The 54178-nt window shown below is 62.3% G+C and carries 43 protein-coding genes and 2 pseudogenes; 28 read left to right on the top strand and 17 right to left on the bottom strand.

Going from position 1 to position 54178, the window contains the following annotated elements; all coding sequences use genetic code 11:
• Positions 1-181 precede the first annotated feature (181 nt).
• From HU806_RS24250 to rph, 3 genes are all read right to left on the bottom strand, one after another.
• Positions 182-778: a GlcG/HbpS family heme-binding protein gene (locus HU806_RS24250; protein WP_202884439.1), complete on the bottom strand. Its 597-nt coding sequence runs from the start codon at positions 776-778 to the stop codon at positions 182-184.
• A 228-nt stretch (positions 779-1006) separates the two neighbouring features.
• On the bottom strand, positions 1007-1375 hold the full coding sequence (locus HU806_RS24245; RefSeq protein WP_186615200.1) for a DUF4870 domain-containing protein: 369 nt from the start codon (positions 1373-1375) through the stop codon (positions 1007-1009).
• 30 nt (positions 1376-1405) lie between these two features.
• Positions 1406-2128, bottom strand: a complete 723-nt coding sequence (rph, locus tag HU806_RS24240; RefSeq protein ID WP_186615199.1) for a ribonuclease PH — start codon at positions 2126-2128, stop codon at positions 1406-1408.
• 269 nt (positions 2129-2397) lie between these two features.
• On the opposite strand from rph, the gene HU806_RS24235 reads away from it, so the two are divergent.
• The 6 genes from HU806_RS24235 (at position 2398) to HU806_RS24210 (ending at position 7703) form a co-directional block, all read left to right on the top strand.
• On the top strand, positions 2398-3261 hold the full coding sequence (locus HU806_RS24235) for a YicC/YloC family endoribonuclease (RefSeq protein ID WP_186615197.1): 864 nt from the start codon (positions 2398-2400) through the stop codon (positions 3259-3261).
• Positions 3262-3273: 12 nt separating this feature from the next.
• Positions 3274-3894 (top strand): guanylate kinase, encoded by a 621-nt coding sequence (gene gmk / locus HU806_RS24230; protein ID WP_047735756.1) that lies wholly within the window; start codon positions 3274-3276, stop codon positions 3892-3894.
• A 166-nt stretch (positions 3895-4060) separates the two neighbouring features.
• Positions 4061-4324: a DNA-directed RNA polymerase subunit omega gene (gene rpoZ, locus HU806_RS24225; RefSeq protein ID WP_003177259.1), complete on the top strand. Its 264-nt coding sequence runs from the start codon at positions 4061-4063 to the stop codon at positions 4322-4324.
• A 60-nt stretch (positions 4325-4384) separates the two neighbouring features.
• Positions 4385-6490 carry a bifunctional GTP diphosphokinase/guanosine-3',5'-bis pyrophosphate 3'-pyrophosphohydrolase gene (gene spoT / locus HU806_RS24220; protein WP_186615195.1) on the top strand — a complete coding sequence of 702 codons (2106 nt, stop codon included), beginning with the start codon at positions 4385-4387 and terminating at the stop codon, positions 6488-6490.
• Between the two features lie 36 nt (positions 6491-6526).
• Positions 6527-6907 carry a deaminase RidA gene (gene ridA, locus HU806_RS24215; RefSeq protein ID WP_085685905.1) on the top strand — a complete coding sequence of 127 codons (381 nt, stop codon included), beginning with the start codon at positions 6527-6529 and terminating at the stop codon, positions 6905-6907.
• A 55-nt stretch (positions 6908-6962) separates the two neighbouring features.
• Entirely contained in the window at positions 6963-7703 is a 741-nt protein-coding gene (locus HU806_RS24210; RefSeq protein ID WP_186615193.1) for a hypothetical protein, read from the top strand.
• 69 nt (positions 7704-7772) lie between these two features.
• Here HU806_RS24210 and HU806_RS24205 read toward each other — a convergent pair whose 3' ends face one another.
• On the bottom strand, positions 7773-8630 hold the full coding sequence (locus HU806_RS24205; protein ID WP_186615191.1) for an NAD-dependent epimerase/dehydratase family protein: 858 nt from the start codon (positions 8628-8630) through the stop codon (positions 7773-7775).
• A gap of 188 nt (positions 8631-8818) precedes the next feature.
• On the opposite strand from HU806_RS24205, the gene exbB reads away from it, so the two are divergent.
• The 6 genes from exbB to HU806_RS24175 all read left to right on the top strand — a co-directional run bounded on the left by exbB (position 8819) and on the right by HU806_RS24175 (position 15638).
• Complete coding sequence (exbB, locus tag HU806_RS24200; protein WP_186615189.1) at positions 8819-9796, top strand: tonB-system energizer ExbB; 978 nt, start codon at positions 8819-8821, stop codon at positions 9794-9796.
• Positions 9797-9802: 6 nt separating this feature from the next.
• Positions 9803-10231: a TonB system transport protein ExbD gene (exbD, locus tag HU806_RS24195; RefSeq protein ID WP_186615187.1), complete on the top strand. Its 429-nt coding sequence runs from the start codon at positions 9803-9805 to the stop codon at positions 10229-10231.
• Positions 10228-10983, top strand: a complete 756-nt coding sequence (locus HU806_RS24190; protein ID WP_186615185.1) for an energy transducer TonB family protein — start codon at positions 10228-10230, stop codon at positions 10981-10983. The genes exbD and HU806_RS24190 overlap by 4 nt, the downstream gene beginning before the upstream one ends.
• A gap of 172 nt (positions 10984-11155) precedes the next feature.
• A complete protein-coding gene (locus tag HU806_RS24185) occupies positions 11156-12076 on the top strand; it encodes a hydrogen peroxide-inducible genes activator (RefSeq protein ID WP_186615182.1) in 921 nt (306 codons plus the stop codon).
• 9 nt (positions 12077-12085) lie between these two features.
• Positions 12086-14161 carry an ATP-dependent DNA helicase RecG gene (gene recG, locus HU806_RS24180; RefSeq protein ID WP_186615180.1) on the top strand — a complete coding sequence of 692 codons (2076 nt, stop codon included), beginning with the start codon at positions 12086-12088 and terminating at the stop codon, positions 14159-14161.
• Between the two features lie 79 nt (positions 14162-14240).
• On the top strand, positions 14241-15638 hold the full coding sequence (locus HU806_RS24175) for an aminoacyl-tRNA deacylase and HDOD domain-containing protein (protein ID WP_186615178.1): 1398 nt from the start codon (positions 14241-14243) through the stop codon (positions 15636-15638).
• Positions 15639-15842: 204 nt separating this feature from the next.
• Here HU806_RS24175 and HU806_RS24170 read toward each other — a convergent pair whose 3' ends face one another.
• Positions 15843-16220: a helicase gene (locus HU806_RS24170; protein WP_186615176.1), complete on the bottom strand. Its 378-nt coding sequence runs from the start codon at positions 16218-16220 to the stop codon at positions 15843-15845.
• Between the two features lie 288 nt (positions 16221-16508).
• Between HU806_RS24170 and HU806_RS26930 the strand changes: the two are divergent.
• Positions 16509-16646: pseudogene (locus HU806_RS26930) on the top strand (DUF6124 family protein); the annotation flags it as partial.
• 361 nt (positions 16647-17007) lie between these two features.
• Here the strand turns inward: HU806_RS26930 and tagQ are convergent.
• The 12 genes from tagQ to tagH form a co-directional block, all read right to left on the bottom strand.
• On the bottom strand, positions 17008-17952 hold the full coding sequence (gene tagQ, locus HU806_RS24165) for a type VI secretion system-associated lipoprotein TagQ (protein WP_186615174.1): 945 nt from the start codon (positions 17950-17952) through the stop codon (positions 17008-17010).
• A gap of 85 nt (positions 17953-18037) precedes the next feature.
• Complete coding sequence (locus HU806_RS24160; RefSeq protein WP_527251169.1) at positions 18038-19765, bottom strand: formylglycine-generating enzyme family protein; 1728 nt, start codon at positions 19763-19765, stop codon at positions 18038-18040.
• Entirely contained in the window at positions 19758-20954 is a 1197-nt protein-coding gene (locus HU806_RS24155) for an ABC transporter permease (RefSeq protein ID WP_186615172.1), read from the bottom strand. The genes HU806_RS24160 and HU806_RS24155 overlap by 8 nt, the downstream gene beginning before the upstream one ends.
• On the bottom strand, positions 20954-21670 hold the full coding sequence (locus tag HU806_RS24150; RefSeq protein ID WP_186615170.1) for an ABC transporter ATP-binding protein: 717 nt from the start codon (positions 21668-21670) through the stop codon (positions 20954-20956). Before HU806_RS24150 ends, HU806_RS24155 begins: the two co-directional genes overlap by 1 nt.
• Positions 21670-24753, bottom strand: a complete 3084-nt coding sequence (locus tag HU806_RS24145; protein ID WP_186615168.1) for a serine/threonine-protein kinase — start codon at positions 24751-24753, stop codon at positions 21670-21672. Before HU806_RS24145 ends, HU806_RS24150 begins: the two co-directional genes overlap by 1 nt.
• On the bottom strand, positions 24750-25481 hold the full coding sequence (locus HU806_RS24140) for a PP2C family protein-serine/threonine phosphatase (protein ID WP_186615166.1): 732 nt from the start codon (positions 25479-25481) through the stop codon (positions 24750-24752). Before HU806_RS24140 ends, HU806_RS24145 begins: the two co-directional genes overlap by 4 nt.
• On the bottom strand, positions 25482-26135 hold the full coding sequence (gene tagF, locus HU806_RS24135) for a type VI secretion system-associated protein TagF (protein WP_186615164.1): 654 nt from the start codon (positions 26133-26135) through the stop codon (positions 25482-25484).
• Positions 26132-29632 carry a type VI secretion system membrane subunit TssM gene (gene tssM, locus HU806_RS24130; RefSeq protein WP_186615162.1) on the bottom strand — a complete coding sequence of 1167 codons (3501 nt, stop codon included), beginning with the start codon at positions 29630-29632 and terminating at the stop codon, positions 26132-26134. Before tssM ends, tagF begins: the two co-directional genes overlap by 4 nt.
• A complete protein-coding gene (locus HU806_RS24125) occupies positions 29629-30939 on the bottom strand; it encodes a DotU family type VI secretion system protein (protein WP_186615160.1) in 1311 nt (436 codons plus the stop codon). Before HU806_RS24125 ends, tssM begins: the two co-directional genes overlap by 4 nt.
• A gap of 6 nt (positions 30940-30945) precedes the next feature.
• The gene (gene tssK, locus HU806_RS24120; RefSeq protein WP_186615158.1) at positions 30946-32280 is read right to left on the bottom strand and encodes a type VI secretion system baseplate subunit TssK; all 1335 of its coding nucleotides are present in this window, start codon (positions 32278-32280) and stop codon (positions 30946-30948) included.
• A 15-nt stretch (positions 32281-32295) separates the two neighbouring features.
• A complete protein-coding gene (gene tssJ, locus HU806_RS24115) occupies positions 32296-32802 on the bottom strand; it encodes a type VI secretion system lipoprotein TssJ (RefSeq protein WP_186615156.1) in 507 nt (168 codons plus the stop codon).
• A gap of 69 nt (positions 32803-32871) precedes the next feature.
• On the bottom strand, positions 32872-34332 hold the full coding sequence (gene tagH, locus HU806_RS24110) for a type VI secretion system-associated FHA domain protein TagH (protein ID WP_186615154.1): 1461 nt from the start codon (positions 34330-34332) through the stop codon (positions 32872-32874).
• A gap of 402 nt (positions 34333-34734) precedes the next feature.
• On the opposite strand from tagH, the gene tssA reads away from it, so the two are divergent.
• The 15 genes and pseudogenes from tssA to HU806_RS26925 form a co-directional block, all read left to right on the top strand.
• Positions 34735-35760, top strand: a complete 1026-nt coding sequence (gene tssA, locus HU806_RS24105; protein WP_186615152.1) for a type VI secretion system protein TssA — start codon at positions 34735-34737, stop codon at positions 35758-35760.
• 81 nt (positions 35761-35841) lie between these two features.
• Complete coding sequence (gene tssB / locus HU806_RS24100; RefSeq protein ID WP_186615150.1) at positions 35842-36357, top strand: type VI secretion system contractile sheath small subunit; 516 nt, start codon at positions 35842-35844, stop codon at positions 36355-36357.
• Positions 36358-36369: 12 nt separating this feature from the next.
• Complete coding sequence (gene tssC / locus HU806_RS24095; protein WP_186615148.1) at positions 36370-37866, top strand: type VI secretion system contractile sheath large subunit; 1497 nt, start codon at positions 36370-36372, stop codon at positions 37864-37866.
• Positions 37867-38025: 159 nt separating this feature from the next.
• Positions 38026-38514 carry an Hcp family type VI secretion system effector gene (tssD, locus tag HU806_RS24090; protein ID WP_186615146.1) on the top strand — a complete coding sequence of 163 codons (489 nt, stop codon included), beginning with the start codon at positions 38026-38028 and terminating at the stop codon, positions 38512-38514.
• 81 nt (positions 38515-38595) lie between these two features.
• Positions 38596-39051: a type VI secretion system amidase effector protein Tae4 gene (locus HU806_RS24085; RefSeq protein ID WP_186615144.1), complete on the top strand. Its 456-nt coding sequence runs from the start codon at positions 38596-38598 to the stop codon at positions 39049-39051.
• Positions 39048-39497, top strand: a complete 450-nt coding sequence (locus HU806_RS24080; protein WP_186615142.1) for a hypothetical protein — start codon at positions 39048-39050, stop codon at positions 39495-39497. Before HU806_RS24085 ends, HU806_RS24080 begins: the two co-directional genes overlap by 4 nt.
• The gene (tssE, locus tag HU806_RS24075) at positions 39491-40003 is read left to right on the top strand and encodes a type VI secretion system baseplate subunit TssE (protein WP_186615140.1); all 513 of its coding nucleotides are present in this window, start codon (positions 39491-39493) and stop codon (positions 40001-40003) included. Before HU806_RS24080 ends, tssE begins: the two co-directional genes overlap by 7 nt.
• Positions 40000-41859, top strand: a complete 1860-nt coding sequence (tssF, locus tag HU806_RS24070; protein WP_186615138.1) for a type VI secretion system baseplate subunit TssF — start codon at positions 40000-40002, stop codon at positions 41857-41859. Before tssE ends, tssF begins: the two co-directional genes overlap by 4 nt.
• Positions 41823-42875 carry a type VI secretion system baseplate subunit TssG gene (tssG, locus tag HU806_RS24065; RefSeq protein WP_186615136.1) on the top strand — a complete coding sequence of 351 codons (1053 nt, stop codon included), beginning with the start codon at positions 41823-41825 and terminating at the stop codon, positions 42873-42875. Before tssF ends, tssG begins: the two co-directional genes overlap by 37 nt.
• The gene (gene tssH, locus HU806_RS24060) at positions 42868-45558 is read left to right on the top strand and encodes a type VI secretion system ATPase TssH (protein WP_186615134.1); all 2691 of its coding nucleotides are present in this window, start codon (positions 42868-42870) and stop codon (positions 45556-45558) included. The genes tssG and tssH overlap by 8 nt, the downstream gene beginning before the upstream one ends.
• An 88-nt stretch (positions 45559-45646) precedes the next feature.
• On the top strand, positions 45647-47584 hold the full coding sequence (locus HU806_RS24055; RefSeq protein WP_186615132.1) for a type VI secretion system Vgr family protein: 1938 nt from the start codon (positions 45647-45649) through the stop codon (positions 47582-47584).
• A gap of 18 nt (positions 47585-47602) precedes the next feature.
• Positions 47603-48040 (top strand): DcrB-related protein, encoded by a 438-nt coding sequence (locus HU806_RS24050; RefSeq protein WP_186615130.1) that lies wholly within the window; start codon positions 47603-47605, stop codon positions 48038-48040.
• A 9-nt stretch (positions 48041-48049) separates the two neighbouring features.
• Complete coding sequence (locus tag HU806_RS24045) at positions 48050-52381, top strand: RHS repeat-associated core domain-containing protein (protein WP_186615128.1); 4332 nt, start codon at positions 48050-48052, stop codon at positions 52379-52381.
• Positions 52378-53043: a hypothetical protein gene (locus tag HU806_RS24040; protein WP_186615126.1), complete on the top strand. Its 666-nt coding sequence runs from the start codon at positions 52378-52380 to the stop codon at positions 53041-53043. Before HU806_RS24045 ends, HU806_RS24040 begins: the two co-directional genes overlap by 4 nt.
• Before the next feature lie 865 nt (positions 53044-53908).
• Positions 53909-53983, top strand: a pseudogene (locus HU806_RS26925) (DUF6124 family protein); the annotation flags it as partial.
• Positions 53984-54178: the final 195 nt, after the last annotated feature.

The raw sequence follows: 54178 nt of genomic DNA, 5'->3' as shown, positions 1-54178 counted from the left end.
CCTTTATTTTTTACATTCCAGAAAAGCAAATGCCCCGACAAGTCGGGGCATTTGCTTTACGCCGCCGCAAACTGCGTTTTCACACAGTCTGATTCAATGTCGGCTTTTTTGTATGCAATGACCAGTAATGCAAGGATCACGTGACGACCCGTTACACAACGCGGCCTTCGCTACAGCGCAATCAAGACGCTGGAAACACCTGCGAAACCTCATCGCTTGCCAAGCCACTTGGCGATTCCAGGCCTGCATCCCTGATCAGCGCCAGTCGGTATTTATCAATTGCATAATTAGCACATTGGGCATCGATCCTTCCGTCTGGGGCTCCGCCCACGCCAATAGCACCGATCACCTCACCGCCAACCCTGATTGGCACACCACCGGTCAAGGCCAGGGTGCCGGGGAGATTGGCGAGCTGGGGAGCCTGAACGGTACGCGCCATGACATTGCTTGTTTCAGTCTTGAAGGATAGCGCCGTGTACGCCTTGCGCTCACTGCCAGCAAGCGCGATAGGCCCGGTATTGTCAGACCTCAGCATCGCCAGCACCGTGCCTGACCGATCCACCACCGTGGCAGCGACCGACTGGTTGTTGGCGGCACAAACGGCTACCGCCACATTGGCCAGTCGCATGGCATGAACATAGGACAAGTTCTTTTGCGCAACAACCGATTGGACGGCTGCAGCCTGGGACGGCAACTCCACCAAAGGCGCCAGTTGCGCATGAGCGGATGCGGCAACAACAGCAAAAGCAACCGTGGAAATAATTTTCATAATCGTCATATCTAAATCCTTTTAATGGGGATGAAACCTTTTTCCATCCAATGGAAAACTCATCATGGATTCAAGACCACCGTTTGGCACCAAACGTTATAAAACAAGATGTTAAGACCCCATCCCCCAGAAAGCTCAGTCGTTATCGCTTTTGGCCTGGCTCAGTGATGCAACTGCGGTATGCCTAAACGAAAATGCCCCGAAACCGGGGCATTTTTTGTAGCGCAGCGCGGATTGTTATTTAACCAAGCGCCAGGTAAACGGATACCGATACGGCTGCCCTTCATTGGCCTTCACGCCACCAATGATGGTCAGCACCAACGCACCAATCGCCACCAGCCCAAACAGGAAGAAGCCGATCACCACGATCATCAGCAGCAGGCTGATCGCCGCGGCGATCGCCACGGTGATCTGGAAGTTAAGCGCTTCCTTGCCCTGGGCATCGATGAACGGGTCGGATTCACGCTTGAGCTGCCAGATGACCAGCGGCCCGATCAGCGAACCGAACGGAATGAAAATCCCCAATAGTGCGGACAGGTGACAGAACATTGCCCATTGACGCGCCTCTTTGCTCGGCTGGGGCAGCAGGACTTGCTCATCACTCATGACGTTCTCCTTGTCTGAAGCGCAAAACGATCAGTCGGCCAACGCGGCCTTTTGCAGTTCGAAAATTTCGTTCATGCCTTTCTTCGCCAGCTCCAGCATAGCGTTCAACTCTTGCGGCTGGAACGGAGCGCCTTCAGCGGTGCCCTGGACTTCGATGAAGCCGCCAGCGCTGGTCATGACCACGTTCAGGTCAGTCTCGGCGGCGGAGTCTTCCAGGTAGTCCAGGTCCAGCACCGGCTCGCCTTGGTACATGCCGACGGAAACCGCGGCGATCATCTGCTTGAGCGGGTCGCCGCCCTTGAGGCCGCCACGCTTCTTGATCACTTTCAAGGCATCCACCAGCGCGACCATGGCGCCGGTAATGGACGCGGTGCGGGTGCCACCGTCAGCTTGGATCACGTCGCAATCGACGTAGAGCGTCACGTCGCCCAGCTTCGACATGTCCAGCGCGGCACGCAGCGAGCGGCCGATCAAACGTTGGATTTCCAGGGTACGGCCACCCTGCTTGCCACGACTGGCCTCGCGCTGGTTCCGTTCGCCGGTGGCGCGCGGCAGCATGCCGTATTCGGCGGTCAACCAACCCTGGCCTTGGCCCTTGAGGAACCGTGGCACGCCGTTTTCGACGCTGACGGTGCAGATGACCTTGGTATCACCGAATTCGACCAGTACAGATCCCTCGGCGTGTTTGGTGTAGTTGCGGGTAATGCGGATCGAGCGAAGCTGATCGGCAGCGCGACCACTTGGACGTTTCATAGGGAACACCTGTACTGAGGACGGAAAACTGCCGGATATTATAGAGCCGCGGGCCGCCAGAGGGCAGTTTAAAAAAGCCGGCGCGACAGGTGAGCGTGCCCAAAGCCCCGGCCGACGGGCTGCAGCGCTTTGTTACCGGAGCTGTTTGGGCGCTTGCGTCGCACTGCGCTACAATCCTGCGCCTTTGCTGTCCTTCAGCATTTACCCACAGATCCCAGGCCTCACGACCACCGACCGGTCGTGACCGGCCTGCATTGCGAGGAACCCCCATGGTGCACAGCATGACCGCCTTCGCCCGCGTCGAAAAAGCCGGGGCCCAAGGCACGCTGGGCTGGGAACTGCGCTCGGTCAACAGCCGTTACCTGGAGCCGCACCTGCGCCTGCCCGAATCCTTCCGCGATCTGGAAGGCGCCGTGCGCGAAGCGCTGCGCCAGGGCCTGTCCCGGGGCAAGCTGGAGTGCACCCTGCGTTTCACCGAAGAAACCACCGGCAAAGCCCTGCAAGTAGACCGTGAGCGCGCCGCGCAATTGGTCGCCGCCGCCGAAACCGTCGCCAGCCTGATCAACAATCCCGCCGCCCTGAATCCGCTGGAAGTCCTGGCCTGGCCCGGCGTGCTGGTGGGCGACGCGAGCGACCCGCAAGCACTCAATGCCGAAGCATTGGCGCTGTTCAATCAAGGCTTGAAAGAACTCAAGGCCGGTCGCGAGCGTGAAGGCGCGGAGCTGGCCCGGCTGATCAATGAACGCCTGACCTCCATCGAGGAAGATGTCGTCACCCTGCGCGAACTGGTCCCGCAGATGCTCGCCACCCAGCGCCAGAAAGTCCTCGACCGCTTCGCCGACATGAAGGCCGAACTGGACCCGCAGCGCCTGGAACAGGAAATGGTCATGCTCGCGCAAAAGAGCGACGTGGCCGAAGAACTGGATCGCCTGAGCACCCACATCATCGAAGTCCGCCGGGTGCTCAAGTCCGGCGGCGCGGCCGGTCGCCGCCTCGACTTCCTGATGCAAGAGCTCAACCGCGAAGCCAACACACTGGGCTCCAAAGCCTTCGACCCGCGCAGCACCCAGGCAGCGGTCAACCTCAAGGTGTTGATCGAGCAAATGCGCGAACAAGTGCAGAACATTGAGTAAGGCTAACCCGACATGACCCACAGCACCGGCACCCTCTACATCATTTCCGCGCCCTCGGGCGCTGGCAAGACCAGCCTGGTCAAGGCATTGATCGATGCCGAACCGCAGATCCGCGTCTCGGTCTCCCACACCACTCGCGCCATGCGCCCGGGCGAAGTGAACGGCGTGAACTATCACTTCGTCGACCGTGAAGAGTTCGTGAGAATGGCCGAGCACGGCGACTTCCTGGAGCGCGCCGAAGTTTTCGGCAATCTCTACGGCACGTCGCAAAGCTATCTGCAGCAGACGCTCGACGAAGGCCACGACCTGATCCTCGAAATCGACTGGCAAGGCGCCGAGCAGGTGCGCAAGCTGATGCCCCAGGCCCGTTCGATCTTCATCCTCCCGCCGAGCCAGCAGGCCTTGCGCCAGCGCCTGACCAACCGCGGCCAGGACAGCGACGAGATCATCGAAGGCCGGATGCGCGAAGCGGTCAGCGAAATGAGCCACTACGTCGATTACGATTACCTGATCATCAACGACGATTTCGCCCACGCACTGGACGACCTCAAGGCCATTTTCCGCGCCAGCCAGCTCCAGCAGAAACGCCAGCAGCAACGTTTCGGTAAATTATTGGCCGAACTGCTGGGCTGAACCGCCCTTCCCAAAACCGCTGCGAGGGCTTTACATTGGTACTCGCAGCGCGCCGAGGGGTTGGTCAAAAAATCAGCGCTTCCCTAAACGCTGGTGTTTTTTTAAACTGTCGAGTCCGCTCGCCCAACCGGGCAGCGCGCATATTGCATTCGCTCCGAGGAATACCATGGCCCGCGTAACCGTTGAAGACTGCCTAGAACACGTGGAAAACCGCTTTGAGCTGGTCATGCTCTCTACCAAGCGTGCCCGTCAACTGGCCACCGGTGGCAAAGAGCCGTTGGTCCAGTGGGAAAACGACAAGCCTACCGTGGTAGCGCTGCGTGAAATCGCCGAAGGCCTGATGAGCTACGAGTTCATCGCCAACGCTGAAATCGTTGAAGACGAACCGCTGTTCGCAGCGTTCGAGGACGAGTCCAACGAGGCGGTCTAAGCCTATGCCTGGTCGACGTAGCACGGCGCGGGGTCACAGCAGACGGCAGGAGTCATCATCATGCCGAGCATAGACGCCCTCGCCGATCGCTTATCGGCCTACCTCGGCACGGACCAGGTCAATCTGGTCCGCCGAGCCTATTTCTACGCCGAACAAGCCCACGACGGCCAGCGCCGCCGCAGCGGCGAAGCGTACGTCACGCACCCGCTTGCAGTGGCGAATATCCTCGCCGACATGCACATGGACCATCAAAGCCTGATGGCCGCCATGCTGCACGACGTGATCGAAGACACCGGCATCGCCAAGGAAGCGCTTCAAGCGCAGTTCGGCGAAACCGTGGCCGAACTGGTCGATGGGGTCAGCAAACTGACCCAGATGAACTTCGAGACCAAGGCCGAGGCCCAGGCTGAAAACTTCCAGAAAATGGCCATGGCCATGGCGCGCGATATCCGCGTGATCCTGGTCAAGCTCGCCGACCGCCTGCACAACATGCGCACCCTGGAAGTGCTGTCCGGCGAAAAGCGCCGGCGCATCGCCAAGGAAACCCTTGAGATCTACGCGCCCATCGCCAACCGCCTGGGCATGCACGCGATCCGCATCGAGTTCGAAGACCTCGGCTTCAAGGCCATGCACCCGATGCGTTCGGCGCGGATCAACCAGGCCGTCAAGCGCGCCCGGGGCAACCGCAAGGAAATCGTCAACAAGATCGAAGAGTCCCTGAGCCATTGCCTCGCGATCGACGGCATCGAAGGCGAGGTCAGCGGGCGCCAGAAACACCTCTACGGCATCTACAAGAAAATGCGCGGCAAGCGTCGGGCCTTTAACGAGATCATGGACGTCTACGCGTTCCGGATCATCGTCGACAAGGTCGACACCTGCTACCGCGTGCTGGGCGCTGTACATAATTTGTACAAACCGTTGCCGGGGCGCTTCAAGGACTACATTGCGATCCCCAAGGCCAACGGCTACCAATCGCTGCATACCACGTTGTTCGGCATGCACGGCGTACCGATCGAAATCCAGATCCGTACCCGCGAAATGGAAGAGATGGCCAACAATGGCATCGCTGCCCACTGGTTGTACAAATCCAGCGGCGACGAACAACCCAAAAGCACTCACGCCCGCGCCCGGCAATGGGTCAAGGGCGTACTGGAAATGCAGCAGCGGGCCGGCAACTCCTTGGAATTCATCGAGAGCGTGAAGATCGACCTGTTCCCGGACGAGGTCTACGTCTTCACGCCCAAGGGCCGGATCATGGAGCTGCCCAAAGGCTCCACCGCGGTGGATTTTGCCTACGCCGTGCACACCGACGTCGGCAACAGTTGCATCGCCTGTCGCATCAATCGACGCCTGGCCCCGCTGTCCGAACCGCTGCAAAGCGGTTCCACGGTGGAGATTGTCAGCGCCCCCGGCGCGCGGCCCAACCCGGCGTGGCTCAACTTCGTCGTCACTGGCAAGGCCCGCACGCACATCCGCCACGCGCTGAAACTGCAACGTCGCTCCGAATCCATCAGCCTCGGCGAACGCCTGCTGAACAAAGTGCTGAACGGGTTCGACAGCTCACTGGACAAGATCCCGGCCGAGCGCGTGCAGATCATGCTCAACGAATACCGCCTCGAGCTGATCGAAGACCTGCTCGAAGACATCGGCCTGGGCAATCGCATGGCCTACGTTGTCGCCCGCCGCCTGCTTGGCGAAGGCGAACAGTTGCCGAGCCCGGAAGGCCCGCTGGCGATTCGCGGCACCGAGGGCCTGGTGCTCAGCTATGCCAAGTGCTGCACGCCGATCCCGGGCGACCCGATTGTCGGTCACCTGTCCGCCGGCAAAGGGATGGTGGTGCACCTGGACAACTGCCGCAACATCAGCGAAATCCGCCACAACCCGGAAAAGTGCATCCAGCTTTCGTGGGCCAAGGATGTCACCGGCGAATTCAATGTCGAACTGCGCGTCGAGCTGGAGCATCAGCGCGGCCTGATCGCCCTGCTGGCGAGCAGCGTCAACGCCGCCGACGGCAATATCGAGAAAATCAGCATGGACGAACGCGATGGCCGCATCAGCGTCGTCCAACTGGTGGTCAGCGTGCACGACCGCGTGCACCTGGCCCGCGTGATCAAGAAACTGCGCGCCTTGACCGGCGTCATCCGCATCACCCGAATGCGCGCATAGAGCCTCAACAGCCGCCCTCATTACAAGGAGTCATCAATGACCAAGACCGTTATTTCCAGCGACAAGGCCCCGGCCGCCATCGGCACTTATTCCCAGGCGATCAAGGCCGGCAACACGGTCTACATGTCGGGCCAGATCCCACTGGACCCGAAAACCATGGAGCTGGTCGAGGGCTTCGAAGCCCAGACCGTGCAGGTGTTCGAAAACCTGAAGGCCGTGGCCGAGGCTGCCGGCGGTTCGTTCAAGGACATCGTCAAGCTCAACATCTTCCTCACCGACCTGAGCCACTTCGCCAAGGTCAACGAGATCATGGGCAAATATTTCGACCAGCCTTACCCTGCCCGCGCCGCCATTGGCGTGGCCGCCCTGCCAAAGGGCTCGCAGGTCGAGATGGATGCCATCCTGGTCATCGAGTAATACAGGTCGGCGCAGCGTCCCCCGCTGCGCCGTTTTCGTTCGAAAGGAATCCACCATGCGCAAAGCGCTTGCTCTCTCGCTGCTCGTCCTGCTTCTCGGCGGCTGCGCCAGCGACCCTGCCGACCGTGACATCAGCGGCACCTGGATCAACCAGGCGGCCATCGACGCTGCCGCCAAGGGCGGCCCGCTTCGCGAAGCGCTGCAGGGCTACGGCCCGAACCTGGAGTGGGACGTCAACACTCGGGCCGGCCAGGCGCGCTACACCAACGGCTTCGAAAACGTCGAAGGGAAGTTGCTCGGCGAACAGGACGGCGCCTGGAAAGTCGACTTCTACGGCAGTTCGGCCAGCGAACTCAAGCGCGACGGCAACCAGTTGAGCCAGGCGGCCACCGAGAACGAACCGCAGCAGGTGTTCGACCGAGCGCAAGTCCAAGTACCGGAGGGCGCACCGATCGGCGCCAGCTTCGAGCGCGCGTTATATGCCGCCTACCTGGGTGGCACTTGGAACATCAGCGAAGGTCCCGGCCAAGGCGCCACGGTGCAATTTCAACCCGACGGCCAGGTCAGCGGCCTGCCCGGCGCTGATCGCTACGCATTGTGCCTGGCCGGCGATTGCGCCTCCATGAGCGGCGGCAACGACAACATCTGGCTACAACAGAACGGCCAGGGCAACACCTGGATCTTTGCCCGTGACGGCAAGAAACTGGAAATCTTCCAGACCGTGAATGCGGCACTGGCCGATGAGATGCCGTCGTTCACGCCGGGTGATCGCAAGTGGGTGCTTGAAAAGCAGTAGCCCTGCCTCAAGGAGCCCATGTGGGAGCGAGCAGGCTCGCTCCACAGCCTGTTTCTTGGCGACTGGAAATCAGCAACGCCCTTCGAGAATCGCCGCATACCCCTCGCGAAAGCTCGGATAACGCGGCGTCCAGCCCAAGGCCTTGGCCCTGGCGTTGCTGCAACGCTTGCTGCCGGCACGACGCACGCTGGCGTCTTCAGCCCACTCGGTCACGCCCATATATTCCCGCAACCAACCCACCACCTCCGCCAACGGCGCGGGCGCATCGTCGACGCCGATGTAACAGTCCTCCAGCGCCTTGCCCTGGCGATCGGCTTCCAGCAGGAACGCCAGCAGGCCGGCGGCATCGTCGGCGTGGATGCGATTGGCATACAACGGCGGATCGGTCACTATGCGATAACCCTGGCGCACCTGGCTCAGTAGCCACTCACGGCCCGGACCATAGATGCCGGTCAAGCGCAGACGACTCGCCGGGATACCACTGCCCAAAGCCAGCTGTTCGGCTTCGATCATCAGCCGACCGGAATAACCGCCGGCTACGGTAGGCGAGGTTTCATCCACCCATTCGCCCTGCTGCTGCCCATAAACGCTGCTGCTGGACACAAAAAGCAGGCGCTTGGGCTGTTGGCCATGCTGCTTCAACCAGCTCAACACATGCTGCAGTCCTTCGACGTAAGCCTTGCGATAGCCCGCTTCGTCATGGTCGGTGGCGGCGGCGCTGTACACCAGATAATCCAACGGATCCGTGGGCCAATCGGCGGGGCATTGCTCGCTGAACAAATTCCCCGCGACCCCAATGACCCCGGCTGGGAGGTTCGAAACCGTCCGCCGCAAGCCATGGACCCGCCAATGCCCAGCCACTAATTGGCTGGCCAGGCGGCCGCCGATATCACCGCAGCCGGCGATCAAAACAGAAGGCGCGGACATCATGAACTCCTCTGGCAAAGCCGCAGACTAGCCTCCGTGGGGGACGAGCGGCTAGCCATGCGACAAAAAAAGTAACTGTATTACTTTTGTTAACAAGAATTACTTGCAATAATGCGTGCCACTTTTGTTCTCGGCCTCACGAGGCCTGGAAGAACATCAACCTTCTTTTTTTCTCAGGTCCGGCCAGCATGACACGCTCACTCTTCTCCGCTTCGCCAACCAACCGCCCTCGCGCCTGGAGCGCCACGGCGGCCTTGCTGCTTAGCCTGCTGTTGGCGCCCGGTGCCTTTGCCGATGCGCAAACGCCGGCCACCGCTCCCGCCACGGGGCCAGCCGCTACCCAGGCGCCGACCGACGCTGCCGCTCCCGTAGCGACGCCAGCAGCCACCGACCCGACCCAGGCAGTGGAAGCCAGCGCCGCAGACGCCCCTCAAGTGCTCGAAGCCGACAACACCTTGGGCATGGCCCACGATCTGTCGCCTTGGGGCATGTACAAGAATGCCGACATCATCGTCAAAGCCGTAATGATCGGCCTCGCCATCGCCTCGATCATCACCTGGACCATCTGGATTGCCAAAGGCTTCGAGCTGCTGGGCGCCAAGCGTCGCCTGCGGGGCGAAATCGCGGCGCTGAAAAAAGCCACCACCCTCAAGGAAGCCAGCGCCACCGCTGCGAAGGAAGGCACCCTCGCCAACCTGCTGGTGCACGACGCGCTCGAAGAGATGCGCCTGTCGGCCAACAGCCGCGAGAAAGAAGGCATCAAGGAACGCGTGAGCTTCCGCCTCGAGCGCCTGGTCGCCGCCTGCGGTCGCAACATGAGCAGCGGCACCGGCGTGCTCGCCACCATCGGCTCCACCGCACCGTTTGTCGGCCTGTTCGGCACCGTCTGGGGGATCATGAACAGCTTCATCGGCATCGCCAAGACCCAGACCACCAACCTCGCCGTCGTAGCCCCCGGCATCGCCGAAGCCCTGCTGGCAACGGCACTGGGCTTGGTCGCGGCAATCCCGGCCGTGGTCATCTACAACGTTTTCGCCCGTTCCATCGCTGGCTACAAGGCGCAGGTGTCCGATGCTTCGGCCGAAGTCCTGCTGCTGGTCAGCCGCGATCTGGATCACCTGCCGCCCGAGCGTGGCGCGCAACCGCACATGGTGAAAGTGGGGTAATCGGCCATGGGCCTGCATTTGAAAGAAGGCGCAGACGACGATCTGGCCGAGAACCACGAAATCAACGTCACGCCGTTCATCGACGTGATGCTGGTGCTGTTGATCATCTTCATGGTGGCCGCCCCACTCGCCACCGTGGACATCAAGGTTGATCTCCCCGCGTCGACGGCCAAGCCGTCGCCACGCCCTGAGAAACCGGTGTTCTTGAGCGTCAAGGCCGACCAGCGCCTGTTCCTGGGTGAAGACGAAATCAAGGTCGAAAGCCTCGGCGCGACCTTGGATGCCAAGACCCAGGGCAAAAAGGACACGACGATCTTCTTCCAGGCCGACAAAGGCGTCGATTACGGCGACCTGATGAGCGTGATGGATGCCCTGCGCGGTGCCGGCTACTTGAAAGTCGGCCTGGTCGGACTCGAGACGGCGCCGAAGAAATGATCACGACGCGCCAAAAGCTGACGCGTTACAGCGGTAGCCTGGCCGTGGTGCTAGGCGTGCATGCGCTTGCCATCGCGCTGGCGCTGAACTGGACGACACGTGCGCCCATCGAATTGCCTCCCCAGGCAATGATGGTCGAACTGGCGCCGGTTCCTGCGCCACCACCGCCTGCGCCACCGAAAGTCGTCACACCGCCGCAACCTCCCGAGCCGGTCGAAGAATTGCCGCTGCCTAAACTGGCCGAAGCACCAAAGGCGGAAATCGCCGTGCCCAAGCCGGTAAAACCCAAGCCCAAGCCACAACCGCCCAAGCCCAAGCCTGTGGAGAAAAAGCCGGAGCCGCCCAAGGAACCGCCGTCGGAGCAGAAACCCAGCGACACTCAGCCAACCCAGGCCCCGACCGAAAAATCCGCGCAACCTGCTCCTGGTCCGTCGCCTGCACAGATGGCGGCCAAGGCCAGCTGGCAAGGCACGCTGCTGGCGCATCTGGGCAAATACAAGAAATACCCGGCCAGCGCCCAGGCACGCGGCAAAGAAGGCATGAACCGCCTGCGGTTCGTGGTGGATGCCGAAGGCAACGTCGTGTCTTTCGAACTGGTGGGCAAGTCAGGCAACGCCGATCTGGACCGAGCCACCCTGGAAATGATCCGTCGCGCCCAGCCGCTGCCCAAGCCACCGGCCGATCTGTTGAACAACGGCACGGTGGAACTGACGGCACCGTTCCTGTACTCCATCGACAAGCGCCGGCGCTGATTTCCAGACGCGCCCCGCCACATGAAAACAAAGGCACCGAAAGGTGCCTTTTTCATATTCGGCAACGACCCAACTCACATTCGCCGGTGTCACACCGCGCCTGCAGTCTGATAACGTGCGTCTATCGATTGCAGCCGGTATGCTTGGCTCGCAACTTCACGGACGTTTCGCCATGACCCTCACAGAATTACGCTACATCGTGACCCTCGCCCAGGAGCAGCACTTTGGCCATGCGGCCGAGCGTTGCCACGTCAGCCAGCCGACGCTCTCTGTGGGTGTGAAAAAGCTTGAAGACGAACTCGGTGTGCTGATTTTCGAGCGCAGCAAAAGCGCGGTGCGCCTCACGCCGGTTGGCGAAGGCATCGTCGCTCAAGCGCAGAAAGTGCTGGAGCAGGCCCAGGGCATTCGCGAATTAGCCCAGGCCGGCAAGAACCAGCTCACCGCTCCGTTGAAGGTGGGCGCGATCTACACCGTCGGTCCCTACCTGTTCCCGCACCTGATCCCGCAACTGCACCGGGTCGCCCCGCAGATGCCGTTGTACATCGAAGAAAACTTCACCCACGTGCTGCGCGACAAGCTGCGCAACGGCGAACTGGACGCGATCATCATCGCCCTGCCGTTCAACGAAGCCGATGTCCTGACCCTGCCGCTCTACGACGAACCGTTCTACGTCCTGATGCCGGCCCAGCACCCCTGGACCCAGAAAAAAACCATCGACGCCGCCCTGCTCAACGACAAGAGCCTGTTGCTGCTAGGCGAAGGCCACTGTTTCCGCGACCAAGTGCTCGAAGCCTGCCCGACCCTGACCAAGGGCAGCGAAGGCGCCAAGCACACCACGGTGGAATCCAGCTCCCTGGAAACCATTCGCCACATGGTCGCTTCGGGCCTGGGCATTTCGATCCTGCCGTTGTCGGCGGTGGACAGCCATCACTATGCGCCGGGCGTGATCGAAGTCCGTCCGCTGACGGCACCCGTGCCGTTCCGCACCGTTGCCATCGCCTGGCGCGCCAGCTTCCCGCGACCCAAGGCCATCGAGATCCTCGCCGATTCGATCCGCCTGTGCTCCGTGGCCAAGCCGCCTGCCGCCAAGTAAGCCGTTGCCATGACTGAGCTGTCGAAAGTGCCGGTGACGACACTCAAGGGTGTCGGTGAAGCCATGGCCGAGAAATTGGCCAAGGTCGGCCTGGAGAACCTCCAGGACGTGCTGTTTCATCTGCCGCTGCGTTATCAGGATCGCACCCGAGTCGTACCCATTGGTCATCTGCGGCCAGGGCAGGATGCGGTGGTGGAAGGCACCGTCAGCGGCGCCGACGTGGTCATGGGCCGGCGGCGCAGCCTGGTGGTGCGCCTGCAGGACGGCACCGGCGGGCTCAGCCTGCGCTTCTATCATTTCAGCAACGCGCAAAAGGAAGGTCTCAAGCGCGGCACCCGCGTGCGCTGCTACGGTGAAGCGCGGCCCGGTGCCTCCGGGCTGGAGATCTATCACCCGGAATACCGCGCCATCACCGGTGACGAACCGCCGCCTGTGGCTGAAACCCTGACGCCGGTCTACCCGCTCACCGAAGGCCTGACCCAACAACGCCTGCGCCAGCTCTGCCAACAGACCCTGACCCTGCTCGGCCCTACCAGCCTGCCCGACTGGCTGCCCAAGGAACTGGCGCGCGATTACCATTTGGCGCCGCTGGCCGACGCGATTCGCTATCTGCATCACCCGCCCGCCGACGCGGATGTGGAAGAGCTCGCCCTCGGACACCACTGGGCCCAGCATCGCCTTGCCTTCGAAGAGCTGCTGACCCATCAGCTGTCCCAACAACGCCTGCGCGAAAGCCTGCGTTCGCTGCGCGCCCCGGCCATGCCCAAGGCGACGAAGTTGCCGGCTCGCTACCTGGCCAATCTCGGTTTCACCCCAACCGGCGCGCAGCAGCGGGTCGGCAACGAAATCGCCTACGACCTGAGCCAGCCCGAGCCAATGCTGCGGCTGATCCAGGGCGACGTTGGCGCCGGCAAGACCGTGGTCGCCGCCCTCGCCGCGCTGCAAGCACTGGAGGCGGGTTATCAAGTAGCGCTGATGGCGCCCACCGAGATCCTCGCCGAACAACACTTCATCACCTTCCAGCGCTGGCTCGAACCGCTGGGCATCGAAGTCGCCTGGCTGGCCGGCAAGCTCAAGGGCAAGAACCGCGTCGCCGCCCTCACCCAGATCGCCGAGGGCGCGCCGATGGTGGTTGGCACCCACGCCTTGTTCCAGGACGAAGTGCGGTTCAAGAACCTGGCCCTGGTGATAATCGACGAACAGCACCGCTTCGGCGTGCAACAGCGCCTGGCCTTGCGCCAGAAAGGTGTGGGCGGGCGGATGTGCCCCCATCAACTGATCATGACCGCCACGCCGATCCCGCGGACCCTGGCGATGAGCGCCTACGCCGACCTCGACACCTCGATCCTCGACGAACTGCCCCCCGGTCGAACGCCGGTCAACACCGTGTTGGTCACCGATACCCGACGAGTGGAAGTAATCGAGCGCGTGCGTAGCGCCTGCGCCGAAGGGCGGCAAGCCTATTGGGTCTGCACGTTGATCGAAGAGTCGGAAGAACTGACCTGCCAGGCCGCCGAAACTACCTATGAAGACCTAACCGCCGCCCTCGGCGAACTGAAGGTCGGGCTGATTCACGGTCGCATGAAGCCCGCCGAAAAAGCCGCGGTCATGGCCGAATTCAAGGCCGGAGCCCTGCAATTGCTGGTCGCCACTACGGTGATCGAGGTGGGCGTCGATGTGCCCAATGCCAGCCTGATGATCATCGAGAACCCCGAGCGCCTGGGCCTGGCGCAGCTGCATCAGCTGCGTGGACGGGTTGGCCGGGGCAGCGCCGCCAGCCATTGCGTCTTGTTGTACCACCCGCCGCTGTCGCAGATCGGTCGCCAGCGCCTGGGGATCATGCGAGAAACCAACGACGGGTTCGTCATCGCCGAAAAAGACCTTGAATTGCGCGGTCCCGGCGAAATGCTCGGCACGCGCCAGACAGGTCTGCTTCAATTCAAGGTGGCCGACCTGATGCGCGACGCCGACTTGCTGCCGGCGGTACGCGACGCCGCCCAGGCGTTGCTGGAGCGCTGGCCCGACCATGTCAGCCCGCTGCTGGACCGCTGGCTGCGTCACGGGCAGCAATACGGCCAAGTGTGAGCACGCGCTCAGTTTTCTGGACGCGCCCGCGGGACAAGCTGGTTATACTGGCCCACTTGTAGGAAAACGGATACAGACCATGACTGAAGCTGCCCTCGTCCCCGAAACTCCGCACGCTCCGTCTGTTATTCGGCAATTGCTCGAGAAATTGGGCATCGCCTTTGACGAAGTCATCGAGCGACCGGGCCTCAACCCCGCTCGCAAAGTGCAGGCCGTGCTGTTGCACGATGCCGTGGGCGCGCTCATGGTCCTGTTTCCGCAAAACCAGCTGCTGGACCTCAACCGGCTGGCCGAGCTGACCGGTCGTAAACTCACGGCGGTGCCGACCGAACGCCTGGAACGGATGCTCGGCAAACACAGCCTGAGCCTGCTGCCCGGCCTGCCCGCGCTGACCAGTTCGCCCTGCCTGTACGAAGAAGGCCTGCTGCGCGAGCCCAAGCTGCTGATCAACTCGGGCGAGCCGGGGCTGCTGCTGGAAGTCACCAGCGAAGCCTTCAAGACCATGCTCACCAAGGCCAGCGCCGCGACGTTCGGCGAGCCTTTGAGCAACATCACTCCGAACCTGGACCGCCCGCACGACGACCGCCAGGAAATCACCCTGGCCGTGCAGGCGTTCACCGCGCGGCGCATCCAGCAACGGCTGGAAGAGACTATCGAGATCCCGCCGCTGGCTGAAACCGCGCAAAAAATCATCAAACTGCGGGTCGACCCCGACGCCACCATCGACGATATCACCGGCGTGGTGGAAACCGACCCTGCGCTGGCCGCGCAAGTGGTGAGCTGGGCCGCGTCGCCGTACTACGCCTCGCCCGGCAAGATTCGCTCGGTAGAAGACGCCATCGTCCGGGTGCTGGGCTTCGACCTGGTGATCAACCTGGCGCTGGGCCTGGCCCTGGGCAAGACCCTGAGCCTGCCCAAGGATCACCCGCAACACACCACGCCGTACTGGCAGCAATCGATCTATACCGCCGCCGTCATCGAAGGCCTGACCCGCGCCATGCCCCGCGCCCAGCGCCCCGAAGGCGGCCTGACCTACCTGTCGGGCCTGCTGCACAACTTCGGCTACCTACTGCTGGCCCACGTGTTCCCGCCGCACTTCTCGCTGATCTGCCGACACCTGGAGGTCAACCCGCACCTGTGCCACAGCTACGTGGAACAGCATCTGCTGGGGATCAGCCGCGAACAGATCGGCGCCTGGCTGATGCGCTACTGGGACATGCCCGACGAACTGGCCACCGCCCTGCGTTTCCAGCACGACCCGCACTACGACGGCGAATACGCCGCCTACCCGAACCTCGTCTGCCTGGCCGTGCGCCTGCTGCGCTCACGCAGCATCGGCTCTGGCCCGGACGAAGACATCCCGGACGCGCTGCTCGATCGCGTTGGGCTGACTAGGGAAAAGGCCAATGACGTGGTGAGCAAGGTGCTTGAAGCCGAAGTGCTGCTGCGGGAATTGGCTTCGCAGTTCAGCCATTGATTGCCGGCTGAATGAGCTCATCAATTACAGCTGTCCGATGAGCTTTTCGTGGCGAGGGAGCTTGCTCCCGCTCGGCTGCGCAGCAGACGCAAAACCTGCCGACGCGGTCCGCCTGGAGCACCGCGTCAATCCCATTTGGGGCCGCTGCGCCCGAAGCGTCGGACCGTTCCAGCGGGAGCAAGCTCCCTCGCCACAAGGGCTCCACTAGGCTTTAGGCTTCCTCGGCTTCAAATATTTCATCAAGCCCTGAAACCAGATCACCAGCGCCGGGTTGCCCTTGATCTGGATCGACTTGTCCTGAATCCCCGTCATGAATGCCAGTTGCTTGTTCTTCGCCTGCATCGTGGCAAAACCATAGGCCGCATCCTTGAAAGCGATAGCGAAGGCCGGCGTCGGGTAAACACCGGACCGGCTGGTGATGCGCTGGTTCTTCACGGTGAAATGCCGGGCGACCTTGCCATCCAGGGTTTGCAGTTGAAAAACCAATTCCTTGTCGCCCAATTGCTGCTGGAACGCCGGATTGGTCCGGCTGGCCTTGCCCATCAACCACCCGAGCATCCACAACAAGAAACGAAATTTCATCGGCACAGCCTCGTGAGAAAAATGAACGGCTGGCGCAGTTTAGCGATTCTCCAGCGGAACGCCATCATCGAATCAGTTTAGCGGGAGATAGGCCTTATTTTACGCATGATGACCGCCAAGTCACGTTTAGAAGTGGCGTTCGCTGGCCTTCAACTTCTTCGGACATTTCCTTCAAGACGCCGGGCTGTCGCGTCCGTTATGGCAATTGTGCGTGGGAGACCTTCGGGTCTGCCGGCGGTACCGGACCGGTCTTGCACACCTACGTACAGTTGGCACCTCTTCGAATGCGTGGCCGAGGACATCGACGAATCACGCCGCTGCGTCGCCCTGGCAATCAGCCGCATGGCCGATGGAGTTCAGTTGTTGGTTGAGCGAGCGCTGGATCATTTGGAAACAAAGGGGATGGCGACTGACGCCAAGGGATAGCGCTTGTATTGATGCTAAGCCGACGCCTTCGCGAGCAAACGCGGCCCCACAAAACCAGGTCGGCTATAAGGCCGCCTCGCTTTTGCTTTTGATCTGCGGGCCCCGTTAACCACGCTGGCCGAACGCAGGTATTGCGCAGTGGGCATCCCGGCATGGATGCCGGGATAGCCGCGCTGGGTCATGGATGACCCTTCGCGGCGGCCCACGGAGCAATACCTGCGTTCGGGCACACCGAGCCTAGGCGAGGTGCCGAGTGGTGGGGCAAGACCTTTTGGTTACTTTTGGCGCGTCTGCCAAAAGTGACACGCCGTAAGGGCGTAACCGCCAGCCGCCATCACCGCAGCAATGGATATGCTCTCAATCAAACATTCGGGCAAGGAACCGGTGCCCAATCACCCAGGTCCGGGTTCTTGCACATGCTGTTGACCTGAGTGGTACCAGCGCTGGCAACCTGCTTGCTTTCATCCTGCTTGGCCTTGGCGGTCTGCAAGGTCTTCTCGGTGGCGACCGCTTCTTTCGGCACGGTTGGCAGCACCGGTGGCTTTTTCGCCGGCGTCACTTTCTTCTTGGTCTTGGTGCTGGTCTGCGCCGCCACAACCTGCGTGGTATCAGCAGTGGCCACGGTCACCACGTCAGTACGCTGCACACCCACTTGCTGCAGATCTTTCTCATAAGCCTGGGTGTAGTTGTTCAGGTCTTCGGACGCCTTGCCGTTCACCGCGACGATCAGGTCATTCGACTCTTTCAGGCCAGCAACGATTTCTGCCAGGCGCTTGCGGCCCTCAGTGTCATTGACGGTCTTGGCCTTGCGGTCGGCAACCAATTTGCTGAACGCGTTCTGGTAGCACTGCTGCGAGGTCCTGGCGTAGGCGGTGCTGCGGTCAATGTCCGAAGCGCTTTTGCTGACGTCGGCAGCGTAAGAGGCGATGCGCATGTTGTCATCGGCGATCTGCTTCTGGCGCTCGGTGTAGTAACCGGCTGCACCACCGGCCAATGCGCCGCCAGCAGCACCGATGGCGGCGTTGCGACCACGGTCTTCCTTGTCAGCGGTCAGCGCGCCCAACAGTGCACCGCCAACAGCGCCAACGGCTGCGCCGGTGACGACCGACTTGGTCATGCTGCCTTCGGTGGAACGCAAGTGCTGCACCGGCTCGTAGCAGTTCGGGTAGTACTCGACCTTGGTGCTCGAGGCGACCTTGGAAGTCGGCGACGTGGCGCAACCGGTCAGTACGGTGCTGAAGCCAACAGCGACCATCAGCAAGTGACGCTTGGAAACCGAAGCAAAAGGTTTACGGGAGAAAAGCATAGTTGTGTTCTCGTTTAAGTTTTGACCAGCTCAGCACAGCCCCATCGCCGCCTGAGTCCCTTCCAAGCTCGCTGACAACGAACACTCAAGACCGCTGAGCACTCGATGCGAGCAATTCCTTCAATATCGCCGCCGGGTCGGCTCGTTTTTGCTGACGATAATCCCCGACATGACGAACGAATAACGTTGCACGCGCTACCAGGCTCTTGCCCAGTACCGGCTTGCGCTCCAGCTCTTGCTTGATGCGCTGGAACTGCGCCTGGATCACGGCATCGGTGTAGCGCGTGCCGGTTGCCAGGTTGTCGATGTAGATCGCCACTGCGCCGTCCAGCGCACTGCGGCCGTTGTCGATGGCCGTGGCGAACAGTTGGGCGCTGGCCTCATCCTTGGCGTCCAAGGCCATCTGCCGACTGTTCTGCAAATTGGTCAGGCGGATGTTGTAGTTGTTAATGGTCTCGGCCACCAGCGCCGAAGACTGGATCAGGTTGCCCGCCGCTTCCTCGCGCTGTTGGGCGATGAGCGAGACGTTGCGCTTGAGTTCTTCGTTGACCAGGCCCAACTCGGCTTGCAGGCGCGGATCGGCGCTAGCGGCGATGATGCTGTCCAGGCGCTTGGTCGGGTCGTCGGCGTCATCGATGGCATCGGTCAGGGACGCGAGTCGGCCCTCTTTCTGCCACTGGGCGAACAATTCCTTGTAGCGCGAGCGCGGCGCTGACAACGCCCCGACGGCCACGCGAAAGCCCGTGGTTTCGTTGCTTTGCTCAGTGCCATCGGCGGCGAACAGCGGGTACTCGCGGCGCATGCCGGTGAACAGCGTGCCCTCGCCTTCCAGGTAATTGCCGCCCTTGACCACGAAGCCACCATAGGCGCCCTGGCGGCGACCGGCGTGCACCAATTGGAAAGATTCCTGGACCATCTCGGCAGCGTTGCCCACCACGTCGAACAAACCGATGGGGTTCGGCAACTTGGTGCCGACGGGCATCAGTCGCGCTGCCTGGCCGGTGCCACCGGCGACTTGGTTGAACACCGCCCAATCGGCCAGCGGCCCGTCGCTTTCGCTGCCTTCCAGGCGCCGCGGAAACAGGCGCCCTTCCAGGTCCTGACGGCTGACGGCGTGGCCGCCACGGGCGGCGAATTCCCATTCCACTTCAGTGGGCAGGCGCACGAAACCCAGCCCGCCATCTTCGGCGGAGCTGCCGCGACCGCTCACTGGCAGCAAGTCCTTGTGGTATTTCATCAGCCAGGCGCTGTACACCGCCGAGAAGCGCTCGGCCTCGAACTTCGACAGTTTCACCTTGGGCAAACGCCCGGCCATGCCTTGGGGCAACTCGGCCAGCAGCGCCTCGCAGGCCGGCGCCGGTTCGCCGCTGGCCAGGGATTGCGCCTGGGCCATGACCTGGGCGTACTGGCGGGCGGTGACTTCGTACTTGCCGATGAAGTACAACATCGGCTTGAGCGGCGTCTTGGCGTCGGTCTTGGGCATCAACGGCGTGATGGTCGTGTTCCAGTCCTTTGGCAAGTCCTTGAGGGTGAACTGGCCGTTGATGAAATCGCGCCGGTAGCCGGAAATGAACGACTGCTGATAACCCGCCTCGCCTTCGCTGAACGGGTAGCCGAGGCTGATCTCGCGGTCGTCCAAAGTGCCTTGGGCAAGAATGTAGACGTAGCGAAACACCATCTGCCCCTCGCACGGCAACGGCAGGCTGACGTCGTCGGGCAACGGCTTGGGGTTGTCCAGCTTGTCCGTGGCTTCATCAGCCCATGTCAGGCTGGCCAGGCTCAGCGCCACGGCAGCGCCCAATAACTTATACATCGCGAATTCCTTCAGACGCCTGGATGCGCGCCACCCGCCAGCCACCGCAAGCCGCCGCGACGGCGCTGATGCCGAGCACGGCCACCAGGGCCAAAGTGTAGTGACGCGCCAGCAGATGGCTGGCGTACTCGCCCGGCATCTGCGCAAATAAATAATTCAGGCCCGACTGCGCCAGGCCATACAGGCCAGCACTCAGCAGGGCGGCAAACGTGGCGCTGTAGAGTGCCTGCAACACCACGAACAACAACAGCGCCGCCGTGGACACACCCAACAGGCGCAACACCGACAGCTCCCGACGCTTGCGCTCGACCGCCGCCAGGGCTCCGGCAAAAATCGCCGCGAAGGCGCCAGCCAAGGCCAACCCGGCGATGATCCAGAATACGATCGACAGGTTGCGGCTCAACGATTGCACTTGTGCGATGGTCTGGGCCTGGGTCGATACCAACAGATTCTGCCCGGCGAAGAACTGGCGCAGCGGTTCGACATCGCCGAGGCTGCGAGCATACAAACGAAACGCCGGATACACCCGTTGCCCCGCCTCCCCAACCGCGTCGCCCGGCCAGCCGAACGCGGGCACGGCGCGCCCGTCACGGTAATCCTCGGCAGCCTCCAGCAATGCCAGCGGCGCGAACAAACCGTCGCGAGCGAAGGCTTCCAACGGCAGCACATGCAGCACCTGCACGCGGGTGCGCTGGGCCTCGCTGCGACCGGCCACCTGCCGGCCGAAGCTGGCCTGCAACCAATCGCCGGTCTTGGCGCCGAGCTTTTCAGCGGCAGTCTGGCTGAGCACCACTTGATCCAGGCCTTGCGGCACCGGAAAGTGATCGAACAACGGATCGTTGGCCGCGGTGGGAATCATCTCGACCGTGACGACCGCAGCCTCGCCGCTCAAATCCGCCGTCGCGGCGATTTGCCGGGTGCGTGGCAAGGCAAAGGCCACATCACCGCGCAGGCTCAATTGATCGATGAATTCGGCACTGAAGCGACCGCCGCCCAAGGGGATGATTTCCCGGGTGGCCGGGTCGTTCTGCAAGCGTTCGGTCAGGCTGCTGACCAGGCCGAACTTGAGGCCGAACAACACCAGCAACGGCGCCACCACGGCCACCAACGCCAGCACCGAACAGGCCGACAGCCAGGCGTCGTTGCGGTAATCCTGCCAGGCCAGGGAAGCCACCAGCGCGCCGCGCATCAGCAAGCCTCCCCGAGTGTGGCGGTGACACCGCCGTCCGTGTCGCGACGGCAACTGATACGCCGCACCTGCAAACCGCTGGCGCGGGCCAGCGCCTCGTCATGAGTGGCGACCACGCAGGCCACGCCGTGTTCGCGGGCCTGGGTCACCAGCAGTTGCATGACACGCTCGGCATTCAGCGGATCCAGTGCGGCGGTCGGCTCATCCGCCAGCAGCAGGCGCGGTCCGTGGGCCAAGGCGCGGGCGCAACTGACCCGCTGGCGCTGGCCGACGGAAAGGTCCGCCGGTTTCTTGTCCAGTTGATCGGCAATGTCCAATTGTCCGGCCAGGCGCTTCACGCTGCCGTCATCCTTCAAACCCAGCAGTTTGCGCGACAACTCGATGTTCCCGCGTACGTCCAGGAAGCCCAACAGGCCACCGGTTTGCAGAACATAGCCCAGGTGACGACTGCGCAGCTCGGCCAAGGTGCCTTGTTGCGACGCACGCCACAATCTGGCGATGTCCAGCGGCGCACTGGCGGGGGTGAAATCGAACTGAGCGGCCTGATCCGGCGCCAGCACCAACGCCAGCAAATCCAGCAACGTGCTCTTGCCGCACCCGCTGGGGCCGACCACCGCCAGTTGTTCACCGCCGCGCAGTTGCAGCCGTGGAATCACCAGGCTGTAGCGCTGGCTGCCGGCGCCCCGGCTTTTGTGCACGGCGTTCAGGTTCAGCATCACGGCAGCGTCGACAACGGAACGCGGTACAAGGCATCGCCCGGCTCGGCATCGCCGAAGCGCACCCAGTTGGCGAGGTCGTTGTGGAAGGTTTCGTAGAGGCGGATTTTCGATTCCAGCTCGTCGATGAAATCTTCCTGCTCGGCCACGCTCAAGGACAACCACAGATCCTGGGTCATGTTCAGCGATTTGCTGCGGTATGGCAGCCCTTCCAGATACTCGCCGAGGATCCCGCCGGTGGCGAGGTTGCCGCCCTTGCGCAGGGCTGACGGGTCGCGACTCATGTAGGCACTGGCGCTGGCGATTTCCTGGAAGAAGTCCTTGGGCGAACTCTGGGTCTTGCGAGCCGCGTCGACGATCAGCTTCAGCGATTGTTGCAGGTCGTTGAGTTGCAGCTTGGTCAGCATCACGCAGACCTGGAACGCTGGCAGCGCCGGGTTGGTCAGGTCGCGGTCGGCAGTCCAGGCGCTGACCAGTTGCGGCGCCTGGCTGGCGGATTTGCGCCCGAGGAAATCCATGTGCATGGCGTAGCCGACCGCTGCCGATTTGTCGGCCAGGCTCGGCGCGGCGCTGAGCAACGGCACGCTCTGCGGCTTGTTGCTGCGCACTTGATGGACGAGGTCGGCGAACACCGAGCCGATCTCGTCGACCCGCTCGCCGAACTTGCGCACGTCGGCGCCCGGCACCGGAATGTATAGGTCACCGATTTGCGGGTTGGCGTCGGCGGTCAGTGTGCGGTATTGGGTCTGGGCGCCGGCGTGGGTTTTCTTGCCGGCATCGCTGAGCAGGTGCAACGCATAGATCTTGATCTGCTTGCCCAAGGCTGCCTGGCGCACTTCGGCTTCGTTCATTTGCGTGGCGGCAAACGGGTCGTTCTTGCGCAGCGCACCGGCGTCGGTGACCAGCAGGATCAAACGCCCGCCGTAATCGGACCAGTCCATGCCCTCCACCGCTTCCATGACGCCGGCAAACGCATCTTCGTTGAACGAATGACTCGACACGGTGGACGCCTTGACCTGCCGCGCCATTTCCAGGAAGCGTTGTGGGTCGCGGCCCTGTTCCAGGGTGATCAGGGTCTTGGCGGTGTACTCCAAGCCAGGGGTTTTCTTGGTGCTGCTGCGAAAACCGACCATGCCGAAGCTGACGCTATCTAGCTCGCCACGTCCGCCGATGCGGGTTTGCAGTTGATGCACCACGTCGCGAACCTGATCGATGTAGGGCTGCATCGACACGGTGGTGTCCACCACCAACACCACGGCGGTGCGGAACGCATCGGCATTGGCGGCGGTGATCGGTGTGTTGGTCGCGGCCTTCTGCGCAGTGCCGGGGTCGATGGAGGCTACGTTTAGCAACTGCACCGGCTGGCCGTTATCGTCGAAGCTTTCGCGGGAATCGAAAATCGGCAGCAGGTAGAACTGGTTCTGCGGCACGGCGCTGGCGGCCGGCTCCAGGGCCAGCACTTGCTGATTGTCCTGGGGATTGTGCTGGGCCTTGAGCAGTGCATTCTTGGCGGCTGACGGGTTAGCCAGCAGCTTCTCCACTTCGCCGGGCTGACGCAGGAACATCACCGGCGCACGGCCGGAGCGTTCGGTGAACTTGAGCACCAGGCTCTGCTTCCAGTCGCTGACCTGGGCGGCGGGCAACCAGCCGTCGCTGCGCCCGTCCGTGGCCGCGCCGACGCGCACCCACGCGCTGCCGTCGAGGTCCTTGCGCTGGTAGACGTACAGCACCGAAAACGCCGGCAATGCCTTGCCCGGCGCCGCCCCTGGTTCGGCGGCCAGCTTGGCCCCCGGTTTGCTGAGCACGCGCTGGAACAAGGTTTTCTTGCCGGCCATCAACAGCGGGCGCTGGCCGCCATCGGCCTCGGTCGGCACGGGCGGCGTCACCGGTGGCGCCACGGGGGGTTTGGCCGGCGGCGCTTCAGGTGTTTTTTCGGCTGTCTTGTTGACGGGAGGCGTTGATACCACGGGCGGCTTTGTCGCTTTTGCGTCATCACCCGACAACCACCAATAACCCGCGCCACCCAACGCCAGGGCTACCGCCACCGCAACGGCAGCGAGGGCGAACACCGGGCCTTTGCGTTGCTCCGAGACCGAGGATTGAACCGTCGGCTTTACCGGCGGTGGAACGGGCTTGGACTTCGGTTGTGGCTGTGACACAGCCGGGCCATTGGGAATATCGATGGACATCGGCGTCAAGCCCGCCAAGTCATCCACCGCAGGCGGCGTGGCCGGCAGTTCAAACGACAACGGCCGGATCAGCGTCGCTTCCGCCGATGCCTCAGGCAGGTTGTCCAACGCCCGCAGCAACGCCGCCGCATCCGGGAAACGTTCCGCCGGATCCTTCGCCAGCAACTTGCGCAACACGTCCTGATAGCGACCGTGGTGCACCGGCAACTCCGGCAGCGGTTCGGTCAGGTGGGCCAGGGCCGTGGACAGTGCGTCGTTGCCGGTGTACGGCAGCTTGCCGACAAGGATTTCGTAGAGCACCACGCCCAGGGCATACAGGTCGGCGCGGCCGTCAATGTCCTGGCCACGGGCCTGTTCCGGGCTCATGTAGCTGGGCGTGCCGACGGCAAAGCCGGCCTGGGTGAACTGGGTGCGGTCGTCCAGGGACTTGGCGATGCCGAAGTCCGAGAGCACCGCCGTGCCATCGGCGCGGAACAGGATATTGGCCGGTTTGACGTCCCGGTGCACCAGCCCCAAACCGTGGGCATAGCCCAGGGCCGAGGCGATCTGGCGAATGTAGGTCAGTCCCTGCTCCGGCGTCAGGCCCGCGGCGATGCGTTCCTTGAGCGTGCCGTTGGGCAGGTATTCCATCGCCATGTAATACAGCTCACCGACATTGCCAATGTCATGGATGGTGACGGTGTGCGGGTGCGACAAGCGCGCCAGGGTCTTGCCCTCGCGCAGGAACCGCTCGCAGAAGGTCGGGTCGGCGGCCAGGGCAGCGGCCATGACCTTCAGCGCGACCTTGCGCTCAAGGGAACGCTGGGTCGCCAGGTACACGCTGGCCATCGCGCCTTCGCCGATCGGCCCTTCGATGTCGTAGCCGGGGATGACAATGTTCAGGGTCAAGCTCATGACGGCACCTTCACAACGACCACGGTGATGTTGTCCGGCGCACCGCGCATCAAGCCCAGGGACACCAGGCTGCTGGCAATTTCGCCGGGCTCGTCGTGGCTCAGCACTTCGCGGATTTCTTCGTCTTCGACGGTCTTGGTCAAGCCGTCGCTGCACAACAGGTAGCTGTCGCCGGGCACTAGCAGCAACTCGGTCATCGCCAGGTTCAGTTGCCCCTCGACGCCAATGGCGCGGGTGACGATGTTAGCCCGTGGATGCACGCGCGCCTCGGCTTCGCTGAGCAGGCCGCTGTCCTGCAAATCCTGGACGTAGCTGTGGTCCCGGGAAATGCCTTCGAGCATGCCGTCGCGCAGGCGATACAAGCGGCTGTCGCCGGCCCACAGGCACATGCCGCGCAAGTCGCGGGTGGCCAGCACCACCACGGTGCTGCCCATCATGGTCACACCACGGTTGGCGGTTTCTTCACGCACGGCGGCGTTGACCCGCAGCAGATCGCTTTGCAGCGCCGCGACATATTCCTCCAGCGAACGACCCACGGCAATGTTGCGCAGGCTGTCGACGATCAGGCTGCTGACGTAGTCGCCCGCCGCGTGCCCACCCATGCCGTCGGCGACAACCCACAGGCCGTTTTCGGGCAGGTCCAGGCAGGCGTCTTCGTTGACCTGGCGGACCATGCCGACATGGCTCTTGCTTGCAGACTTGAAGGCTTTTCCAGCACTTGGACGCATCTACACAACACCTTCTTGGCCGAGCAAAAATTGCGCAAAATCGGCGGCGGCCGGCAATCCCTGGCAGCGCATCAAACCGGGCGCGATGCGCTCCGAACCCTGGCCCCACCACAGGCTCGCACCTTCACAGGCCGACTCGGCCAGGGCGCTCATCCGTCGTTGCGGGTCAGTGGCATCGAAACGATGCAGGCTGGCGAAGCGGCTGCTTGGCGTGCGCGGCAGGCATATCGGGCTGCCGAGGGTTTCCAGCTGTTCGTTGAACGCCTCGAAACTGGCCTCCACGCTCAACGTGCTCAGTAGCAGGTTCTCGACCCGCTCGAACCAATCGTCAGCACCACCGACCACCGAGGCCGGGTCCGCCTCCGGATCCAGCAATAGCGCGACGGTCAGCGGAAAATAGCGCCCGACCCGGTCGATGCTCGGCATCACCACACCCACGGCGGCGTCCGGTCCGCACACGCCGGGCGCAACCATGAAGCGCCACAGCGGGCTGACCAGATAGGCGTCCAGCCAGCGCTCGCCGAGGCTGCTCTGGCTGGCGAGCAAACCCGCCGCCAGCCACGAATCCCACGGACCGATAAAACTCTGGGGCAAGCCACGGCTGACGAAATCCCCGCGGCTGGCCAGCTTTCCATAGAAGCCCGCTGTACTCATAGACGCTCCGGCAGGCTGAAGCCACTGAGCACCCGGCTCTTGAACGGGTTGAAGGCGCTGTTGGCCCGCAACTCATAAGAGGCGCTGGCGCCATCGACCCGCAGCCGCAAGTTGAAGCGATCCGGCGAGTTGCCGGCGGTCAGGTCCGATTGCTCCAGCAGGCGGAACCAGGCCCACGGCCCGTCCAGCGTGATACCGGAACGGCCGCTGGACGACGGCGGCATGATCGAGATCCGCACCACGCCGATGCTGCCGGGGTTCGGCCACTGCATGGCGGTCGGCCGGCTCGGGCCGTGGTCGTAGCTCAACTGCTGGCCGTCAAGGTCGAGCAGGAACTGGGTGATGGTCGAGTCCATCGCCACCGGCTTGAGTTCGAAGCGCACCATCGGCTGAGTGCCGCCGGAACGGAAGAACGCATCGCGGATAGTCGCTGCACGCTGGAAGGTCTGCAGCACGCCGGGGGCGATGCCGAGCTTCTGCGCCGCGCCCGGCTGCCAGCGCCAGGTCTGGGTCGAGGTGTCGACGTAGGGTTGCAGGTATTTGCGGAAGTAGTTGTCCATCACCCCGCCAACGCCGAAGAACTGGCCGAAGTCATCCAGGGTCGCGTCCCGCGCGCTGCCTGGCGACATCGGATAGCGTCCGGCCAGGGACTGGCGATAGATGTTCACCACTTCGCTGGTCCACGCCGCATTCAGTTGATTGCGCACCCCACCCATCATGGTGTTGGTGGTGGAGTTGACCACCGACTTGACCAGGCCCTGCACCAGCGGCGGCTGGCGTTCGGCGTTGAGGCTGACGCGGGTGGCGGCGGCGCTTGCCTGGTTCTTGGCTTCGCCGAGCAAGGCATCGCCGCTGGCGCCGACCATGGCACTGACCTGCACGTACAGGGCGTTCATGTCGGACAGTAGGCCGTCGATGGCCGCCGGTTCGCCTTCGTTCTTGTTGACGATGCTGTTGAGCTCGGCGAAGTGTGCGGTGATCGGGTCATCGCCGGTCGCCGGTGCGTTTTGTGTCGCCTGCTCCTGGCCGAGCAAGCTGCCCAGGCGCTCCTTGAGCTTGTCCACGCCGTCTCCCGCCGGCACGCCTTGAGCGGCCAACAGTCGTTCGTCCTGTTGCAGGTCGGTTTCCTTTGCCACCGCCACCAACAGTTTTTTCAACGGCGAGGTCGGGCCGGAAATCACCCGCAGCACATCGGCGGCCTGGGCCACGCTGGTGATCGGCACGAAGTCGATGTCAGCCAGCAAGGCGTCCCATTGGCGCATGTAATCCTGAAAGTACAGGCGACGCACATCGGCGGCCAGGCTGGCGACGTTTTGCTGATCAGCCTCTTCATGACCCAGCACCCATTGCTCTTCGGCGAGGGTGCCGGTCTGGCTCAGGCTGCTGAGCAAGAAGCCCTGGCGGTAGCCCTTGACGGTGAAAAACCCGCTCAACGGCTCGCCCAGCGGCTTGCCGCTCTTGCGGCTGAACACCAGCGCCGCATCGCGCCCGGCGGCTTCGTTGATGCGGAAGTCCGGAATGCCTTCAGGCAGTTTCTGGCGCTTGATGCGGTCGTAGACGCGCTGGGCCACCGGCAGTTGTTGCAACTGGCGGCGCAGGTCTTCGATCAGGCGAGGGTCCAGGCGCGCGGTCGGCGGACGCCGTTCGAACAGCGCCTGCAAATGCCCGCTCAGGGCCTGGCGCTGCTCGGCGGGCAAATCCCGCGGCAGGCTGCGATCCCAATCCAGGGCGATCCAGGCCTTGATGAAGTCGGCGTCGTAATGCTCGTTGTCGGCAAGCATCAGGTAGGCCTTCAGCCCTTCGTAGAGGAAGTCCGAATTGCCGCCGCTGTGCAGCTGCTCTTCGATGCGCGTCAACAGGCGCGGCGCGAACACCGCGATCAGCAGCTTGCGATAGACGCTGCCGGACTCGGCTTCAAGCATGTCGCCCTGATACAAACCCAGGCCTTCGGCCCAGTCCGGAGCGTCGTCGGCCAGGTGCTTCACGGCGTTGAGCAACGGCAACACCGCAAGCACATCGCGCTGTGCCGGGCTGAGGTTCTGCACGGTCTGGCCCAGTGGCGCGACCTTCTGATCGACCTGGGCGATGTAGGCCTGGTTGGCGCGATAGCTGACCCACCACAACGTGCTGACCACCAACACCAGCACGACGGTGGAGGCCAACACGCCTCGGGCGATCCATTTGCGCCGACGCTCAACCTTCGGGTCGACGCCCACCAGCCCGCGCTCGGCGAAGGCCACGGCGGTGAAGAGTTTTTCGATGAAGTAGCTGCGCCCGGTGCCGGTCTGGCGCGCCAAATGCTGGCGGTCCAGGTTCATGCTCTGGGCCATGGACCCGATCAGGCGGTCGATCGGGCTGCCTTCCTGGGTGCCGCTGGTGAAATACACACCGCGCAGCAACACGCGCTCTTCAAAGGCGTTGGGTTTGAACACGCCGTCGAGGAAGTTTTGCAGGCAATCCTTAAGCGCGCCGAACTGCTGCGGGAAACCGTAGATCAAGTCGCGCCGAGCCGGGTCGCGCTCTTGTTGCAGGCGTTCGACCAAGCGGTCGTTGAGGCGCTGCTCCAGCAGGGCGAATTCACTTTGCAGATGCGCCAATGGGCTGTCGTTGCTCTTGCCGTCATCCAGGGCGAAGGTCATGCCCCAGACCTGGGCGCGCTCTTCCTTGCTCAGGTTGTCGAAGTACTCCATGAAGCCGGGCACCAGGTCGAGCTTGGTGAGCATCAGGTACACCGGGAAACGCACGCCCAATTGGCTGTACAGCTCCTGGATGCGCAGGCGGATCGCCGCGGCGTGGGCGGCGCGCTCGGCGTCGCTGCCCAGTAGCAGGTCCGACAGGCTGATGGCAATGAACGCGCCATCGATGGGGCGTCGGGCCCGTTGTTTTTTCAGCAGGCCGAGGAAGCCCAGCCACGCGGCTTTATCGACCGTCGCGTCGCTGTCCTGGGTGGTGTAGCGGCCGGCGGTGTCGAGCAGCACCGCCTGGTCGGTGAACCACCAATCGCAATTGCGCGTGCCGCCCACGCCACGCACCGAACCGGCACCCAGTTGCGCGGCCAGCGGGAAATGCAGCCCGGAATTGACCAGCGCGGTGGTCTTGCCCGAACCCGGCGGACCGATGATCACGTACCACGGCAACTCATAAAGGTTGCGACGCTCGTCGCCGCCCAGCTTGGCTTTCTTGAGCAAGGCCAAGGCTTCGTCCATGCGCTGGCGCAGGGTTTCGAGTTCTTCGGCGGTGGCGACGCTGGTCGGGTCCGGAGGGGTTTGCTCGGCCAGGCTGCGCATGACTTCGGCGGCCTGCCGACGGGCCTGGATGATGCGGAACACGCGGTAGGCAATCCATACCGCGAACACCAGGATGATCAGCGCCCAGCGGCGGCCTTCGGGCACCAGCCAATCGAGCAGCGGGCCGACAAACCAGATGATCAGGCTCAGGGCGATCAGGCCCAGCAATGGAATGACCCAACGGGTCATGAAACTGAAAAACGCCTTCACTCGACCCCCTCCGCCAATACTGTGATTTCAACCCGACGATTACGCGCACGCCCTTCGGTCGTGGCATTGGAAGCCAACGGCTCGGTGTCGCTGCGACCCTCGGCGCTGAAGCGCTCGGGTTGGCCGGTCTTGGCCGAAAGAATGTCCAGCACCGACCTGGCCCGCGCTTCGGACAACGCCCAGTTGGATGGGAACCGGAGCGTGGCGATCGGACGATTGTCGCTGTGGCCGGTGACCAGGACCTGGCCCTTGACCTTGCGCACCGCGTCGGCGATTCGCAGCATCAATGGCTGGAAATCATCCTTGATGCTGGCGCTGCCCGAGGCGAACAGTTCATCGCCACGGATCGTCACCACGGAACGGTCCACCGCGTCTTCCACGGCAATCCGCCCGGCCCTGATTTCATCGGCGAGGAAACCGGCCAGGCGTGGACGCTCGATCACCTTCGGTTGCACCACGGGACGGTCGATGGTCTGCACCGGGATCTCACCGAGGAAATGAATGTTCTTGAACACCGGCTCGGCGTCGGAGGCCAGTTTCATGCGCAGGCCAAACAGCAGCGCCAGCAGCAGGGCCACGCCGATGGCCACGGCGATCCATGGCGGCATGAACTGCGCCAGGCGATCACGAGCCACGGTGACGCCACGCCAATGCGGCGACAGCTCGCGCTCGTGGTCGCCACGCGCGCTGCGAATAACGCCAGCGGTGCGCTCACGCAATGCTTCGAGTTGACTGCGGCCGTCGTTCATCACCCGATAGCGGCCTTCGAATCCAAGGCACATGCACAGGTACAGAAGCTCCAGCAGGTACAGGCGCTCGCGAGGGCTTTGCAGGCAATGCTCCAGCAGTTGGAAGACTTTTTCGCCGCCCCAGGCTTCGTTGTGCACGGTGATCAACAAGCTCTGCTTGCCCCAGTCGCTGGCACCGCCCCACGGCGTGCTCAGCACGGCTTCGTCCAGTGCGGTGCACAAGGCGTAGCGGGCCAGCAAGACTTCGTTGCGCACCACGCCGGCGGCCTCGGCGCGCTCTTCGAACTGGCGAAGGTAGGCGAGCAGCTGCGCACGCAAACTGGCCGGTGCCGGGTGGGCGATGGTGTTGCGCAGGCGCGTCAACAGTGCCAGCAGCGGGCCGGCGGCGCTTTCCAGCGGGTTGAGGCCCTGGGCCTTGCCGGTCAGCACGGGCGCGGCCGGCATCGACAGCGGCGCCGAAGCAGGTGCCGGTTGCGGGCGCCCCGGGTCCGGGCGGAAAGGGTCGGCGCCACGGCCACCGGGCGTCGGCATGAACTGGGTACGATCGTCGTTGCTCATCGCGGTTTATCCTCGGATCGCCCAGAAAGCCAGGTTCAGCCCTGGGAACTGGCCGGCGATGTGGAACGCAAAGCCGCCGGAGTTGCTCAACTGCTGCCAGTGATCGCTGCCCCGGTCGAGTTCGTAGTAGGTGGAACCGGCGTGGTACGGAAGCTGACGCGGCGCCACCGGCAGCGGCAGGAGGCCAATGCCCGGCAGTTGCAGGTTGACCAGGTCGCGGATGTGTTCCACCGAACCCACCTTGCTCTGCTGGCCGAAGCGGCCGCGCAGGGTTTCGGCCGGCACATCGGCGCGCACCACCAGGATGAAGCTGGCGCTATCGAGCAGGGTCTTGTCGGCCAGCATCGCCACGTGGATGCCGTAGGCTTTCTCGACAATCGGGATCGGCGTGGCCCGGCTGTCGATCAGCATCGACAGGGCCTCGCGCAGGGCCTGCATCACCGGCGCGTAGCTCAGTGCCAAGTCGTCGTGCTGGTATTGCGGGTATTGCTGCGGTCGTCGCCCGGACGCGGTAAAGGTCGAGAATTCCCCGGCCAGGCTCACCAGTTCACTGTAGAAACGCTCAGGGTGCAGCGGCGTCACTTGGCTCAGGTGTTGAATCAACGGCTGGGCACGGTTGACCAGCTGCAACAGCATGAAATCGGCGATCTCCGAGGCACCGCCGGCGCCGGAAGCCACCACGCGCCCGGCCAGGGCTTCACCGCGCTGATGCAGCAGGCCCAGCAGTTCACTGCGAAACGCCGTCAGCGGCTTGGAGGCCGCCACATCGAGCAGCGGTGGGATGTAAGTGTCATCAAGCACCAAAGCGCGATCGGCGCGTTTTTCCTTGATGCGCACCACGCCAATCGCGGCGTAATCGCCGAGGCCATCCTGGGCCGTCAACAAGCGCAGCGCCCGTGACCCCACGGCCACCGGCGCACGATTTTCGAACGGTGCGTTGTCGTCGCGCACTTCGCAGACCTGGCTCACGTAGCGCGCGGCGCCGAGGGCTTCACCTTCATCGACGGTGTCGCGGGCACCGGCACGCTTGAGCGGCAGGGCCAGGTACACCACGCCGTCGCGCAGGCTATCGTCGACATTCAGCGGCGTCGGCGCAAGGTCATCCTGAGGAATGTTGAACGGGGTGCCATCCGGTAACAGGCCGCGTGCCGAAATGATCGCCAGCTTGCCCTGGGCCAACAGGCCCTGGTCGATCAGCAATTCGGAAAAACCCCAGGCGCCGGCCGACAACGGGCGGCTGCGGGCATCGATGAGGTTTTCCAGGTAACGGTCATGCTGCTGGAAGTGCTGCGTTCCAATGAACATGCCTTCCGACCAGACCACGCGATTGTTCCAGGACATGGGGGCTCCGATTGCTTATTGGGCAGGGCTGGATGGGGGGACGACAACGGCGCTGCGTACGGCGCGCACGTCGAGGCTGATCTGGTATTCGGTGTATTGGCGCGCCGGGACATTCATCACCGTGCGCCACAGCGACTGGTCCAGCTCGCGATAGCCCACCAGTATTCCGATGTGACGGGTGGCCGGGTCGAGGTCACGTTGCAGGCTCAATTGTTGGTTGGGCTGGATCAGTACTTCGTCCTGGTCGATCAAGTCGGTGCCCAGCGTTGCCTGGGCCCGTTCGGCCAAGGCGAAATAATCGGCACGGCCAAAGGTCGCGGCATTCTTGAGCTCGAAGATACGCACCCGGACCGGTGCCGGCTGGCCAGTAGCGCCGGGGTTGAGACCGGAAATGGCGTGAAAGTGCAGCTCGACCGCCGCGGTATCGGCCTGGGCCTCTTCGGGCTCGGGTGCGGCCGCATCCTTGGCGCACGCCGTCAGCAGCAGCGCTGTGGCGACGGCGAGTAAAAACCTGGGAATCATCCTGCGTCCTCAATGACGTTTGAGCTATCCGTTGTGTGCGTTATGAAAAGTGTGTTGGCCCGGCGACGCTCAAGGGCGTCGCTGTCGTGTGCTGTGTTCCTCGTAGGCACGGCTGAATTCACGACCGAACAGGTCCTGGAAATCTTCCTGGGCCTCGCGGGAGATGTTGCTGTAGAGCTCAGTGAATTGCTGCCAGTACTGGGCCTGTCGTGAGCCGCTGAAAATGCCCGACAGCCCGCCGGGCTTGCCCATGCGCTCTTCCAACTGCGCCGGTTCGAAACGCGCCAGCAGGTGTTTGATCGCTGCTTCCACGCCGGCCATCACCGCCAGTTGGTGGGCACGCAAATCATCAAAACTGTCGCGTACCGCCACGTCCGGGGCCATGAACGCCTGGTTGCCGTGGCGCAACAGCAACAGCAGCGCCTCGTCGACATTGGGGGCGAATTTGAGCGGGTTGTTTTCCACCGGCTGGATCATCGTCTGCTGGATGCGGAACTCGCCTTTGAGGCTGCTACGGGCGCGCAGCACATCGATCAGGCCCTCGACCATCAGCCGATAACTACGCCCGATGCTCTCCATCTGCGCTTCGGCCTGGGCCTTGTCCAATCGCAACTGATCCAGTCCGGCGCCACGCAGGAAGGCTTGCAGTAGGTCAGGGCCAGCGTTGTCGGCGGAGGGGGTCGCAGGTTCGACGCGGCTGACCGGCGCTTCACGCTGTGGCGTCGGTTCAACCGGTGCAACGACTTCAGCCAGTGGCGTCGGCGGCACGGGAAGGGGCTCAAGCACAGGCAGTGGCGGCACCATGACTGGCTCAGGCAGCGGCGCGACGGGCATCGATGCCACGGGCGCGGGCTTATCGCTGAACAGATCCCAGTCTTCCGGGATGACCGGCGCAGGCGCCACGACCACCGGTTCGATCACCGGTTCTACCATCGGCGGCGGGCTCGGGCGAGGGATCGGCGTAGGCGGACGGAAATCATGCTGCTCGGCCGGCACATGGTCAGGCTGAGGGGCTGGGGGGACGCTGGTCGGGGTGAGGAAATCGAACAGGTCCGGTAGCGTGTCCATGGCCGACACGCCTTGGAATTGCGCAGGCACGGACACGGGCAGCGGCGACGGCGAGTTCACCGGAGCATTCTGGCGTCCCATCAAGGCTTCGAAACTACTGGGCGCTTCGGCAAACGGATTGCTGTCGGTCACCGGCAGGTTGAAGTCCACCCGCGCCTGGATTTCATAGTCACCGATGCGGATCACTTCGCCATCTTGCAACGGCTCGCTGTTTCCTTTGCGCAGGCGAATACCCGCCTTGACCAATTCCACACCATTAGTGCTGTTATCGGTCAAGTAATAGCGCCCATCCTTGTATTGGATAACGCAATGTTTACCCGAGACCAGACGCTCCGGATCCGGCAATACCCAGTCATTATCGGAACTACGGCCAATTGCCATCATTCCCTGGTCCAGCGTCTTTTCAGAACACTGGCCGGGGGTAATCTTGTGATAACTAGTGATAGTCAAACACAGCGGCATTTCGCCTCCTTGCTGAATACTTCTTGTCGGCGGCGATACATCGGGCCTAAGCCACGACCGCGCCAACAAACCTTGCCAACCACCGCGAAACGGCTTTTTGCCAGCATGATTGCTGATCTTAACCGGCTTGCGTGACAAAAAACCTGCATCAGTACCTACTCAGACCTGCGAGTCGCGCGGGTTGTTAAGCACCTCACAACTGTCACATCGGCGAAATAGCTTACCTTGACAACGGATAAGTACTACACCAAAAATGCACAACTTCTTGAATATACATGATGGCACTATAAGATCATTGCGCATTTATAGCGCCATTACCGTCAAGGAACATGTGAAGTTTCATCCGAAACTTTCGTGTGCACTGCCCGACTTCTTCAGCGGGTGATAGGGAGATCGATCCAAGTGGATGTGCCTTTGTTGCTCGCCGCCGTTTCCGCGAATTCGCCTTGCGGCGAAGACTTGGAATATGACGCGGATTTCTTGCGCCTGGAGCGTGATTCCCGAGGCCAGCCCGAGCGCAGCATGGGCGACTCGATTTTGCCCGCCGAGCCCCCTGAATGGCGCAGCATCCAACAGCAAAGCCTGGACCTGCTTGCGCGCAGCAAAGACCTGCGCATCACCCATTTCCTGTTGCAAAGCTCCCTGGCCCTCGAAGGCATTCCTGGCCTTGCCCGCGTATTGACCTTGATCAGCGAATTGCTCAAGCAATACTGGCCTGATCTGCATCCGCGCCTGGATGCCGATGACGACAACGATCCTACCGTGCGCATCAATGCCCTCGCCGGGCTGACGTCGGATGTCACTATCCGCCTGCTGCGCGAAAGCATCCTGGCCCGCTCCCGGACCTTTGGTGCCGTCAGCCTGCGCGCCGCCGCCAATGCCAGCGGCCTGCAAAGTTTTGCCGATGAAAGCCTGGGTGCCGAGCAACTCGCCGGCGCCCTGCTCGACAGCGATCCCGAGCAGTTGGAAATCATCCGCGCCGCCCTGCTGCAAGCCCGCAGCGCCGCCGAAGCCATCGAACAGCAAGTCAGCGATCAGGTCGGTTCCGCCCAAGGCGTGGACCTCGGCCCGTTGAAACAGCCGCTGAAAATGGCCTTGCAGATTCTCGGTCAGTTCGCCCCGCAGAGCGGCGACGGCGCATTGGCTGACCCTGTCGAATCAGACAGCGCCGCGCCGGTTGAATACGCCAGCGCCCCCAGCGCACCGCGCAGTACCGTCCCGGGAGAAATCAACAACCGCGACGACGTCTTGCGCAGCCTCGATCGGATCCTCGCGTACTACACCCGTCATGAGCCCTCCAGCCCGCTGCCGGTGCTGTTGAATCGGGCGAAGAACCTGGTGCACGCCGATTTCGCGGCCATTGTGCGCAACCTGATTCCCGACGGCATGAGTCAATTTGAAAACCTGCGCGGCCCGGAAAGCGAATAAAAAGCGAGCGGATCACGCAGTCACGTCATCGGTATCCCCGATGACGCCAACACCGTCGCTCAAGCGACCAGGAGCAGCAACGTGGCGAAGCAAAGTTCTCAGAAATTCATCGCGCGCAACCGCGCGCCTCGAGTGCAGATCGAGTACGACGTCGAGCTCTACGGCGCCGAGAAGAAGGTCCAGTTGCCCTTCGTCATGGGGGTGATGGCCGACCTCGCCGGCAAGCCTGCCGAGCCTCTGGCACCCGTGGCCGACCGCAAGTTCCTCGAGATCGACGTCGACAATTTCGACTCGCGCCTCAAGGCCATGCAACCTCGCGTGGCGTTCCATGTGCCGAACGAACTGACTGGCGAAGGCAACCTGAGCCTGGACCTGACCTTCGAAAGCATGGACGACTTCAGCCCCGCGGCAGTGGCTAGCAAGATCGATTCGCTGAACAAGCTGCTCGAAGCGCGCACCCAACTGGCCAACCTGCTGACCTACATGGACGGCAAGACCGGCGCCGAGGAAATCATCATGAAGGCGATCAAGGACCCAGCGCTGTTGCAAGCCCTGGCGAGCGCGCCGAAGCCCGCCGACGCTGAGCCCAAGGCTTAAGGACTAACGATCATGAACGATTTGGTACGCGACAATCAGCCCCAGAACCTGGGCGCCACCGAAGAAACCAGCGAGTTCGCCTCGCTGTTGATGCAAGAATTCAAACCCAAGACCGAGCGCGCCCGCGAAGCGGTCGAGACCGCCGTGCGGACCTTGGCCGAACAGGCCCTGGCACAGACCGACCTGGTGTCCAACGACGCCATCAAGTCGATCGAGTCGATCATCGCCGCTATCGACGCCAAGCTCACCGCCCAGGTCAACCAGGTCATCCACCACCCCGACTTCCAGCAACTGGAAAGCGCCTGGCGTGGCCTGCACTACCTGGTCAACAACACCGAGACCGATGAGCAGCTCAAGATTCGCGTGCTCAACGTCTCCAAGACCGACCTGCACAAGACCCTGAAGAAATTCAAGGGCACCGCGTGGGACCAGAGCCCGATCTTCAAGAAGATGTACGAAGAAGAATACGGCCAGTTCGGCGGCGAGCCTTACGGCTGCCTGGTCGGCGACTACTACTTCGACCAGTCCCCGCCGGACGTGGAACTGCTGGGCGAGCTGTCGAAAGTCTGCGCCGCCATGCACGCGCCGTTCATCGCCGCCGCCTCGCCGACCGTAATGGGCATGGGTTCGTGGCAGGAACTGTCGAACCCGCGCGACCTGACCAAGATCTTCACCACCCCGGAATACGCCGGCTGGCGTTCGCTGCGCGAATCGGAAGACTCGCGCTACATCGGCCTGACCATGCCACGTTTCCTGGCGCGCCTGCCGTACGGCGCCAAGACCGACCCGGTGGAAGCCTTCGCTTTCGAAGAAAGCACCGACGGCGCCGACAGCTCCAAGTACACCTGGGCCAACGCCGCCTATGCGATGGCAGTGAACATCAACCGTTCGTTCAAACACTTCGGCTGGTGCTCGCGCATCCGTGGCGTGGAGTCGGGCGGTGAAGTAGAAAACCTGCCGGCCCACACCTTCCCTACCGATGACGGCGGCGTGGACATGAAGTGCCCGACCGAGATCGCCATTTCGGACCGCCGTGAAGCGGAACTGGCGAAGAACGGTTTCATGCCGCTGCTGCACAAGAAAAACACCGACTTCGCCGCGTTCATCGGCGCCCAGTCGTTGCAGAAACCGGCCGAATACGACGACCCGGACGCCACCGCGAACGCCAATCTGGCCGCGCGCCTGCCGTACCTGTTCGCCACCTGCCGCTTCGCCCATTACCTGAAGTGCATCGTGCGCGACAAGATCGGTTCCTTCAAAGAGAAGGACGAGATGCAGCGCTGGTTGCAGGACTGGATCCTCAACTACGTCGACGGCGACCCGGCGCACTCCACCGAGACTACCAAGGCCCAGCATCCATTGGCTGCCGCTGAAGTGATCGTCGAAGAAGTCGAAGGCAACCCGGGGTACTACAACTCCAAGTTCTACCTGCGCCCGCACTACCAGCTCGAAGGGCTGACCGTGTCGTTGCGCCTGGTATCGAAACTGCCGTCGGCCAAGGGCGCATAAAAACCAGTTGGAATGGGCTTTCCTGTGGAGGCCCTTTGTGGCGAGGGAGCAAGCTCCCTCGCCACAGGGTGGTCCACAGGAGATCTTCATTGAGTTCACAGATTTCGCAAGGTCGGCGTCAATCAAACAACGTGGTTAGAAACCACACAGGGAGAAAACATGGCTGTTGATATTTTCATCAAGATCGGCGACATCAAGGGCGAGTCCATGGACAAGGTCCACAAGGACGAGATCGACGTCCTGAACTGGAGCTGGGGCATGTCCCAGACCGGCAACATGCATGTGGGCAGTGGCGGTGGCGCGGGCAAGGTGAGCATCCAGGACCTGTCGCTGACCAAGTACGTCGACAAGGCTTCGCCGAACCTGATGATGCACTGCGCCAGCGGCAAGCACGTCGACAAGGTCAAGCTGACCGTGCGCAAGGCCGGCGGCGAAAGCCAGGTCGAGTACATGATCATCAACCTGGAAGAAGTGCTGATCACGTCCCTGAGCACTGGCGGTTCGGGCGGCGATGATCGCCTGACCGAAAACGTCACCCTGAACTTCGCCAAGGTGCTGGTGGATTACCAGCCGCAGAAAGCCGACGGCACCAAGGAAGGCGGTCCGGTCAAGTTCGGCTGGAACATCCGCCAGAACGTCAAGGTGTAATCGAACACGCCCCCGGTGTCATGCGCCGGGGGTGTTTGGTGCTTGCTCGCAACCAATCCCTTCCCTTCCGGTGTCTGAGTCATGGCCAAGCCTGCGTTTATCAATTTGTGGAAAGCCTATTCCGATTTGCTGGCCACCCATCCCGACGCGAAACCTTGCGACGGCCCTTGGGCGAACCAGTGCGCGATTCGCATGAGCATCACGCTCAATACCGAACTGACCATCAAGGTCAACAAGTCCACCTACACCGAACCCAAATGTGCCCATGGGCATGCGCGTGGGGCCGAGTCATTGGCAAATTGGCTGTGGAAACATCATCTGGGCCGCCCGTTGATCCTTGGCGGAACGGCCGCGGACCGGCGCAAGCTGCAAGACAAGACTGGCCTGATTTTCTTCAAGGACTGTTTCCAGCAAGTGGGAGAAGCCTCGGAAGGTCGCACTGGCGATCATATCGACCTCTGGAACCGTGGCCTGACCCTCGGCTATGACGATCCGGCCTATCGATCCCGAGCGATCTGGTTCTGGGAGCTCGTATGATCAAGGCCCATTGCGCGATATGGGTCGGCTGCCTGTTGACCAGCCTGACCGCCTGTGCCCAGCAGCAATCGCCATCGGCAACTTCCTCCGTCCCGGTGGAGCATGTCGTCTCGATGGGCGGGCAAACGCTGACACTGGAGAACGACCAGGCGCGCTGCGCGCTGCGCAAACCCGACCAGACCCTGATGCCACTCGACTTGGCCTGGCCCTGCCAGTTCAGGGTCGATCGACAAGGCAAACCCCACGTCGAGACCTTCGGCAAGGTGCCTATTGTCATCGTTGTCCATGTATCTGCTGGCCCCCATAACAATCAGGAGTGTCGCTCCGAGTATCGCGCCATACGCCAGATCAATGGACAACTCGAACCCTCGATAATCGCTCGTACTGCCAGCTGCATGACTGGCACAGGCGACCAGAAGAATTACACGGCCCTTTTCACGTGGTAACCGAAATCGCCACCCGCGATCGCCTGCAACCGTCCCTGCTGGACCGGCTGACCGACGACGATCCGAGCAACCCCAAGGAAAGCGCCGACAAGCGTGTGCTTTCCCTGACCCAGCTGAAAGCCTCGGTGCTGCGTGACCTGGCGTGGCTGCTCAACACCACCTCTTTGCTTGACGCCGACGCCACGCTGCATACTCCGGCGGGCACCTCGGTGGTGAATTTCGGGCTGCCGGCACTGGCGGGCAACAGCGCTTCGAACATCGATGTTCCCGCGCTGGAAAGCCTGATTCACCAGGCCATCGCCACGTTCGAGCCGCGCATCCTGCGCCACACCCTGCGCGTGCGCGCCCGGGCAACGGCCGAGATGAACCATAACGCCTTGAGTTTCGAGATCGAAGGCGACCTCTGGGCCCAGCCGGTGCCGCTGCGCCTGATGCTGCAAACTGACCTGGACCTGGAAACCGGTCATGTGCGAGTGGTCAATGCCGACCAGCGGAGACGGCCATGAACCCGCGCCTGCTCGAGCTTTACAACCAGGAACTGCACCACGTGCGCGAAAGCGCGGCGGAGTTCGCCAAGGAATACCCGAAGATCGCCAGTCGGCTGACCCTGGCCGGCATGGACTGCGCCGACCCCTACGTCGAGCGTCTGCTGGAAGGCTTTGCCTATTTGACGGCGCGGGTGCAGCTCAAGCTCGACGCCGAATACCCGACCTTCACCCACAATTTGTTGGAAATCGCCTACCCGCACTACCTGGCGCCGACGCCGTCGATGACCGTGGTGCAGATGCAGGCCGATCCGGACGAAGGCTCGCTGAGCAGTGGCTTCCCGCTGCCCCGCGATACCATCCTGCGCGCCGCCCTGGGTCGTGAATCCCAGACCTGCTGCGAGTACCGCACCGCTCACGCGGTGACGTTGTGGCCGTTGCAAGTCAGCCAGGCCGAGTATTTCGGCAACCCGTCCGCCGTGCTCGGGCGCCTGGCCGCCAGCGAACCGAAAGCCAAGGCCGGCCTACGCCTGACCTTGCGCACCGGTGCCGAGCTGCCGTTCAACAGCCTGGCCCTGGACAACCTGCCGCTGTACTTGAGCGGCGCTGACGAACAACCGTTTCGCCTTTACGAACAACTGCTGAGTAACGCCTGCGCGGTGTTCGCTCGCCAGCCGGGCGGCGATTGGGTCGAACGGCTGCCGCAGGATGCGTTGCGCTCCCAGGGCTTCGATGACGCCGAGGCCGCGCTGCCAGTGGTGCCGCGGGCGTTCCAAGGCTATCGCCTGCTGCAGGAATATTTCGCCCTGCCGCACCGCTTCCTGTTTGTCGATTTCACCCAGCTCGGCCGTGCGGTCAAGCGCTGCGATGGCCAGGAGCTGGAATTGATCGTGCTGTTCGACCGCCACGATCCGAGCCTGGAAGGCAGCGTCGGCGCCTCGCAATTCCTGCCGTTCTGCACGCCGGCGATCAATCTGTTTCCCAAGCGCCTGGACCGCATTCACTTGTCGGACCGAGTCAACGAACACCACGTGATCGCCGACCGCACCCGGCCGATGGATTTCGAAGTGCATTCGCTGACCGGCCTGACCGGTCATGGCACCGGGCCGGAGCAGCCGTTCCTGCCGTTCTATGCGGTGCGCGACCCGTCCCGCTATGGCCGCGACCAGGCTTACTACACCGTACGGCGCGAACCGCGCGTGCTGTCCAGCGATCAGCGGCGCAATGGTCCGCGCTCGACTTACGTCGGCAGCGAGACCTTCGTCAGCCTGGTGGACAGTCAGCAGGCGCCGTATCGCAACGACTTGCGCCAACTGGGCGTCACCGCTTTGTGCACCAACCGCGACCTGCCGCTGTTCATGAGCGTGGGCAACGGCAAGACCGACTTCACCCTCGCCGACAGCGCGCCGGTCGGCGCTGTGCGCTGCGTGGCAGGTCCCAGTCGGCCACGGGCCAGCCATGCCCACGACACCAAGGCCTGGCGGCTGATCAGCCAGTTGTCGCTGAACTACTTGTCGTTGAGCGAACAAGGCCAAGGCGCCGCCGCCCTGCGTGAACTGCTGCGCCTGTACGGCGACAGCAACGACGCGGCGCTGCAACTGCAGATCGAAGGCCTGCGCGAAGTCAGCAGCAAGGCCTGCACCCGGCGCTTGCCGATGCCTGGGCCGATCGTGTTCGGTCGTGGCCTGGAGATCACTCTGGAATTCGATGAAAACGCGTTTCGCGGCACCGGGGTGTTCCTGCTCGGCGCCGTGTTCGAGCGCTTCCTGGCACGCTACGTGTCGATCAACAGTTTTACCGAGACGGTGATCCGTACCACCGAACGCGGCGAGATCATGCGATGGAAAGCCAAGCCCGGACGTCGTCCGACCCTGTGAGTACCCTGGAGGCGATGCACCAGGAACCCTGGGAATACGACTTCTTCCAGGCGTTGCGGCGCATCGAGTGCGAATCCCCCGAACTGCCGCGCCTGGGCCATTCCCTGCGCCTGGCCGATGACCCGTTGCGTCTCGGACAACAGGCCGAATGCACCTTCGCCCCGGCGACTTTGGCCTCGGTACAACCGGGCGTTGACGGCACGCCGGCGCGCCTGGAGCAATTCTTCTTCGGCCTCGGCGGCCCCAACGGCCCGATGCCGCTGCACATCACCGAATACGTGCGCGAACGCCAGCGCAACAATGGCGACAGCACCAGCAAACGCTTTCTCGATGTGTTCCATCACCGCCTGCTCAGCCTGTTCTACCGGGCCTGGGCCGAAGCACGGCCGACCGTCAGCCACGACCGTCCGGACGACGATTATTGGTCAGCACGCCTGGCGGCACTCAGCGGCCGGGGCATGCCGAGCCTGCTCGATCAGGGGCTGATCCCCGACACGGCGAAGCTGCATTACAGCGGCCACCTGTCGGCGCAAACCCGCTACCCGGACGGCTTGAAGGCGATTCTCGGCGAGTACTTCGGCCTGCCGGTGGAGATCGAAGAATACGTCGGCCAATGGCTGGAACTGCCGGAGCGCAGCCGCGTCGGCATCAGCGCCCATCAACTGGGCGTGGATTTCTGCCTGGGCCGTTTCGTCTGGGATCGCCAGCACAAATTCCGCATCCGCCTGGGCCCGCTCAAGCTCGTCGACTACATGGGCATGCTCCCTGGCAGCCAACCGTTCAACGAACTGGTGGCCTGGGTCGCCGAATACCTGGGCCATGAACTGGACTGGGATCTGAATCTGGTCCTCGAGCAGCCCGAAGTCCCGGCGCTACAACTCAATGGGCGCTTCCGCCTGGGTTTCAACACCTGGCTGGGACGCCCCGAAACAGATGCCAACGATCTAATACTGGCCCGGCATTACGCCGATCAGGCCAACACCTCACAGACCTCAAGGAGCCATGAGCATGGGTGAAATCAGTCGCGCCGCGTTGTTCGGCAAACTCAACAGCGTGGCCTACAAAGCCATCGAAGCCGCCACTGTGTTCTGCAAGTTGCGCGGTAACCCTTATGTGGAACTGGCCCACTGGTTTCATCAGTTGCTGCAATTGCAGGACTCGGACCTGCATCGCATCATCCGCCAGTTCAACATCGAGCCGGCGCGCCTGGCCCGTGACCTGACCGAAGCACTGGACCGTCTGCCACGGGGTTCGACGTCGATCACCGATCTGTCCTCCCATGTAGAAGAAGCGGTGGAACGCGGCTGGGTCTACGGCAGCCTGATGTTCGGCGAGAGCCAGGTGCGCACCGGTTACCTGGTGCTGGGCATCCTCAAGACCCCAAGCCTGCGCCACGCGCTGCTGGGCCTGTCGTCGGAGTTCGACAAGGTCAAGGTCGAAGCCCTGAGCGAGCGCTTTGACGAATACGTCGGCGACTCACCGGAAAACGCCCTGACCGCCAGCGACGGTTTCAACGCCGGCGCCGTGCCGGGCGAAGCCAGCGGCGCCATGGCCCCGGCCGCCATGGGCAAGCAGGAAGCCCTCAAACGTTTTACCGTCGACCTCACCGAGCAGGCCCGCAGCGGCAAGCTCGACCCGATCGTCGGCCGTGACGAAGAGATCCGCCAACTGGTGGACATCCTCATGCGCCGCCGGCAGAACAACCCGATCCTCACCGGTGAAGCTGGCGTGGGCAAGACCGCCGTGGTCGAAGGCTTTGCCCTGCGCATCGTCGCTGGCGACGTACCGCCGGCCCTCAAGGACGTTGAACTGCGCAGCCTCGACGTTGGCCTATTGCAGGCCGGCGCGAGCATGAAAGGCGAATTCGAGCAGCGCCTGCGCCAGGTCATCGAAGACGTCCAGGCCTCGCCCAAGCCGATCATCCTGTTCATCGACGAAGCCCACACCCTGGTGGGTGCCGGTGGTGCCGCCGGCACGGGCGATGCGGCCAACCTGCTCAAGCCGGCACTGGCTCGCGGCACCTTGCGCACCGTCGCCGCCACCACCTGGGCCGAGTACAAGAAGCACATCGAGAAGGACCCGGCCCTGACCCGCCGTTTCCAAGTGGTGCAGGTGGCGGAGCCGTCGGAAGACAAGGCCCTGCTGATGATGCGCGGCGTGGCCTCGACCATGGAAAAACACCACCAGGTGCAGATCCTCGACGAAGCCTTGGAAGCCTCGGTCAAGCTGTCCCACCGCTATATTCCCGCGCGTCAGCTGCCGGACAAATCCGTGAGCCTGCTGGACACCGCTTGCGCCCGCGTCGCCATCAGCCTGCACGCCGTGCCGGCCGAAGTGGACGATAGCCGTCGGCGCATCGAGGCGCTGGAAACCGAGTTGCAAATCATCGCCCGTGAACACGCGATTGGCATTGCCATCGGCACCCGCCAAACCCAGAGCGAAAGCCTGCTGGCCGCTGAGCGCGAGCGCTTGGCCGAGCTGGAAAGCCGTTGGGCCGAAGAGAAAACCCTGGTGGACGAACTGCTCGCCACCCGCGCCACCCTGCGCGAGCGCGTCGGCGTGGTGGACAGCGAGGACAACAGCGAAGCTTCTGACAACGAAAGTCACCAACTGCGCGAGAAACTGGTGGACCTGCAACAGCGCCTGACCGCCCTGCAAGGCGAAACCCCGTTGATCCTGCCGACCGTGGATTACCAGGCCGTGGCCTCGGTGGTCGCCGACTGGACCGGTATTCCGGTGGGCCGCATGGCCCGCAACGAACTGGAAACCGTGCTCAACCTCGACCAACACCTGAAGAAACGCATCATCGGCCAGGACCACGCCTTGCAGATGATCGCCAAGCGCATCCAGACCTCCCGCGCCGGCCTCGACAACCCGAGCAAGCCGATTGGCGTGTTCATGCTCGCCGGCACCTCCGGCGTGGGCAAGACCGAAACCGCCCTGGCCCTGGCCGAAGCCATGTACGGCGGCGAGCAGAACGTCATCACCATCAACATGAGCGAGTTCCAGGAAGCCCACACCGTGTCCACCCTCAAGGGCGCGCCACCGGGCTACATCGGCTATGGCGAAGGCGGCGTGCTGACCGAAGCCGTGCGGCGCAAACCGTACAGCGTGGTGCTGCTGGACGAGGTGGAAAAAGCCCACCCGGACGTGCATGAGATCTTCTTCCAGGTGTTCGACAAAGGTGTGATGGAGGACGGCGAAGGCCGGGTGATCGACTTCAAGAACACCTTGATCCTGCTGACCACCAACGCCGGCACGGAGCTGATCGCCCAGGTCTGCAAGGACCCACGGAACGTGCCCGAGCCGGAAGAAATCGCCAAGGCCCTGCGCCAACCGCTGCTGGAGATTTTCCCGCCGGCATTGCTCGGACGCCTGGTGACGATTCCGTACTACCCGCTCAGCGACGAGATGCTCAAGGCCATCACCCGCCTGCAACTCAACCGCATCAAGAAGCGGGTGGAGACCACTCACAAGGTCGCGTTCGACTACGACGACGCAGTGATCGACCTGATCGTCTCGCGCTGCACCGAAACCGAAAGCGGCGGCCGCATGATCGATACCATCCTGACCAACAGCCTGCTGCCGGACATGAGCCGCGAGTTCCTGACCCGTATGCTCGAAGGCAAAGCGTTGGCCGGCGTACGGATCAGCGCTCGGGATAACGAATTGCAATACGATTTCAGCGACGCGGCCTGACCTGCAGGAACGCGATAACCATGTGGGCGCGCTTGCGCCCACATGGAACTCGGCGCCGTCAGCTCATACAACTTGCACGGGACACTCGATGTTATTCAACCAAGCCTCACGCCTGGCAAAAATCACCAGCCCCCTGGGACCCGAGGTGCTGTTGCTCAAGGACATGGGTGGCGGCGAAGAGCTGGGGCGGCTGTTCAACTATGAGTTGCAGTTGCACTCGCTGGACAACGCCATCGATCTCAACCAGGTGCTCGGCAAGCCCATGTGCGTGAGCGTTCAACTGGATGGCGGTGGTGAGCGACATTTCCACGGCATCGTTGCGCGTTTCAGCCAAAACATCGACCAAGGCCAGTTCGCCAGCTACCAGGCCACGCTGCGACCCTGGCTGTGGCTGCTGACGCGTACCTCCGATTGCCGGATTTTCCAGAACCTGACCATCCCGCAGATCATCAAGCAGGTGTTCCGCGACCTCGGTTTTTCCGACTTTGAAGACGCCCTCAGCCGCCCGTATCGCGAGTGGGAATACTGCGTCCAGTACCGCGAGACCAGCTTCGATTTCGTTAGTCGCCTGATGGAACAGGAAGGCATCTACTACTTCTTCCGCCATGAGCAGGGTCGCCATGTGCTGGTGCTCGCCGACGCCTATGGCGCGCACACCACCGTGCCCGGCTACGGTTCGGTGCCCTATTATCCGAAGAACGAGCAGCAGCGCGAACGCGATCATATTCACGACTGGCACCTGGCCCAGGAAGTTCAGCCCGGCTCGCTGGAGCTTAACGACTACGACTTCCAGCGCCCCAGCGCCCGCATCGATGTGCGCTCGGCCATGCCCCGGCCGCACGCCGCTGGCGATTATCCGCTGTACGACTACCCCGGCACCTATGTGCAAAGCGAAGACGGCGAACACTACGCCCGCACCCGCATCGAAGCCTTGCAAACCCTGCATGAGCAGGTCGAGCTGGCGGGCAACGCCCGCGGCCTGGGTTCGGGGCACCTGTTCAGCCTCACCGGCTTCACTCGCCAGGACCAGAACCGCGAATACCTGATTGTCGGCGCGCGTTACTACGTCTCCCAGGAGAGCGGTGAATCCGGTGTCGGCGCGCCTTCGGCGCAATTCGAAAGCAGCCTGACCTGCATCGACGCCCAGCAAAGCTTTCGCCCGATGGCGATTACCCACCGCCCCATCGTCAAGGGACCGCAAACCGCCTTGGTGGTCGGCCCCAAGGGCGAGGAAATCTGGACCGATCAGTTCGGCCGGGTGAAGGTGCATTTCTATTGGGACCGTCACGACCAGTCCAACGAAAACAGCTCGTGCTGGATCCGCGTGTCGCAATCCTGGGCGGGTAAAAACTGGGGCTCGATGCAAATTCCGCGCATCGGCCAGGAAGTCATCGTCAGCTTCCTCGAAGGCGACCCGGACCGGCCGATCATCACCGGCCGCGTCTACAACGCCGAGCAGACCGTGCCCTACGACCTGCCGGAAAACGCCACCCAGAGCGGTATGAAAAGTCGTTCCAGCAAGGGCGGTACGCCGGCGAACTTCAACGAAATCCGCATGGAAGACAAAAAAGGCGCAGAGCAGTTGTACATCCATGCCGAGCGCAACCAAGACATCGTGGTCGAGGTGGATGAAAGCCATTCGGTGGGCCACGACCGCAACAAAAGCATCGGCCACAACGAGACGGTGACCATCGGCAACAACCGGCTGCGTATCGTCAAGCAGGAGGACATCCTCTCGGTGGGCCAGCGCAAGACCGACAGCATCAGCCAGAGCTACGTCATCGAAGTGGGCGAGAACCTGCGCCTGGTCTGCGGCGAAAGCATCCTGGAGCTCAACGCCAGCGGCCAGATCAACCTGACCGGCGTACAAATCAGCTTCTATGCCAGCGGCGATGCCGAGTTCAACACCGGCGGCGTGCTGCACCTGAACAACGGCGGCGGTCCCGGCGCCACCCCGGACGGCCAGGGCGTCAAGGCGAGCATCGACGCCAACGTCGCCGCCGCGTTCCCGCCGCCCAAGGGCTAACCAGGAGATAGATGCCCCATGACTTATCGTCTCAACGAATTTCAATTCCAGCTACCGCCCAGCGAACTGCTGGACGCCTCGATCAACATCCTCAAGTTCCCCGAATTGGGTACGTCCTTGATCGTCAGTCGCAGCCTGTTGGCCGAGGGTGAAACCTTGCAAAGCAACCTGGATGACCAGCTCAAGCGCCTGGAAAAACAAGTCCAGGACCTGCGCTGTCAACCAGGCGCCACGTTGCGTGTGGGGGCGAATCAGGAAGTCGAAGCCATCGAACTGCGCAGCCAGTTCAACAAGGGCAACGAAAAGGTCTTTCAGTTTCAATTGGCGCTGGTTCTGCCAGGTACTCGCAAGATGCTTGCCTTGAGTTACGTGAAGGCCGAGAAGCTGGGGGATGCTGAGGCGGCACATTGGGCGACGATCAAGGGCTCGCTGATATTCGACGCTCCGGCCGGATGAGCAACGTGCATGTCTGACGCACTCTGGGCCGCCCGACTGGGCGATGCGTTGAACCACACCTCGATGATGGCCGACATCCTCGGCGGCGTCCTGGAAGTGGCGGCGAACATCGCAATCACGGCTGTGGCGACGGCTGCCGTAGTGGCGGCCACGGGTATTACCGTGGTCACCGGCGGGCTGGGTTGCTTCGTCCTCGGTCTGGTGGTGGGCACGATTGTCGGCCTGGCCATGAGCAAGACCGGGGCCGACAAGGGCCTGAGCAATATATGCGAGGGCATCGGCAACGCCCTCTTTCCGCCCACGGTACAGGCCAACATTCTTACCGGCTCCACCGACACCCTCACCAACAACATCCCCGCCGCTCGCGCCGCCGGAGCGATTGAGTCCCACGTTGCCCCCGCCGGTACGGAGCTCGAGGCCCCCGAGCCTGAAGAAGAACCCAGCTACCTGGACATGGCCGGGAATTTTTTCTCGCAGATGTGGCGCCCCACCGTTGCCTCGCCCGCCCCCGGCGCCGTGCCCAAGCCGGAAGACTTGGTCATCTGCATGAAGCACCCGCCGATGCCGCCGCAGTTCATGGCCGAAGGCTCGGACAAAGTCACCATCAACGGCCAGCCCGCCGTGCGCAGCGGTGATCGCAGCACCTGCGATGCGACGGTGGTGTCGTCCGGGCTGATTTCGCCGGATGTGACCATCGGTGGCGGTTCGGTGGTGGTGCGCGAGATTCGCAGCGGCAAGACGCCGGGCGTGGGCCTGGCGGTCACCGCGTTGCTGATGCTCAAGGGCGGCAAAGGCAAGTTCTTCAGCAAGCTGCCGTGCATGTTGGTGGGCGGCGCGGTGTCCATGGCCGCCAGCAGCGCCGCGAACGCCGCGGCCAACGCCGCCATGGGTTCTTCGAACCCGGTGCACGCTGCCACCGGCGCCAAAGTATTGGGCGGTGACGAGGATCTGGATTTCGTCTTGCCTGGCATCCTGCCGATTAACTGGCAACGGGTGTACAACAGCCGCGACGAACGCCACGACAGTTTGTTCGGCGCCGGCTGGAGCGTCGCCTATGAAGTCCAAGTGGAAATCCTGCCCCACCTCGACGGCGGCGAAACCCTGGTCTACACCGACGAACAGGGCCGCCCCGTCGACATGGGCTCAATCCCCTTGGGCGGCGCGGTGTTCAGCGCCGGTGAAGGCCTGGCGGTGCGCCGTCATGTGAACGGGCAACTGTTGATCGAAAGCGAAGACGGCCTGTACCGGTTGTTCGAACCTTCGCCAGGAAACGCATCACGGCTGCGCCTGAGCCAATTCGGCGACCGTAACGACAACCGCATCCACCTCGACTACGACGATGCCGGGCGCCTGGTGCGGCTGCGCGATACGTTTGATCTGGTGCAGGTCGAGCTGATCCGCGAGCACGAACGGATCAGCCGGATCGAGCGTCTTTATCCTGACCAACAGCGTGAGGTGTTGGTCAGCTACGCCTATGACGCGGCGGGCAACCTTGCCGAGGTACGCGACGCCGGCGGCCAGGTGCAACGGCGCTTCAGCTATGACGCCGGGCAACGCATGGTCGAACACCAACTGCCCACCGGCCTGCGCTGCTTCTACGAATGGGCGTTGATCGAAGACCGGGAATGGCGCGTGGTCCGCCACTGGACCGACGAGGGCGATGCCTATCAGTTCGACTATGACCTCAAGGCCGGCATCACCCGCATCAGCGACAGCCTGCAACGCGTCAGCATTCGGCACTGGAACAGCCAGCACCAGATAACCCAGTTCAGCGACAACCTCGGCCAGACCTGGCTGTTCGAGTGGAACGATGAGCGCCAGTTGCTCAGCGCTACCGATCCACAGGGGGGGCAGTATCAATTCAGCTACGACGAAGCCGGCAACCTCAGCCAATCCAGCGATCCGCTCGGACGCATTGAGTCCGTCTTATGGCTCGATCATTGGTCGCTACCGTTAGTAGAAACCGACGCCGCCGGCAACAACTGGCGATACGAATACAATCGCCGCGGCAATTGCATTCGCGAAACAGACCCTCTGGGCCTCGTCACCCGATATCGCTACAACGCTCACGGACAGATCACAGAAATTGTCGACCCCACCGGCAAAAGCAACACCTTGCGTTGGAACGCTATGGGGCGGCTGGCTGAACATATTGATTGCTCCGGCTATTCGACAAAATTCAGCTATGACCATCGCGGTTATCTGCAGGTCATCACGGATGCGCTCGGCGAGCGCACTGTCTATGAACATGACACACGCGGCCGCCTGCTGCGTTATCAGCTGCCCGATGGCCGCGTCGAACAATACTTGCGCGACGCAAGCGGTCAACTCACCCGTTACATCGATGCGGCCGGTCACACCACCGTCTATCAGCACGATGGTCGCGGACACGTTCGCCAACGCATCGACGCCCATGGAAGGTCGGTTCAATTCAGCTACGACGCTTATGGACGCCTCCAGGCGCTAACCAACGAAAACGGGGAAAGCTATCGATTTGCCTGGGACGCCGGCGACAGGATGATCGAGCAACAGGACCTGGATGGCAGCGCCCGACTTTATGCCTACGATAAGCTGAATAACGCCATTCGCGAAACACACTGCCCTGCCCCTTTTGGCCAGGGTATGGCGCTGGTATCCAACAGTCCCATAGAGCCCATCGTTCATCACCTTGAGCGAGATGCGGCCGGGCGGCTGATTGGCAAAGTGACGGCAGACGGCCGAACCGCGTACACCTACGATGCAGTGGACCAACTCATTGCCGTCACCTTTACAGACAATCAGGGCAACCAAAAAGACCTGAACTTTGCCTACGACGCCATCGGCCAACTGCTGGAAGAGCAAAGCTCGGCTGGCTGCCTGCGGCATCATTACGATGAGTTGGGCAGCCTGATACAAACGCAGCTGCCTGACGGTCGTCGACTCAATCGGTTGTATTACGGCAGCGGCCATCTACATCAACTCAACATCGACGGGCAACTGATCAGTGATTTCGAGCGCGATCGATTGCATCGTGAAGTCCTTCGCACTCAAGGACGACTCATCACTCGTAGCGAATACGACCGGGGCGGACGTGTGCGCTCGCGCCTGCAACGTCATGCGGACCAGTCGACACTACTGCCACCTGTGGCGCAGAAACAATTCAACTACGACCCCAATGACAACCTGATCAGTCGCTTCGACCAGACGCCCAGCGGTGATCGCCAACGGCTGCTGCACTACGATGCGACGGGGCGCATTCTCGCCAGCCAAGACAACATCCAGGGCCCGAGCGAAACCTTCGCCTACGATGCTGCCGCCAACTTGCTGGATGGCCCACAACCCGGCGCCGGGCTGGTGGTGCATAACAAATTACTGACCTATCAGGACAAGCGTTATCGTTACGATGCCTTTGGCCGGATGATCGAAAAACGCAGCGGTGGCCATCGGGTACAACGCTTTTTCTACGATGCCGAACACCGTTTGATCGAGGTGCATAACCGCAGCGATTCCCAAGATACGGTCGTCCGAATGACCTATGACCCACTGGGTCGTCGGACGGCAAAAACCGAACATGACAGTCGTGGTTATCCACTGGGTGAAACACGCTTCATCTGGGACGGTTTGCGGCTGCTTCAAGAACACAAACACAGCCAGTGCAGCGTTTACCTCTACGACACGGAAAGCCACGAACCCATCGCCCGAGTGGATGGTATCGGTGCTCAACAGAACATCCACTACTACCACAATGATCAGAACGGGCTACCCGAGCAGCTCTCGGACGCCAAGGGCGACATCGTCTGGCAAGCGCGCTACCGCGTGTGGGGCAACACCGTTGAGGAAGTGCGTGAGCCTCACTACATCGAAGAACAGAACCTGCGCTTCCAAGGCCAGTACCTGGACCGAGAGACGGGCCTGCACTACAACACGTTTCGCTTTTACGACCCGGATATAGGGCGGTTTACGACACCCGACCCCATCGAACTGCTGGGCGGAATCAATCTCTATCAATACGGCCCCAACCCGCTCGGCTGGATAGACCCCTGGGGCTGGTCATGCCACGGCAACTCAAAAACCAGTCGCAAACCGCAACATGGTTACGAGATCGTGGACACGCGCACGGGTAAAGTCGCCAAAACCGGCGTGAGTGGCGGCAAGATAAAAACAAACGGAAAATCCGTACGCGCCGAGACCCAGGTGAGGAAATGGAACAACGAACCGGGTAACACGGGACGTTACGAATCCAGAGTCATCAAAAAGGTGCCGGCCGGCCCAGGTGCTCGTTGGAAAATCGAGCACTGGGAGCGAAGAAACGCAAATCGACGCAGGCAGGAACTAGACCCAGCGAGGCATTCAAGACCATGATCTTAAAAGAAATTTACCTGTACCCCGACCTGGGCGAATTCAGCGACGACATTATTCATCCGTTTCGCGACCAAAGCCGATCGATCTGCAATTTTCTTGAGCGCCACCTGAGTGCAGAAAAATTCGAAACGCCCAACTTCAAGAAAATCTGTTTTGTCGGCACCCGCCAAACCGTCAACGAGCCCTATGTAAACTCCAGCGGCGCGCTCATCGTCAATGTCAGCCTGGATACCGAACAGTATAAAAAATGCACATCGGTCAACGAGCTCAATGAGTTCTTTATACAACGGTTGTTGGAAGGCCTGGAAACATGCCGCCCGCACATAGCGTTGCCGCTTGATCTGCTGAAAAACGCAATGGATGAGTTCCGCCGCAACCACTATAAAAACGAGTGGACCTTCAAGCAGAAAAAAATAAAAGGGTCGGACTATGTCTGCGCCCTGGAGTGCCAGTTAACCATCGACTGCTTCCTCATGAACCTCAAGGTCTTGAGGAAAGACACACCGGTGCTCGACAAAGAAATCATGCGAACCGCGCCCGACGAAATAGCGTTCGGTCCGTACCTCAAAGACCTGAAGGAAGAAGGCGGCAGAATAAAAGTCGTCGACAAGTCGGGCGTGGCTTTCTACACCACCACGGTGTCTAGCCTGGACAAGCTTTGACAGCTATCCAAGGAGCGACGTGCCGTTGGCCGACGAGCGCTGCATCGCATTGATCATGGCCCCCGTTACAAACGGGTGAAATGCCGATGCGCGAACGCCACAGGATTTGATCCGAAACGCAAATCCCGTGGCGAGGGAGCTTGCTCCCGCTGGGCAGCGCAGCAGCCCCAAATAGGCCGTCGCATTCCTACAAAAAACTGCTGCGCCACCGAGCGAGAGCAAGCTCCCTCGCCACGGTCTGCATACACCTTGAATCCTGATATGTGCTGCCGCCTTCGCGAGCTAGCTCGCTTCCACAAAAAATTGGCGGCAGGCTCTCCACTGTGAGGCCCAGCCCGAACTCCTTAAGGTGTGCTGCGAGTTAAGAAAAAATCAGAAAAACCGCCTCAACTGAAGATTTTCTTGGCTGTCTTAAGAAAATCCAAGGACCGCTCACCCTAGGCATCCAACAATGATCGAACGGTTTTCATCGCGGGAGAACCAAGTGCTCAATAACGTCGACCTGTGGCGAGGGAGCTTGCTCCCGCTGGGCTGTGAAGTGCTCCCCAAAACTGGCCGACCGCATTCCTACAAACGAACCGCACAAATCGGTTTACGACGGCTGCGCCGCCGAGCGGGAGCAAGCTCCCTCGCCACGGATCGCGTCCACGTAACGAGCAGGTGTGTAACGGGGCTGCCGCCATCGCAAGCAAGCTCGCTCCCGCAGTGGATTGGTGGTGGATATCCGTTCTATGGAACTCAGCTTGAACGTTTCGAGTTAAGAAAAAATCCGCGAAACTTGTTCAACTGAAGATTTTCTAGGCGCACTGAAAGAAAACCTGGGCCCAAAGAAAAAAACTAAAGGTTTTCTCTAGAACGGTTCTACCTCGGCATCCAGCAACTGATCGAGCTGAGTTCAATGCTGGCCAACCGTGTGCTGGATAACGTCGACCCACGCTAATCGCGACACCACCAACCCGTGGCGAGGGAGCTTGCTCCCGCTGGGTGGCGAAGCCGCCCCAAAACAGACTGACGCATTCTCCAGATAAACCGCATGAGCCGGTCTACGACGGCTGCGCCGCCGAGCGGGAGCAAGCTCCCTCGCCACGGATCGCGTCCACGTAACGAGCAGGTGTGTAACGGGGCTGCCGCCATC

It is taken from the genome of Pseudomonas sp. SWRI154, assembly GCF_014268645.1.
Classification (GTDB): domain Bacteria; phylum Pseudomonadota; class Gammaproteobacteria; order Pseudomonadales; family Pseudomonadaceae; genus Aquipseudomonas; species Aquipseudomonas marvdashtae.
This window is presented reverse-complemented; position numbering and strand designations above follow the sequence as displayed.

What these genes read in the sequence shown, in the direction of transcription:
- HU806_RS24250 (WP_202884439.1), bottom strand. Translation starts at nt 778, where the DNA reads ATGACGATTATGAAAATTATTTCCACGGTTGCTTTTGCTGTTGTTGCC.
- HU806_RS24245 (WP_186615200.1), bottom strand. Translation starts at nt 1,375, where the DNA reads ATGAGTGATGAGCAAGTCCTGCTGCCCCAGCCGAGCAAAGAGGCGCGT.
- rph (WP_186615199.1), bottom strand. Translation starts at nt 2,128, where the DNA reads ATGAAACGTCCAAGTGGTCGCGCTGCCGATCAGCTTCGCTCGATCCGC.
- HU806_RS24235 (WP_186615197.1), top strand. Translation starts at nt 2,398, where the DNA reads ATGGTGCACAGCATGACCGCCTTCGCCCGCGTCGAAAAAGCCGGGGCC.
- gmk (WP_047735756.1), top strand. Translation starts at nt 3,274, where the DNA reads ATGACCCACAGCACCGGCACCCTCTACATCATTTCCGCGCCCTCGGGC.
- rpoZ (WP_003177259.1), top strand. Translation starts at nt 4,061, where the DNA reads ATGGCCCGCGTAACCGTTGAAGACTGCCTAGAACACGTGGAAAACCGC.
- spoT (WP_186615195.1), top strand. Translation starts at nt 4,385, where the DNA reads ATGCCGAGCATAGACGCCCTCGCCGATCGCTTATCGGCCTACCTCGGC.
- ridA (WP_085685905.1), top strand. Translation starts at nt 6,527, where the DNA reads ATGACCAAGACCGTTATTTCCAGCGACAAGGCCCCGGCCGCCATCGGC.
- HU806_RS24210 (WP_186615193.1), top strand. Translation starts at nt 6,963, where the DNA reads ATGCGCAAAGCGCTTGCTCTCTCGCTGCTCGTCCTGCTTCTCGGCGGC.
- HU806_RS24205 (WP_186615191.1), bottom strand. Translation starts at nt 8,630, where the DNA reads ATGTCCGCGCCTTCTGTTTTGATCGCCGGCTGCGGTGATATCGGCGGC.
- exbB (WP_186615189.1), top strand. Translation starts at nt 8,819, where the DNA reads ATGACACGCTCACTCTTCTCCGCTTCGCCAACCAACCGCCCTCGCGCC.
- exbD (WP_186615187.1), top strand. Translation starts at nt 9,803, where the DNA reads ATGGGCCTGCATTTGAAAGAAGGCGCAGACGACGATCTGGCCGAGAAC.
- HU806_RS24190 (WP_186615185.1), top strand. Translation starts at nt 10,228, where the DNA reads ATGATCACGACGCGCCAAAAGCTGACGCGTTACAGCGGTAGCCTGGCC.
- HU806_RS24185 (WP_186615182.1), top strand. Translation starts at nt 11,156, where the DNA reads ATGACCCTCACAGAATTACGCTACATCGTGACCCTCGCCCAGGAGCAG.
- recG (WP_186615180.1), top strand. Translation starts at nt 12,086, where the DNA reads ATGACTGAGCTGTCGAAAGTGCCGGTGACGACACTCAAGGGTGTCGGT.
- HU806_RS24175 (WP_186615178.1), top strand. Translation starts at nt 14,241, where the DNA reads ATGACTGAAGCTGCCCTCGTCCCCGAAACTCCGCACGCTCCGTCTGTT.
- HU806_RS24170 (WP_186615176.1), bottom strand. Translation starts at nt 16,220, where the DNA reads ATGAAATTTCGTTTCTTGTTGTGGATGCTCGGGTGGTTGATGGGCAAG.
- tagQ (WP_186615174.1), bottom strand. Translation starts at nt 17,952, where the DNA reads ATGCTTTTCTCCCGTAAACCTTTTGCTTCGGTTTCCAAGCGTCACTTG.
- HU806_RS24160 (WP_527251169.1), bottom strand. Translation starts at nt 19,765, where the DNA reads ATGTATAAGTTATTGGGCGCTGCCGTGGCGCTGAGCCTGGCCAGCCTG.
- HU806_RS24155 (WP_186615172.1), bottom strand. Translation starts at nt 20,954, where the DNA reads ATGCGCGGCGCGCTGGTGGCTTCCCTGGCCTGGCAGGATTACCGCAAC.
- HU806_RS24150 (WP_186615170.1), bottom strand. Translation starts at nt 21,670, where the DNA reads ATGCTGAACCTGAACGCCGTGCACAAAAGCCGGGGCGCCGGCAGCCAG.
- HU806_RS24145 (WP_186615168.1), bottom strand. Translation starts at nt 24,753, where the DNA reads ATGAGCTTGACCCTGAACATTGTCATCCCCGGCTACGACATCGAAGGG.
- HU806_RS24140 (WP_186615166.1), bottom strand. Translation starts at nt 25,481, where the DNA reads ATGCGTCCAAGTGCTGGAAAAGCCTTCAAGTCTGCAAGCAAGAGCCAT.
- tagF (WP_186615164.1), bottom strand. Translation starts at nt 26,135, where the DNA reads ATGAGTACAGCGGGCTTCTATGGAAAGCTGGCCAGCCGCGGGGATTTC.
- HU806_RS24125 (WP_186615160.1), bottom strand. Translation starts at nt 30,939, where the DNA reads ATGAGCAACGACGATCGTACCCAGTTCATGCCGACGCCCGGTGGCCGT.
- tssK (WP_186615158.1), bottom strand. Translation starts at nt 32,280, where the DNA reads ATGTCCTGGAACAATCGCGTGGTCTGGTCGGAAGGCATGTTCATTGGA.
- tssJ (WP_186615156.1), bottom strand. Translation starts at nt 32,802, where the DNA reads ATGATTCCCAGGTTTTTACTCGCCGTCGCCACAGCGCTGCTGCTGACG.
- tagH (WP_186615154.1), bottom strand. Translation starts at nt 34,332, where the DNA reads ATGCCGCTGTGTTTGACTATCACTAGTTATCACAAGATTACCCCCGGC.
- tssC (WP_186615148.1), top strand. Translation starts at nt 36,370, where the DNA reads ATGAACGATTTGGTACGCGACAATCAGCCCCAGAACCTGGGCGCCACC.
- tssD (WP_186615146.1), top strand. Translation starts at nt 38,026, where the DNA reads ATGGCTGTTGATATTTTCATCAAGATCGGCGACATCAAGGGCGAGTCC.
- HU806_RS24085 (WP_186615144.1), top strand. Translation starts at nt 38,596, where the DNA reads ATGGCCAAGCCTGCGTTTATCAATTTGTGGAAAGCCTATTCCGATTTG.
- HU806_RS24080 (WP_186615142.1), top strand. Translation starts at nt 39,048, where the DNA reads ATGATCAAGGCCCATTGCGCGATATGGGTCGGCTGCCTGTTGACCAGC.
- tssF (WP_186615138.1), top strand. Translation starts at nt 40,000, where the DNA reads ATGAACCCGCGCCTGCTCGAGCTTTACAACCAGGAACTGCACCACGTG.
- tssG (WP_186615136.1), top strand. Translation starts at nt 41,823, where the DNA reads ATGGAAAGCCAAGCCCGGACGTCGTCCGACCCTGTGAGTACCCTGGAG.
- tssH (WP_186615134.1), top strand. Translation starts at nt 42,868, where the DNA reads ATGGGTGAAATCAGTCGCGCCGCGTTGTTCGGCAAACTCAACAGCGTG.
- HU806_RS24055 (WP_186615132.1), top strand. Translation starts at nt 45,647, where the DNA reads ATGTTATTCAACCAAGCCTCACGCCTGGCAAAAATCACCAGCCCCCTG.
- HU806_RS24050 (WP_186615130.1), top strand. Translation starts at nt 47,603, where the DNA reads ATGACTTATCGTCTCAACGAATTTCAATTCCAGCTACCGCCCAGCGAA.
- HU806_RS24045 (WP_186615128.1), top strand. Translation starts at nt 48,050, where the DNA reads ATGTCTGACGCACTCTGGGCCGCCCGACTGGGCGATGCGTTGAACCAC.
- HU806_RS24040 (WP_186615126.1), top strand. Translation starts at nt 52,378, where the DNA reads ATGATCTTAAAAGAAATTTACCTGTACCCCGACCTGGGCGAATTCAGC.